Origin of the sequence: Vibrio sp. Vb1127 (assembly GCF_033338735.1) — a bacterium.
GTDB lineage: Bacteria > Pseudomonadota > Gammaproteobacteria > Enterobacterales > Vibrionaceae > Vibrio > Vibrio alginolyticus.
Genome location: NZ_JAWOTF010000001.1, coordinates 576,715 through 634,385 on the forward strand (window position 1 = coordinate 576,715; position 57,671 = coordinate 634,385).

The 57,671-nt window shown below is 43.6% G+C and carries 55 protein-coding genes, 2 pseudogenes and 2 riboswitches (1 of these 59 running past the window's edge); of the genes and pseudogenes, 36 read left to right on the forward strand and 21 right to left on the reverse strand.

From position 1 onward, the window contains the following. Nucleotides 1–743: the 3' portion of a hypothetical protein gene (locus R7H07_RS02460; protein WP_031777160.1), read on the forward strand. The gene continues 799 nt to the left of window position 1, outside the view; 743 of the gene's 1,542 nt are visible here — the last part of the coding sequence; its start codon lies beyond the left edge, outside the window; its stop codon occupies nucleotides 741–743. 12 nt (nucleotides 744–755) lie between these two features. Beyond that, entirely contained in the window at nucleotides 756–1,445 is a 690-nt protein-coding gene (locus tag R7H07_RS02465) for a hypothetical protein (RefSeq protein ID WP_065275176.1), read from the forward strand. Nucleotides 1,446–1,531: 86 nt separating this feature from the next. Here R7H07_RS02465 and R7H07_RS02470 read toward each other — a convergent pair whose 3' ends face one another. Continuing rightward, complete coding sequence (locus tag R7H07_RS02470; protein WP_053304538.1) at nucleotides 1,532–2,533, reverse strand: AraC family transcriptional regulator; 1,002 nt, start codon at nucleotides 2,531–2,533, stop codon at nucleotides 1,532–1,534. A 107-nt stretch (nucleotides 2,534–2,640) separates the two neighbouring features. Between R7H07_RS02470 and R7H07_RS02475 the strand changes: the two genes are divergently transcribed. From R7H07_RS02475 to R7H07_RS02540, 14 genes are all read left to right on the forward strand, one after another. Continuing rightward, entirely contained in the window at nucleotides 2,641–2,967 is a 327-nt protein-coding gene (locus R7H07_RS02475; RefSeq protein ID WP_017635162.1) for an MFS transporter, read from the forward strand. Next, nucleotides 2,967–4,190 carry an HlyD family secretion protein gene (locus R7H07_RS02480; protein ID WP_206958751.1) on the forward strand — a complete coding sequence of 408 codons (1,224 nt, stop codon included), beginning with the start codon at nucleotides 2,967–2,969 and terminating at the stop codon, nucleotides 4,188–4,190. The genes R7H07_RS02475 and R7H07_RS02480 overlap by 1 nt, the downstream gene beginning before the upstream one ends. A gap of 101 nt (nucleotides 4,191–4,291) precedes the next feature. Next, nucleotides 4,292–5,614, forward strand: coding sequence for an ABC1 kinase family protein (locus R7H07_RS02485; RefSeq protein WP_206958749.1), 1,323 nt, complete (start codon nucleotides 4,292–4,294; stop codon nucleotides 5,612–5,614). A gap of 112 nt (nucleotides 5,615–5,726) precedes the next feature. Further along, complete coding sequence (locus R7H07_RS02490; protein WP_005373641.1) at nucleotides 5,727–7,073, forward strand: magnesium transporter; 1,347 nt, start codon at nucleotides 5,727–5,729, stop codon at nucleotides 7,071–7,073. Nucleotides 7,074–7,877: 804 nt separating this feature from the next. Further along, nucleotides 7,878–9,116: a cytosine permease gene (gene codB, locus R7H07_RS02495; protein WP_206958747.1), complete on the forward strand. Its 1,239-nt coding sequence runs from the start codon at nucleotides 7,878–7,880 to the stop codon at nucleotides 9,114–9,116. Between the two features lie 9 nt (nucleotides 9,117–9,125). Then, nucleotides 9,126–10,403 carry a cytosine deaminase gene (locus tag R7H07_RS02500; protein WP_025767946.1) on the forward strand — a complete coding sequence of 426 codons (1,278 nt, stop codon included), beginning with the start codon at nucleotides 9,126–9,128 and terminating at the stop codon, nucleotides 10,401–10,403. Between the two features lie 248 nt (nucleotides 10,404–10,651). After that, nucleotides 10,652–11,290: an HD domain-containing protein gene (locus tag R7H07_RS02505; RefSeq protein WP_017819864.1), complete on the forward strand. Its 639-nt coding sequence runs from the start codon at nucleotides 10,652–10,654 to the stop codon at nucleotides 11,288–11,290. After that, nucleotides 11,291–12,049: a helix-turn-helix domain-containing protein gene (locus tag R7H07_RS02510; protein ID WP_005385584.1), complete on the forward strand. Its 759-nt coding sequence runs from the start codon at nucleotides 11,291–11,293 to the stop codon at nucleotides 12,047–12,049. A 146-nt stretch (nucleotides 12,050–12,195) separates the two neighbouring features. Then, nucleotides 12,196–14,049, forward strand: coding sequence for an MFS transporter (locus tag R7H07_RS02515; protein ID WP_206958745.1), 1,854 nt, complete (start codon nucleotides 12,196–12,198; stop codon nucleotides 14,047–14,049). A 117-nt stretch (nucleotides 14,050–14,166) separates the two neighbouring features. Continuing rightward, a complete protein-coding gene (locus tag R7H07_RS02520) occupies nucleotides 14,167–14,784 on the forward strand; it encodes a hypothetical protein (protein WP_005373653.1) in 618 nt (205 codons plus the stop codon). Nucleotides 14,785–14,888: 104 nt separating this feature from the next. Beyond that, nucleotides 14,889–15,029: riboswitch (FMN riboswitch) on the forward strand. A 113-nt stretch (nucleotides 15,030–15,142) separates the two neighbouring features. Further along, entirely contained in the window at nucleotides 15,143–15,799 is a 657-nt protein-coding gene (ribB, locus tag R7H07_RS02525) for a 3,4-dihydroxy-2-butanone-4-phosphate synthase (RefSeq protein ID WP_005373655.1), read from the forward strand. A gap of 104 nt (nucleotides 15,800–15,903) precedes the next feature. Further along, on the forward strand, nucleotides 15,904–16,449 hold the full coding sequence (locus tag R7H07_RS02530) for a glutathione peroxidase (protein ID WP_005373657.1): 546 nt from the start codon (nucleotides 15,904–15,906) through the stop codon (nucleotides 16,447–16,449). Between the two features lie 10 nt (nucleotides 16,450–16,459). Continuing rightward, nucleotides 16,460–16,903 (forward strand): DUF3429 domain-containing protein, encoded by a 444-nt coding sequence (locus R7H07_RS02535; protein WP_017819861.1) that lies wholly within the window; start codon nucleotides 16,460–16,462, stop codon nucleotides 16,901–16,903. Between the two features lie 152 nt (nucleotides 16,904–17,055). Beyond that, nucleotides 17,056–17,301 (forward strand): hypothetical protein, encoded by a 246-nt coding sequence (locus R7H07_RS02540; protein WP_017819860.1) that lies wholly within the window; start codon nucleotides 17,056–17,058, stop codon nucleotides 17,299–17,301. Nucleotides 17,302–17,371: 70 nt separating this feature from the next. Here R7H07_RS02540 and R7H07_RS02545 read toward each other — a convergent pair whose 3' ends face one another. Together R7H07_RS02545 and R7H07_RS02550 are read right to left on the reverse strand one after the other, a co-directional pair. Continuing rightward, nucleotides 17,372–17,971: a thiol:disulfide interchange protein DsbA/DsbL gene (locus R7H07_RS02545; protein WP_005373667.1), complete on the reverse strand. Its 600-nt coding sequence runs from the start codon at nucleotides 17,969–17,971 to the stop codon at nucleotides 17,372–17,374. A gap of 83 nt (nucleotides 17,972–18,054) precedes the next feature. Further along, nucleotides 18,055–18,435 carry a hypothetical protein gene (locus R7H07_RS02550; protein ID WP_005373669.1) on the reverse strand — a complete coding sequence of 127 codons (381 nt, stop codon included), beginning with the start codon at nucleotides 18,433–18,435 and terminating at the stop codon, nucleotides 18,055–18,057. Between the two features lie 278 nt (nucleotides 18,436–18,713). Here R7H07_RS02550 and R7H07_RS02555 point away from each other — a divergent pair, with 278 nt between their 5' ends. From R7H07_RS02555 to R7H07_RS02600, 10 genes are all read left to right on the forward strand, one after another. Further along, the gene (locus tag R7H07_RS02555; protein ID WP_053349287.1) at nucleotides 18,714–19,010 is read left to right on the forward strand and encodes an isoamylase early set domain-containing protein; all 297 of its coding nucleotides are present in this window, start codon (nucleotides 18,714–18,716) and stop codon (nucleotides 19,008–19,010) included. 213 nt (nucleotides 19,011–19,223) lie between these two features. Then, the gene (locus R7H07_RS02560) at nucleotides 19,224–19,937 is read left to right on the forward strand and encodes a response regulator (protein ID WP_005373673.1); all 714 of its coding nucleotides are present in this window, start codon (nucleotides 19,224–19,226) and stop codon (nucleotides 19,935–19,937) included. Further along, nucleotides 19,937–21,235: an ATP-binding protein gene (locus R7H07_RS02565; RefSeq protein WP_017819858.1), complete on the forward strand. Its 1,299-nt coding sequence runs from the start codon at nucleotides 19,937–19,939 to the stop codon at nucleotides 21,233–21,235. Before R7H07_RS02560 ends, R7H07_RS02565 begins: the two co-directional genes overlap by 1 nt. A 119-nt stretch (nucleotides 21,236–21,354) precedes the next feature. Further along, nucleotides 21,355–21,747 carry a hypothetical protein gene (locus R7H07_RS02570; protein ID WP_005385575.1) on the forward strand — a complete coding sequence of 131 codons (393 nt, stop codon included), beginning with the start codon at nucleotides 21,355–21,357 and terminating at the stop codon, nucleotides 21,745–21,747. Between the two features lie 127 nt (nucleotides 21,748–21,874). After that, nucleotides 21,875–22,231: a diacylglycerol kinase gene (locus tag R7H07_RS02575; RefSeq protein WP_017635149.1), complete on the forward strand. Its 357-nt coding sequence runs from the start codon at nucleotides 21,875–21,877 to the stop codon at nucleotides 22,229–22,231. A 21-nt stretch (nucleotides 22,232–22,252) separates the two neighbouring features. Further along, nucleotides 22,253–23,908 carry a phosphoethanolamine transferase gene (locus tag R7H07_RS02580; protein WP_206958742.1) on the forward strand — a complete coding sequence of 552 codons (1,656 nt, stop codon included), beginning with the start codon at nucleotides 22,253–22,255 and terminating at the stop codon, nucleotides 23,906–23,908. 122 nt (nucleotides 23,909–24,030) lie between these two features. Continuing rightward, complete coding sequence (locus R7H07_RS02585) at nucleotides 24,031–24,963, forward strand: Gfo/Idh/MocA family protein (protein WP_054729308.1); 933 nt, start codon at nucleotides 24,031–24,033, stop codon at nucleotides 24,961–24,963. A 218-nt stretch (nucleotides 24,964–25,181) separates the two neighbouring features. Continuing rightward, the gene (locus R7H07_RS02590; RefSeq protein ID WP_005373685.1) at nucleotides 25,182–25,613 is read left to right on the forward strand and encodes a YccF domain-containing protein; all 432 of its coding nucleotides are present in this window, start codon (nucleotides 25,182–25,184) and stop codon (nucleotides 25,611–25,613) included. A gap of 690 nt (nucleotides 25,614–26,303) precedes the next feature. Further along, on the forward strand, nucleotides 26,304–26,642 hold the full coding sequence (locus tag R7H07_RS02595) for a hypothetical protein (RefSeq protein ID WP_017635147.1): 339 nt from the start codon (nucleotides 26,304–26,306) through the stop codon (nucleotides 26,640–26,642). 257 nt (nucleotides 26,643–26,899) lie between these two features. Next, nucleotides 26,900–27,748: a patatin family protein gene (locus tag R7H07_RS02600; RefSeq protein ID WP_167416161.1), complete on the forward strand. Its 849-nt coding sequence runs from the start codon at nucleotides 26,900–26,902 to the stop codon at nucleotides 27,746–27,748. Between the two features lie 142 nt (nucleotides 27,749–27,890). Here the strand turns inward: R7H07_RS02600 and R7H07_RS02605 are convergent, their stop codons facing one another. Then, a complete protein-coding gene (locus tag R7H07_RS02605) occupies nucleotides 27,891–28,739 on the reverse strand; it encodes a pirin family protein (RefSeq protein ID WP_206958741.1) in 849 nt (282 codons plus the stop codon). A gap of 401 nt (nucleotides 28,740–29,140) precedes the next feature. Between R7H07_RS02605 and R7H07_RS02610 the strand changes: the two genes are divergently transcribed. The 5 genes from R7H07_RS02610 (at nucleotide 29,141) to R7H07_RS02630 (ending at nucleotide 32,033) form a co-directional block, all read left to right on the forward strand. Then, entirely contained in the window at nucleotides 29,141–29,350 is a 210-nt protein-coding gene (locus R7H07_RS02610) for a cold-shock protein (RefSeq protein ID WP_005373691.1), read from the forward strand. 240 nt (nucleotides 29,351–29,590) lie between these two features. Beyond that, nucleotides 29,591–29,800, forward strand: a complete 210-nt coding sequence (locus tag R7H07_RS02615) for a hypothetical protein (protein WP_005373692.1) — start codon at nucleotides 29,591–29,593, stop codon at nucleotides 29,798–29,800. 50 nt (nucleotides 29,801–29,850) lie between these two features. Then, nucleotides 29,851–29,991: a PA3496 family putative envelope integrity protein gene (locus tag R7H07_RS02620; protein ID WP_017633782.1), complete on the forward strand. Its 141-nt coding sequence runs from the start codon at nucleotides 29,851–29,853 to the stop codon at nucleotides 29,989–29,991. A 237-nt stretch (nucleotides 29,992–30,228) separates the two neighbouring features. Further along, nucleotides 30,229–30,328: riboswitch (purine riboswitch) on the forward strand. Between the two features lie 89 nt (nucleotides 30,329–30,417). Then, the gene (locus R7H07_RS02625; protein WP_005373696.1) at nucleotides 30,418–31,434 is read left to right on the forward strand and encodes an adenosine deaminase; all 1,017 of its coding nucleotides are present in this window, start codon (nucleotides 30,418–30,420) and stop codon (nucleotides 31,432–31,434) included. Nucleotides 31,435–31,559: 125 nt separating this feature from the next. Further along, nucleotides 31,560–32,033 (forward strand): peroxiredoxin, encoded by a 474-nt coding sequence (locus R7H07_RS02630; RefSeq protein ID WP_206958739.1) that lies wholly within the window; start codon nucleotides 31,560–31,562, stop codon nucleotides 32,031–32,033. A 50-nt stretch (nucleotides 32,034–32,083) separates the two neighbouring features. Here the strand turns inward: R7H07_RS02630 and R7H07_RS02635 are convergent, their stop codons facing one another. The 3 genes from R7H07_RS02635 to yghU form a co-directional block, all read right to left on the reverse strand. After that, nucleotides 32,084–32,491: an SPOR domain-containing protein gene (locus tag R7H07_RS02635; RefSeq protein WP_005373701.1), complete on the reverse strand. Its 408-nt coding sequence runs from the start codon at nucleotides 32,489–32,491 to the stop codon at nucleotides 32,084–32,086. 212 nt (nucleotides 32,492–32,703) lie between these two features. Further along, entirely contained in the window at nucleotides 32,704–33,873 is a 1,170-nt protein-coding gene (locus R7H07_RS02640; protein WP_206959055.1) for a D-alanyl-D-alanine carboxypeptidase family protein, read from the reverse strand. A 1,182-nt stretch (nucleotides 33,874–35,055) separates the two neighbouring features. Further along, nucleotides 35,056–35,913 carry a glutathione-dependent disulfide-bond oxidoreductase gene (gene yghU / locus R7H07_RS02645; protein ID WP_005373705.1) on the reverse strand — a complete coding sequence of 286 codons (858 nt, stop codon included), beginning with the start codon at nucleotides 35,911–35,913 and terminating at the stop codon, nucleotides 35,056–35,058. A 253-nt stretch (nucleotides 35,914–36,166) separates the two neighbouring features. On the opposite strand from yghU, the pseudogene R7H07_RS02650 reads away from it, so the two are divergent. After that, nucleotides 36,167–36,286 (forward strand): annotated as a pseudogene (locus R7H07_RS02650) (dihydrofolate reductase); the annotation flags it as partial. A gap of 64 nt (nucleotides 36,287–36,350) precedes the next feature. On the opposite strand, the gene R7H07_RS02655 reads toward R7H07_RS02650, so the two are convergent. From R7H07_RS02655 to R7H07_RS02665, 3 genes are all read right to left on the reverse strand, one after another. Next, nucleotides 36,351–37,805, reverse strand: coding sequence for a sucrose-6-phosphate hydrolase (locus R7H07_RS02655; RefSeq protein ID WP_206958738.1), 1,455 nt, complete (start codon nucleotides 37,803–37,805; stop codon nucleotides 36,351–36,353). 31 nt (nucleotides 37,806–37,836) lie between these two features. Continuing rightward, nucleotides 37,837–38,760 carry an aminoimidazole riboside kinase gene (locus tag R7H07_RS02660; RefSeq protein WP_206958737.1) on the reverse strand — a complete coding sequence of 308 codons (924 nt, stop codon included), beginning with the start codon at nucleotides 38,758–38,760 and terminating at the stop codon, nucleotides 37,837–37,839. A gap of 165 nt (nucleotides 38,761–38,925) precedes the next feature. Beyond that, complete coding sequence (locus R7H07_RS02665) at nucleotides 38,926–40,365, reverse strand: sucrose-specific PTS transporter subunit IIBC (RefSeq protein WP_206958736.1); 1,440 nt, start codon at nucleotides 40,363–40,365, stop codon at nucleotides 38,926–38,928. A 235-nt stretch (nucleotides 40,366–40,600) separates the two neighbouring features. Between R7H07_RS02665 and R7H07_RS02670 the strand changes: the two genes are divergently transcribed. Then, nucleotides 40,601–41,587: a LacI family DNA-binding transcriptional regulator gene (locus R7H07_RS02670; protein WP_017633789.1), complete on the forward strand. Its 987-nt coding sequence runs from the start codon at nucleotides 40,601–40,603 to the stop codon at nucleotides 41,585–41,587. A 63-nt stretch (nucleotides 41,588–41,650) separates the two neighbouring features. Here the strand turns inward: R7H07_RS02670 and R7H07_RS02675 are convergent, their stop codons facing one another. The 5 genes and pseudogenes from R7H07_RS02675 to R7H07_RS02695 form a co-directional block, all read right to left on the reverse strand. Continuing rightward, nucleotides 41,651–43,024 (reverse strand): carbohydrate porin, encoded by a 1,374-nt coding sequence (locus tag R7H07_RS02675; RefSeq protein ID WP_206959054.1) that lies wholly within the window; start codon nucleotides 43,022–43,024, stop codon nucleotides 41,651–41,653. Between the two features lie 739 nt (nucleotides 43,025–43,763). Beyond that, a complete protein-coding gene (locus R7H07_RS02680; protein WP_017819845.1) occupies nucleotides 43,764–44,642 on the reverse strand; it encodes an alpha/beta hydrolase in 879 nt (292 codons plus the stop codon). Nucleotides 44,643–44,674: 32 nt separating this feature from the next. Continuing rightward, on the reverse strand, nucleotides 44,675–46,618 hold the full coding sequence (locus R7H07_RS02685) for a TonB-dependent receptor domain-containing protein (protein WP_104980464.1): 1,944 nt from the start codon (nucleotides 46,616–46,618) through the stop codon (nucleotides 44,675–44,677). A gap of 151 nt (nucleotides 46,619–46,769) precedes the next feature. Next, complete coding sequence (locus R7H07_RS02690) at nucleotides 46,770–47,723, reverse strand: LysR family transcriptional regulator (protein WP_218955748.1); 954 nt, start codon at nucleotides 47,721–47,723, stop codon at nucleotides 46,770–46,772. A 196-nt stretch (nucleotides 47,724–47,919) separates the two neighbouring features. Continuing rightward, a pseudogene (locus tag R7H07_RS02695) lies at nucleotides 47,920–48,243 on the reverse strand (transposase); the annotation flags it as partial. A gap of 395 nt (nucleotides 48,244–48,638) precedes the next feature. Between R7H07_RS02695 and R7H07_RS02700 the strand changes: the two are divergent. After that, the gene (locus tag R7H07_RS02700) at nucleotides 48,639–50,243 is read left to right on the forward strand and encodes a S8 family peptidase (protein ID WP_053307214.1); all 1,605 of its coding nucleotides are present in this window, start codon (nucleotides 48,639–48,641) and stop codon (nucleotides 50,241–50,243) included. A 260-nt stretch (nucleotides 50,244–50,503) separates the two neighbouring features. Here the strand turns inward: R7H07_RS02700 and fabG are convergent, their stop codons facing one another. The 4 genes from fabG to R7H07_RS02720 form a co-directional block, all read right to left on the reverse strand. Further along, nucleotides 50,504–51,223 carry a 3-oxoacyl-ACP reductase FabG gene (fabG, locus tag R7H07_RS02705; protein WP_017633598.1) on the reverse strand — a complete coding sequence of 240 codons (720 nt, stop codon included), beginning with the start codon at nucleotides 51,221–51,223 and terminating at the stop codon, nucleotides 50,504–50,506. A gap of 299 nt (nucleotides 51,224–51,522) precedes the next feature. Beyond that, the gene (locus tag R7H07_RS02710; protein WP_005373725.1) at nucleotides 51,523–52,317 is read right to left on the reverse strand and encodes a metal ABC transporter permease; all 795 of its coding nucleotides are present in this window, start codon (nucleotides 52,315–52,317) and stop codon (nucleotides 51,523–51,525) included. Between the two features lie 2 nt (nucleotides 52,318–52,319). Beyond that, nucleotides 52,320–53,255, reverse strand: coding sequence for a metal ABC transporter solute-binding protein, Zn/Mn family (locus R7H07_RS02715; protein WP_206958735.1), 936 nt, complete (start codon nucleotides 53,253–53,255; stop codon nucleotides 52,320–52,322). Further along, nucleotides 53,245–54,387, reverse strand: a complete 1,143-nt coding sequence (locus tag R7H07_RS02720; protein ID WP_017633595.1) for a hypothetical protein — start codon at nucleotides 54,385–54,387, stop codon at nucleotides 53,245–53,247. Before R7H07_RS02720 ends, R7H07_RS02715 begins: the two co-directional genes overlap by 11 nt. Nucleotides 54,388–54,595: 208 nt before the next feature. Here R7H07_RS02720 and R7H07_RS02725 point away from each other — a divergent pair, with 208 nt between their 5' ends. Beyond that, entirely contained in the window at nucleotides 54,596–55,267 is a 672-nt protein-coding gene (locus tag R7H07_RS02725; RefSeq protein WP_025767962.1) for a cupin domain-containing protein, read from the forward strand. Nucleotides 55,268–55,340: 73 nt separating this feature from the next. Here the strand turns inward: R7H07_RS02725 and R7H07_RS02730 are convergent, their stop codons facing one another. Next, entirely contained in the window at nucleotides 55,341–55,580 is a 240-nt protein-coding gene (locus tag R7H07_RS02730; RefSeq protein WP_005373737.1) for a YdcH family protein, read from the reverse strand. A 228-nt stretch (nucleotides 55,581–55,808) separates the two neighbouring features. On the opposite strand from R7H07_RS02730, the gene R7H07_RS02735 reads away from it, so the two are divergent. Next, complete coding sequence (locus R7H07_RS02735) at nucleotides 55,809–56,612, forward strand: SDR family NAD(P)-dependent oxidoreductase (protein WP_065275164.1); 804 nt, start codon at nucleotides 55,809–55,811, stop codon at nucleotides 56,610–56,612. Nucleotides 56,613–56,689: 77 nt separating this feature from the next. Here R7H07_RS02735 and R7H07_RS02740 read toward each other — a convergent pair whose 3' ends face one another. Further along, a complete protein-coding gene (locus tag R7H07_RS02740) occupies nucleotides 56,690–57,592 on the reverse strand; it encodes a LysR family transcriptional regulator (RefSeq protein ID WP_017633593.1) in 903 nt (300 codons plus the stop codon). Nucleotides 57,593–57,671: the final 79 nt, after the last annotated feature.

Below are 57,671 nucleotides of genomic sequence, written 5' to 3' on the forward strand. Positions count from 1 at the left end.
GTATTGCACCTAACACGGCGACTGCGGCACTGCAAAATGACATTCAAGCTCATGCGTTAAGCATCTATAACGATATTCAATCGGGCAAACCGACGGTGTGGCGCCCTACTCAGTATGACTGGGACGATTGGAAATCGGACGACTTCGATCCTGAAAGTGTGAAACAAACGGGCCCTTCATATTCTCACGAATATTTTGCTGCCGCTTTTGAAGCTTACATGGGTGTAGCAAAAGCAAACGGACATGGTTTAGATGGCTACCAAGCGTTAACGCGTGAAGAAATGCAAACCCAAGATCCACAAGCCGTTGATTGGATCAGTGGCTTATTCCACGGATACTTGCAATATACCGCGAATATCGACTCTGCGGGCGTCAAGCTCTACACAGAAAAGACAAGTCCAGGCACAGTACCTACCTTCCGTATGGCTCCCAACAAAGACGGTTTGATAGAAGCGTACACCTACAAATCTCAGTGGCTAACAAAAGTGAAGATCATTGGCGGCGACGCGATGAATGTGATCGGTAATGATCAAAACAATACTTTTGAAGGCAACAGCAAAGACAACAGCATTTATGGTGAAGGCGGTATCAACACCTATATAGTGCCACACAAACTGGCGGAATGTACTGTTATCAAAGCAAAGAGCGTTTCTGTTGAGTGCCCGAGTACAGGCACTGACGAGTTGTACGACATTCAGAACATCCAATTCACCGACCAAACCCTAGATGTAACCAAGCTATAAAAAATGAAAAACATGAAGAAACTTATTCTATTCGCTCCCTTGCTCCTTGCTGGTTGTGGTGGCCTAGCCGTCATGGATCGTACTGATGCCGTAAAAGCACAACCAGAAATGCTGATCAAAACCGACGGTGATTTTTGGGGATTCGGTGCGGATGGCCATTTTGATTTTGCTGGTAAGTACAAAGGCAAGTATTCACGCAGTGCTTCTAACTCAAGTTGGTTTAACCGTATCTCTTTCAAAGAAGGTTCAATGGGCGCAGAAGTGATTCGTATCGACAGCGGGGAAACTTGGCTTTTGAACTGCACTGGAGGCGGTATGTCGGTTAACTACATGGGCGTCGATTTTGGTGGGAATGATCCTTACACCTGTGACATTACTCAAGATGGTAAAAAAGTCGGTGAGTTTGCGATGGAGCCAAAATCCGCTCTCATCGACATCAGCTTTGAGAAAAAAGAGACAGGCGTAGTGCGTATTGGTAGCACCCACTTTAATGTAGAAACTGTACATACTAGTCCTGACGCCATGATGGCGGTAGACATTCCATTGGGTTATAGCTTTAAGGAAGGCACACAAGAAATTGCCGCTGTGCAGACGAACGGTACCATTGCGGTACAGATGCTCCCTGAACTTAGCGAACAAAAAAAGGATGTAATTGCCATCGGCGCTGTTGCAAGTGCACTAAGTTGGCGTCCTAAGAAATAGCCACCACATAAAACGACACAAAAAAATAACAAAGCCCTCAACTTTGAGGGCTTTTATTGCTTGTACTCATAGAGATAAGTGGAGCACTACTTCTCTAATCTTCCCGTATACTGCTTGGGCGTTAATCCACGATGTTTCTTAAACATACGATTGAAGCTCGCCACATTGGTGTAACCAAGGCGCGTGGCAATGTCATCAATACTCACGCGCTTACTCAACAAACCAGCTGCAATATTACTCAATACATAGCCAGAAACCGTCGAAAAATTGAGCCCTAATTTATGCAAACGACGTTGAAACTGCTGTTCAGATAAATCAAGCAGAGAAGACACGCGCTCTAACGTTGGCAATCCATAATGGCTGCTGTAGTTCACCACTTCATAAATCACTTTCAACTCGTCTTCTGGATCGGGCATATTAAGCAAATCATCCAAGTCGGAAAAACTCATCGCTAGACGGCTGTCTTCTCGATGGCTCACTTGGCGGGAGGCTAATCGGTCATCTCCCGGGATCCATATCTCTGTTTTTGGCTGACTCCATTCCACCTCGCAGCCGAAATATTCCCGGTATCGCTCAGTATTTTTTCTCGAGCCTGAAACCTTGACACGTAAAGGCTGGTAATCTTTGCCAAGAAATTCGCGTAACACCTTAATCATAAATACCGCACAGCGGATACTATCGTGCACCTTTACTGACGTTTCTATAAACGGGTTGTGGTAAGTCCATTTGATGATTTTACCCGACTGTTCGCCAGCAAAAAACGCCCCTGATTGTAGATTGCTCACACCATAATTCACTCGCCGAATGGTACTGGCTAAATCATTGCCGGAGAATAACCAGCGTCCCACTGGCCCTAGCTTTTGCAGTTCAATACCTCGGCTGAGACTCAACACCACATCCGGGTCACCACTAGCTTGTTCAACACAACGATACCATTCCGCAACGGCTTTTAGCGGGATCAGTGTCATTGGGTTACGAAACACCGATGCTGGGATCCCTAACTCATCCGAGTCCAAATTGTATTTAGATAACGCGAGGTTATGCATGTTTAGAATGCCCATCGCGCGAATAAACCGAACCGTTTTCATAACCAATTACATCAAATTTAATCCTATAGTGATTGAATCTGTCACAAAGAAAGCCGCAAATCAAATTCAGATCACAATACGCCAACAGTTTGATAGAGGAGTATTTAATGAGTTTACTGAGTGTCCCATTTGTCGGTACAGGCGCAGATACGGCGTTACATGTTGTCGCTGCTGTCGTTTTAATCGCGAGTGTCGCGGGCGCGTGTTACGGCTTTTGGAAAATCCATGAATTACCTATCAATAAAGCACACAGCAAAGACCATCATCAGATAGGGCTCATCACTGCGCTTACCTGGATAGGGTTTGTCTGGCACTGGGTTTGGGTGCTAGCCGTGATCTTTGCATTCGTTGATATGGAAAAAGCCATCATCAATCTGCGTGATACATGGAAAAGTAAACCGCAAACAGAAACACAGCCAAAAGAGGAAGCATAATGTTAGAAGGTTTAGCGGTATGGGCACTCTTCATCTATCTGTTGCGTTTGGTTGGCATGCCTTGGAACAAAGCAACCAAATCGTTCGCTTATCTTGGCGGCTTGGGTTGGCTAATGTTCGTCTGGGTAGGTTTGATTAACTTCACCCCGATGGATTTATCCGGCGGTTCTGTCGTGCAGTCACCACACATCCAATTGCGTCCAGATTCAACCAATGTAAAAGGTAAAGTTGACCACATTTACATTGAGCCGAATCAGAAAGTTAAAGAAGGTCAGATCATTTATGAACTTGACCCAACGCAATACAAAATCGCATTAAATCAAGCGAACGTATCCGCTGATTCTGCTCGCGTTGCATTAGCTACAGCAAAAGGCGACATCGAGATTGAAGAAGCTAACCACGAAGCGCTAGTGCAAGATCTAGAAACATCAAAGAGCCAGTTGGAAGCGGCGAAAGTTGACTACAAATTGCAGAAAAAAATGCTAGATCGTTATGTTGAGCAAAACCGAGTGGTGCACAACACCATCACGGAAAGCGATATCGACAAACAATCGAGTGCGGTTGATATGGCACGTCACAACGCGTTGACCCTTGAGTCTCAAATCAAGAAGAAACAAGTCGATATTTCCCGTGCAAAACTGGCGATTCATAAAGCGGAACTTGCAGTTGAAACCAAACAAGCCGAACTGCGCCAAGCGAAAGAGCAAATTGCAAAAGCGCAATGGGATTTGAATAGCACAAAAGTTCATGCCCCAACAGATGGCTTTGTCACCAACTTTATCCTGCGTGAAGGTCAGCGTGTATCAATGATGCCGCGTATCAACATGTACACCAACGAAAAGTACGTACTAATGCGAGTGAACCACCAGGCGATTCGTAACATCAAACCGGGTCAGCCAGCGGAATTCTCTTCGTCCGTTTACCCAGGTAAGATCTTCTCAGCGACCGTCGAAGGCATTGTTGAAGCAACAGGTGAGTCACAAGGTAATCTACTGGGTTTCGATGATTCCGTACGTGTCACCACTGGAAAGAACTTACAGAACAAACACCACTTTGTTCGTCTTAAGATTGATGAGCCAGAAGGCTACGACATCCCTGTTGGCTCTGTTGGCCTCGCATGGGTCAGCGGTGAAAAACCGATAGGCTTCATGGCCTTCTTAGATGTGATTCGCGGGATCATCATCCGAATGAAGTCTCAACTGTACTTCTTCTACTCTATCTAAACTCGCAAACCGCCAGTTACGCTGGCGGTTTTCTTTTCATTTGTATCCAAACATATCCTTTTCCCGTATAACAATTAGTTAGTAAATAGCGGAGAAGATTCATGTCGGTAAAGGAAAGAAGCCTACCTACCCATCGCATCTCAAGATTCAGCAAGTTCGCTTCACTTGCTACCCGTGTCGCAGGCAATGTGATTGCAGAAGGCACGAAGCAGATAGCCAAAGGCAACAAACCAAAAGCGAAAGACCTCTTGCTGACGCCACAGAACATCGCGCGTTTAACCGACCAACTTGCTCACCTACGTGGCGCTGCAATGAAGCTTGGACAAATGCTATCAATGGATGCTGGTGATGTTTTAGAACCTGAACTCGCCGATATTCTTTCCCGTCTTCGTTCCAACGCAGACCCAATGCCTGCAAAACAACTCAACGCAGTAATGGAAAGTTCGCTAGGAACGAATTGGAAAGCTGAGTTTCTGTCATTTAACTTCAAACCAATCGCCAGTGCATCAATAGGACAAGTACACCAAGCCTACAGCGATGCGGGCGATAACCTAGCCGTCAAAGTGCAATATCCGGGCATACGGAAAAGTATCGATAGCGACGTCGATAATGTCGGAACACTGCTCAAGGTCGTTGGGTTGATTCCCGAGTCTGTCGACTACAAAGGATTACTCGAAGAAGCGAAAAAGCAGCTACATGACGAGGCCGATTACACACGAGAGGCGCAATTTGCCATTCGTTATCATGACGCTTTGAAGGAGCACCCTCATTTTGTCGTACCGAAGATTCATACTGGAAGTTGCTCAGACTCCGTTCTCGCGATGGAATTCATTGATGGTAGTCCGATTGAGCAAATCGAACAGTATGATCAGAGTACACGGGATTTTGTCATGCACAGCCTACTCGAATTACTGTTTCGAGAGCTGTTCGAATTTAAGATGGTGCAAACCGATCCCAACTTCGCCAACTACTTATATATCGAAAACACTCGTCAAATCGGCTTGCTAGATTTCGGGGCGACCCGCGAATACAGCGAACGGTTCAGTACCGGCTATCGCCAAGCTTTTGCGTCTGTCGTGAATAATGACGAACAAGGCTTAAATGATGCGCTTGAACAAATAGGCTTCTTCAGCCAAACCATCCTTCCAGACCAGCGCCAAGCGATTCTCGATCTAGTGAAAATGGCATGTGAACCTATGTTGGTCGATGAGCCCTATGATTTCAAAGCCAGCGGCTTAGCACAAAAGCTTCGCGAGGCTGGCACCATTCTAAGCATGGAGCAAGAATACTGGCATACTCCACCAGCAGATGCCCTATTTTTACACAGAAAAATCGGCGGAATGTACTTGCTGGCAGCCCGTATTGCCGCAAAAGTGAACATTCGCCAATTGGTACAGCCATATCTCACCATCAACAGCGAATAGCCTATTGTTTTTCTGTTACTTTCAAGTACCTTGAGCAAGGTTAAGATGCATAGTTGTGCATCTCAATAACATGCCATACTTCCATAAAACGAATTAACTATCGGGGTACTCGGTGAGCAAGTTTCAAGATCTCTCCACTCTAATCCAGCAAATTGGCCAAGCCGAAGAAGCGGATCAAGTCGCAACGCTCAATGAATCTATTGAAGCGGGCCTCGAGCCCGGCGCGGTTGCCCTGATTCTAGAAGCATTTCCAATCGACGATCGTGTTCGCTTATGGCGAGCTTTACCACTAGAGCTACATATCGACGTGTTAACGGAAATGCGTGCGGACGTACGTTTCTCTATCATCAATGCGTTATCTGAAGTCGAGCTAAAGCTCACTCTCGCTAAACTCGACAACTTGTCGCTCATCGAATGGGCCGATTCGTTGCCAGAGTCGATCATCAACGAAGCGCTCTCGTTGATAGAAAAAGATGAGTTGGAACTTTACGATCAAGCAAACGAGTATGCTGATGAAGAACTCGGCCACTGGGCTGAACGTAAGATCATCACCCTGCCCTTCAACATTACGATTGGGACAGCTAAGCAGTTAATGGAGCGCTATAGCTACGACACGCCTCAACAGGTGTATCTGATTAATCGTAATAAACAGTATCGTGGAACGGTCAACTACTTCGATATCTTACGTGGTGACCCCGATACTCGCTTAAAAACACTCGTTATTGAGGCTGTGACGGTTCTAGACAGTAAAATGATGCTTCCTGAAGCGGTAGAGGCATTAGAACACAGCACACTGCCCGCTCTCCCTGTAACTGATGCAGACCAAACACTGATCGGTGAAGTCGATTGGCAGTTTGCATTGAGTACACAGCGTGAAATCTACGAAGCACGTTTGATGGCCGGTACAGGTATGGATGAAGGCGATGACTTGTTTGCGCCAGTATTAAAAAGCTCGCAAAAGCGCGGTGTTTGGTTAGGCATCAATTTGCTTACTGCGATTTTGGCGTCTGTCACTATCGGACTATTTGAAGATGTAATTGCGCAGGTGGTGGCTTTGGCGGTGCTCATGCCAATTGTTGCATCCATGGGGGGCATTGCTGGCAGCCAAACGCTCACTCTAATGATTCGTGCGATGGCGCTTAATCAGATCACCCCAGGTAACCGTTTCAAGCTATTGAAAAATGAGTTGGGTATTGGCTCTCTGAACGGCATTGCTTGGGCGTTAATCATCGGCGGGCTCGCCGGATTGTGGTTTCAATCTCCGGTTCTTGGGGGAACCATCGCGCTGGCCATTATCGTCAATATTATTACCGCAGCTTTATTTGGTGTGCTGATTCCCATTATTCTGGATAAGTTTAAATTGGACCCCGCTTTGGCTGGCTCGGTGATTCTAACAACAGTGACAGATGTAGTTGGTTTTTTCGCCTTTTTAGGAACGGCGAGTTTAGTCATGCTTTAAAAGGTTCATTGTTTATTAATCAATCATTAGCATAATAGAGTCAAATTGCATAACGCAGTTGCAAATTGCAAACATACTCAAACTTTAAGCAACGCATGTCACAGAAACTACGTATTTTAGGGCATATTAAAGTTGGCACAGTAACTGCATTATATAAATCGACCCTTCTTAAGCCGAGGGTCACCTAGCCAACTGACGTTGTTAGTGAACTTGATTTTGTTCACATGTATATAAGCCAATCGCACTCTTTGCGGTTGGCTATTTTTTTATGTGGCTATTGCCCTCTTATCCTCTGACCGAGCTCGGTTGTACTTTTCTTACCCACAACAGATTGTTTACTGTTTATAAAATTCAAATATTCGCCCACTAAACCATTAGAAATGCCAGCTTCAACAAAAATAAATCACCTACATAAAATAAAACCAAGAAAACACACCCAAGAAAAGAACAAATAACGTCCAAACCAAAAACCTCATCATGAAATCGTTTTCTTTTCATAGAAATCGACTGAACAATCCAGAGTTATAGATAAATTTAATCCATAAAAACAAATAGCAATTCAAAACATTCATTTCACATAGAAAACCTGTCTATAAATCATAGAAAATACGTAAAATCAAAATTTCCACCTTTAGAATTTAAAAATCAAACCATTGTTATTAAAAGAAAAATACACATCAAAAACAAAGCAAACGTTTAAATTGCAATTTTATCATTGACTATTAAATTTACATCACGATAATACGCGCCGTTTGCCTGAAAATCAGGTGCTATAATTTAATATTTCAATGTGCGGAGGTAATAATGGCTGGAGACAATAACTACAGTCTTGGACCAGTTCCTAACACGGCCAGAAAAGGCGTGGCGTCACTTACAATGGTGATGTTAGGACTCACTTTTTTCTCCGCAAGTATGTGGACTGGGGGTTCTCTCGGTACTGGGCTCTCCTTTAATGATTTTTTCCTCGCTGTTCTCATCGGTAACCTAATCCTCGGTATTTACACTTCTTTCCTCGGTTACATCGGCGCTTCTACTGGTCTCTCTACTCACCTTCTTGCTCGTTTCTCTTTTGGTTCTAAAGGCTCTTGGCTTCCTTCTGCTCTTCTTGGCGGTACTCAAGTTGGGTGGTTTGGAGTTGGTGTCGCGATGTTTGCGATTCCGGTGCACAAAGCAACGGGCATCGATACCAATACTTTGATCCTCGTCTCCGGTTTGCTCATGACCGCGACCGTTTACTTTGGCATCTCCGCACTGATGGTGTTGTCAGCAATTGCCGTTCCTGCCATTGCGCTACTTGGCGGCTACTCTGTCATCGAGGCAGTAAATAGTGTTGGCGGTATAAGCGAACTACAACAGGTTCAACCAACCGAGCCACTCGATTTTTCAATGGCTCTCGCGATGGTTGTAGGCTCTTTTGTCAGTGCAGGCACATTAACGGCAGATTTCGTACGCTTTGGCAAAAAGCCACGCAGCGCCGTGATGATCACCATGGTGGCATTTTTCATCGGTAACTCGTTAATGTTTATCTTTGGCGCAGCAGGTGCGTCGGTGACTGGTCAATCAGACATCTCTGAAGTGATGATTGCGCAAGGTTTATTGATTCCTGCCATCATCGTACTTGGGTTAAACATTTGGACGACCAACGACAACGCGCTCTACGCATCAGGTCTTGGATTTTCCAACATCACAGGCTTACCAAGTAAATACATCTCGATGGCGAACGGTCTTGTTGGCACACTTTGCGCTCTCTGGCTCTACAATAACTTTGTTGGCTGGCTGACCTTCTTATCTTTGGCAATTCCACCGATTGGCGGTGTGATCATCGCTGACTTCTTCACGAACCGTAAACGCTACGCAAACTTTGAAGCCGCCCAATTCCAAAACGTTAACTGGGCTGGCATTATCGCTGTCGTGATTGGCGTTGGTGCGGGACACTTCCTGCCTGGCGTAGTGCCGATTAACGCTGTACTTGGCGGCGCAATTAGCTTCCTGATTCTTAATCCTATTCTTAACAAAAAAGCACTGGCTACACAGCCAGCGTAAGGAACCATCATGACAACACTACTGATCAAAAACGTAACGCTAAAAGGACAAGAAGGTCTGCAGCAAATTTTGATTGAAGATGGTCAATTCAAGCGCATTGAAAGCAACGATGTGGAGCTTAGTCATAACGGTGACATCATCGATGCTGAAGGCGGTATGGCGGTTGCGCCTTTCTGCGAGCCACACATTCACTTAGATACAACTCAAACCGCAGGCGAGCCTAGCTGGAACATCTCTGGCACATTGTTTGAGGGTATTGAACGTTGGGCTGAGCGCAAAGAAATGCTGTCGATTGAAGACGTGAAAGCGCGCGCAAAACAAACCTTAAAATGGCAGATAGCAAACGGCGTACAACACGTTCGTACCCACGTCGATGTTTCAGACCCTACCCTAATTGCCCTAAAAGCGATGGTAGAAGTGCGTGAAGAGATGAAAGAATGGGTAGATATCCAAATCGTCGCCTTCCCGCAGGAAGGAATTCTCTCTTACCCAAATGGCAAAGAGCTGCTAGAAGAAGCCGTCAAATTAGGTGCGGACGTGATTGGCGCGATTCCACACTTTGAATTCACACGCGAATATGGCATTGAATCGCTGCACTACGTATTCGAGTTAGCGCAAAAATACGACCGCCTGATCGACGTGCATTGTGATGAAATCGATGACGAACAATCTCGCTTCGTTGAAACACTGGCAGCATTAGCGCACAAGTTTGATATGGGGAATAAAGTCACGGCCAGTCACACCACAGCGATGGGTTCCTACAACGGTGCATACGCATCTCGCCTGTTCCGTTTATTACGCATGTCCGGTATCAACTTCGTGGCAAATCCATTGGTGAACATTCACCTACAAGGCCGTTTTGATGATTACCCAAAACGTCGCGGCGTAACACGAGTGAAAGAGATGCTGAATGCCAACATCAACGTCTGCTTTGGACACGATGATGTATTTGACCCTTGGTACCCACTAGGCACTGCAAACATGCTGCAAGTGCTGCATATGGGTCTGCACGTGTGTCAGGTGATGGGTTACGACCAAATCAACAACTCACTGGATCTGATCAGCACCAATTCAGCACGTACACTGAACATTCAAGACAAGCACGGTATTGAAGAAGGCAAACCAGGTAGTTTACTGATTCTTCCCGCAGAAAATGGTTTTGACGCAGTACGTCGCCAAGTGCCGGTTCGCTACTCTGTTCGTCACGGTAAAGTGATTGCAGAAACACAGCCTGCGACGACTCATATTCATCTTGAACAAGCAGAGCAAGTAACGTTCAAACGCTAAAAAGATCGGCGTGACGAAAAAGGCCTGACGACATCGTCAGGCCTTTTTTCTACTGGTAAACATCACTGCTCGCTCTGTCTATTCTTGTCTCATAAACCACTGAACACATTGAAAGGCCATATAAAACGGCTCAGTACCAAACGTTGCACAAGGTTCTGGTGGCTGAATCTCAATTACACCATCGCACTTGGAAATTATTCTAAGCGTTGGGCATACTTCTGACTTCATTTTAGTTGTAGATATGAACCATGACGTCATTAAGCCAGATAGAACCGCAATTTTTGGAATTTATGCAGCAAGAGATGCAAGTAGATGCAGCTCATGATCTTAAACACGTAAAACGCGTGGTCAAAACAGCGAAACAGCTCTGCAAAGAAGAAAATGCAGACATCGCGATTGTATTACCGGCTGCCTATTTGCATGATTGCTTTACTTACCCGAAAGATCACCCAAATCGCAAAGAGAGCTCAATCATCGCAGCCAAAAAAGCGGTCGCATTTTTAGAGAGTATCGATTATCCGCAGCAATATCATGATGCCATTGCTCATGCGATAGAGGCACACAGCTTTAGCGCAAACATCAGGCCAAATACGTTGGAAGCCAAAATCGTCCAAGATGCCGACCGTCTGGACGCTTTAGGCGCAATTGGCGTGACGCGATGCATTCAAGTCAGCACTCAGTTTAACGCGCAACTTTACAACGACAGCGATATATTTGCCGAAGAACGTGAACTTAACGATAAACAATTCACTCTGGATCACTTTCAAACCAAGTTATTCAAAATCGCTGAAACCATGAACACAGAGTCAGCAAGACGCGAAGCGCAAAAACGCAAAACCTTTATGCAAACGTACCTAGAGCAGTTACACGACGAGGTAACAGCGTAAATGTCAGAGAGTTATACGTTAATTAAAGAGCTTAAACGCCAACTAAAGTTAGCTGGGCTGCATTATGCCGATGTTGCACAACACCTTGATTTAAGTGAAGGAAGCGTCAAACGTTTACTCGCTGAAGGTCAACACATTAGTCTTGAACGCTTAGAACGCATTTGCCAATTGATTGGTTTAGAAATGGCGGAACTGTTTAAGATCGCGGCTGCGCACAATAAAGGTCTAGAGTCGCTAACGTTAGAGCAAGAAAAGCAGTTGGTTGATGATAAAGCCCTGCTACTCGTGGCAATCTGTGTTGTAAATGGCTATCAGTTTGAGCAAATCGTTCAGCAATACACCTTCAATGAGTTTGAACTGGTGCAAAAGCTTGCTCATTTGGATCGTCTGAACATCATCGACTTGCAGCCAAATAACAAAATTCGTTTGCGTATATCTCCGACATTTAAGTGGCAGATGGGCGGCCCTATTCAACGGTTCTTCCAACAGCAAGTTCAAGACGCCTTTTTCCAAAGCTACTTTTCTGGTGAAGATGAAAAGTTCTCCATGGCAACAGGACTGATGAGTGTACCAAGCAACAAGAAGCTACAACAGAAACTGCAAAAGGTCATCGATGAGTTTTATCAGGCTTGCCAAAATGATAGCTCTCTCGATATGGACGAAAAGCACGGCACCTCTCTGATTATTGCGATGCGTCGTTGGACGTTCCCTCTGTTTGAACCATGGGAAAGAAAACCTGCTCAGAAGTCTCGGAATTAGTAACTCAATAAACGAATGGAAATGAAAGTAACGAATTTCGTTACTTTTGGTGGCATACAACGTCACTTGAAAGAGAAAGCTGGTTTAATCGTTCATTGAGCATAAAGTGCTCCCATCTCATTCGACTTTGTTTAATCGGGGCCCGTATGTTTTTCTCAAAACGCTTTTTTCCTTACTTTGTGACGCAATGCCTTGGCGCACTCAATGACAACATCTACAAAAACGTTCTGTTATTGATGGTGACATACAGCCAAATTGATAACCTACCAATATCCGTCAATCTATTCGTTAATTTGGCGGCAGGCTTATTCATCCTACCTTTCTTTCTATTCTCAGCGCATGCTGGTGCCGTCGCTGACAGCATGGACAAAGCCAAATTAATCCGACGTCTAAAGCTCATCGAGCTGGCTATCATGTCTTGCGCAGCAACCGCTATTGCCACCCAAAGTGCCATGCTGATGCTGGTTCTGCTGTTTATGACAGGCACTCAATCGGCCTATTTTGGTCCCGTGAAATACGCCTTGTTACCACAAGCGCTCAAACCAAATGAGCTTGTTAAAGGAAATGCTTGGGTTGAAATGGGCACGTTCCTTTCGATTCTTATAGGTACGCTTTGTGCAGGCCTGCTGCTATCCGTTCCTAATGGTACCTTGATTGCTTCTTGTACCGTGATTGCCTTGTCTTTGCTTGGGTTCATGAGCAGCGTGAATATTCCAGCGATGCCTAGCCAATCGAATGACAAAGCGAAATTTGAACCGATTTCTGGTTTAAAGAACACGTTAAAAGTGGCAAAAAAGCAGAGAGGCATTTGGATGTCTATTCTAGCCATCAGTTGGTTTTGGTTCATGGGTGCGACTTACCTAACTCAATTCCCTAACTTCGCACGCGAACATTTGTTCGCAGATAGCACTGTCGTTTCTTTACTGTTGGCATTGTTTTCCATTGGTATCGCTACAGGCTCTTGGTTGTGTGAAAAACTTTCTTTCAACCACGTTGAGCTTGGTATTTTGCCATTCGGTATCCTTGGTCTGACAGTCTTTGGCGTCGACTTGCTATGGGCAGTCCCAAGTTATCTATCACTTCCGGTGCACTTTTATGATGTGCAAAACTTCGTTGCTGAATCAAAACATCTACGCGTCATGATTGACCTGTTCCTTGTTGGTGTAAGCGGCGGTGTCTTTATTGTTCCTCTTTATGCGTTCATCCAATCGCGTTCAAACAAAGGGGAGTGTGCACGTGCCATTGCTGCTAACAACATCATGAATGCGTTGTTTATGGTGGTGTCTGCTTTGGTTTCGATCGTTGTACTCAGCGTACTAGAGCTTTCTATTGTGGAACTGTTTGCCATGATGGCAATAGGTAACTTTTTCGTGGCGATCTATGTATATCGCCAAGTACCGGAATTTACACAACGCTTTATCAGTTATTTACTCAGCCATTGTATGTATCGTGTGTCCGTAAAGGGGCGCCAACATATTCCTGAACAAGGTGCTGCGTTAATCGTGGCTAACCATGTTAGCTATGTCGATGCATTGATTTTGATGGGAACCTCTACTCGCCCGGTTCGTTTTGTGATGGACAAGTCCATCAGCGAGCTACCTGTTCTTAAATATGTATTCCGTCATGCCGGTGTTATCCCGATCTGTTCTCCACGTAAGTGTGCCGACACTTACCGACGAGCATTTGAACAGATTGAACAAGCACTTAACGACGGTGAGGTTGTCTGTATCTTCCCTGAGGGTCGTTTAACGTCTAACGGTCAATTGGGTGAGTTTCGCCCTGGTGTAGAAAAAATCCTTGAACGTAACCCTGTTCCTGTCATCCCTATGGCGTTAAAAGGGCTTTGGGGTTCTTTTTTCAGCCACAAAGGCGGACATGCTCTCACAAAACGACCGACTCGTTTTTGGTCAAAAGTGGATGTTGTTATCGGTGAAGTGTTAAGTCCTGCGTCTTTAAATCGTCATCAATTGCAACAACAAGTACAGGATTTACTGGGCTGAGTCGCTTGCTACAGCAATCAAACTTTGCAGCAAAACGTAAATATGCACCACAAAGCACAAGTAGTTTCTTGTCAATTAGAGTAGGATATCTACGACGTCATAAATCTAGGAGGTATTATGAAAATCATCATCTTACATGGTCTTTATATGCATGGGCTGGTCATGCAGCCTCTTAGCCAAAAGCTGAGAAAACTCGGATACGAAACGCAAGTACTCAGCTATAACACTGTTGCTATCGATGAGTCTTCACTGTTTGATTCTATTGATCACTCGCTTAATCCACTGACCACAAACGTGCTCGTGGGACACAGCTTGGGAGGCTTGATGATTAAGCGCTATCTCGCCAACAGAAAACCGAGCACTAACTTAATCTCTCATGTTGTCGCTATCGGTTCGCCTCTTAAAGGCGCGTCCATTGTAGGTCGAATTCAAGATCTCGGATTGGGTGCAATTTTAGGCAATTCGCCACACCACGGATTAAACAAACATGATGACGCCTGGGATTTCCCTCAAAAACTCGGCAGTATCGCAGGAACGATGCCGATTGGCGCTCGCCCATTGTTGATCCGTAATGACAACACCATGTCGGACGGTACCGTTACCGTAGAAGAGACAAGACTGGACGGTATGCAAGATCATATCGAAGTGAAGCAAACGCATACGAGCCTGATTTACAACACCTTCGTGCCGCAGCAGATTGATCACTTTATTCGCACAGATTATTTCCGTCGATAGCACACTTTTCCATCATACAGATGGAATCGACTTTCCAAGCTATTCAGTTCGCAGTACTATCCTAGCTCCACTTCTTCACAACTTGGATGAAGTGGTACATTTTTAATTGTTCTCAGGGCGGGGCGAAATTCCCCACCGGCGGTATACTTTTTCAAGTGAGCCCGCGAGCGCTCGATTCGTCGAGGTCAGCAGATCTGGTGAGATGCCAGAGCCGACGGTTATAGTCCGGATGAAAGAGAATAAGAATACACCAGCATAGCGAGTCAGATCGCTAAGAATGCTGGTGCACTTCTTTTTGATCGTATTTTACGGCGATCTCTCATACCGCCCTGATTCTGGTGAAATTTAGGAGTTAACCATGAATCAGTCATCACTACTTGCCGAATTCGGCGACCCAATTACTCGCGTTGAAAACGCACTTATCGCTTTAAAAGAAGGCCGTGGCGTACTGCTTCTTGATGATGAAGATCGCGAAAACGAAGGCGATATCATTTATTCAGTCGAGCACCTCACTAACGAGCAAATGGCATTGATGATCCGCGAATGTAGCGGCATCGTTTGTTTGTGCTTAACAGATGCTCAAGCAGACAAACTGGAGCTGCCTCCAATGGTGGTAAACAACAACAGCGCAAACCAAACCGCATTTACGGTTTCTATTGAAGCGAAAGTTGGTGTAACAACGGGTGTTTCAGCAGCAGACCGCGTAACGACCATTAAAACGGCGGCAAACCCGCACGCAAAACCGGAAGATCTTGCTCGCCCGGGTCACGTATTCCCTCTGCGCGCACGTCCAGGTGGTGTAATGACTCGCCGTGGTCACACAGAAGGTACGATTGATCTGATGCAAATGGCAGGGCTTCAACCCGCTGGCGTACTGTGTGAAGTGACCAATCCAGATGGCACGATGGCAAAGGCACCGGAGATCGTAGCATTCGGTCGCCTGCACAACATGCCGGTACTGACGATTGAAGACATGGTAATGTACCTGAACCAGTTCGAGTTGAAACTGGCATAGTCAGATCTCAGCTCTTGAAAAAGCCGCGCATTTGTGCGGCTTTTTTGATCGATCCTCTTTGCACTTAAGTAGTTATACTTATTGAAAACAAGGGGAACAACACCATGAAAGGATTACTGAACTTCGCCGCTCTCGTTAGCTTTCTCTCCATGAATTCGCTTGCTCTTGCATCTGAGTGCCCTGATATTCTTCAAGGTAAGCAAAGGTTGTTAAACTCAACGGAAGAAGTCGATCTATGCGAAAGCTTTAAGGGAAAGACACTACTAATCGTCAATACAGCAAGCCAGTGCGGCTTCACTCCTCAGTTCGAACAGTTAGAAACCCTCTATCAAACTTACAAAGACCAAAACTTCACCGTTATCGGTTTCCCGAGCAATGACTTTCGACAAGATAGAGGAAGCGAAACGAACACTGCGAAAGTCTGTTATCTCGATTACGGGGTAACCTTTCCAATGATGGCTCGCTCTTCAGTATTAGGTGTAGATGCGAACCCAGTCTTCAACCAAATTACCAACCAAGCAGGCATAAAACCAAAATGGAACTTCTACAAGTTTCTGATTAGCTCTGAAGGTAAAGTTATTGCTACTTTTCCAAGCTCCACATCACCGACAAGTACTACGCTTACCAATATGATAGAGCAACAATTGTAAGGTGACGACCATGACAACACGCTCAACCATGCTACAACTCGGTTACTTAGGCCTGGTTCCATTTGTGTTTAGTTTAGGGCTGATTTTCACTGACATCTCACTCTTCAATTTAAGTGGTCAGCAATTTTTCATCGCATATAGCGCCGTTATATTAAGTTTTTTATCTGGCATCCTTTGGGGTAATGGCATTGAGCATTACTACCACCGCCTTAGCCGAAATGTATTAATTCTCAGCAACCTTTTTGTCTTACTGGCTTGGGGCGCATTACTGCAGGGCCACAAACATTACGCGGTCGCTACCCTACTCTTAGCAATTGGGTATCTTGCTGTTTGGTATGCAGAAAAGCTCGTGAGGAAAGTCGAACAAGACGCCGAGCCCAAGGGATATCAAGGAATGAGGAGCAAACTGACCTTCGGCGTAATCGTAATGCACGGATTGGCTTTAGTTTCATAACCTGGTCTGTCCAGTACTAAGATCACAAAAAAACGTCTTTTTATAAAACAATGTTCATTTCGTGAATGCACACATATTTTGAACACTGTTTTGTTTCATTTATGAATCAATCCACATATAAGTAATTCAAAGCATTCACAAAGGATATGAATATGTTTTTTCGCAAACTTTTGTTTAGCACTGCGATGATCAACGCAACGACAGGTTGCGTGTCTTACCAGGCACAACAAGCCGCCGCTCAAACAGTAAATAATACAGGCACTGTGCTTACCAATGTGATTAAAACCACGATTGCTCAGCCATGTAATGTTGCAATCACTGCTGCTAGCTTGTTTTATCCGCATGCCATATTTATGACTAGTGTTCCGACTCAAGCATGTACAAGCGTTCTTAGATAATACGAAAGTGATAAGCATAAAAAATGGCGACTCTACCGTCGCCATTTTTAAGCTTCAATGCTATTTATAGTTACAGAGTCAATAAGTAATTAACTAATTGATTGTACTCGTCGTAAGTACGAATTTCGTTGGCCAAAACAATGTATTTATTGTTCACAACCACACCCGGAACCCCTCTCAACGTGCTAGCAGAGAATTGCTTATCAAAACCTTTCTGCATTGAGTTTACGGCGAAACTATTGTACGCCGCATCAAACTTCTTACCTTCGACGCCATTATCAACGAACAGCTGTTTCAGCTCAGCTTCGTCTTTTGGCGCTTGTCGCTTTTGATGAATTTGGGCAAACATGGCAGGAATCATTGTATCTTCAACTCCTAGCGACACCATCGTCGCGTAGGACTTGGCCATCGGAATCGCCATATCTCCGCCCATGAACCCCACATGTACCTTTTCAAACTTTGCCTCTTTTGGCAGAGCAGGTTTTAAACGCTCAATAAGCGACTCAAACTTGTAGCAATGTGGGCAATAAAAAGAAAAGAATTCCGTCACAACAGGTTTCGATGCTTTCTTAACATCCAGAACTTTGTAGTGCTTCCCTTCTTCAAATTGCGCTGCATGAGCGGTAAAAGTCAGTAAAAGTGCACTACATAAGGCAAGTAGTTTTTTCATTGTTTATTTCCTTGTGGCATTCAAATGCCAAATCATTTCATTTGGTAAAAAGGGGGAAACCCCAAGTAATTTGAGATGAGGAATTAAACAATCGGAGGACGATAAAGCTTGGTGATCACTGTCACTACTTTTTCGACTAGAGGCCTATCAATCAAGGCAAGGCTATAAGGAAGAAGCAGTAAGTCGTTTTGAGATAAGTTGGCGGGAATTTTGACCATGCAGGAAGAGCTACAACTCGTGTGAGATTGTTGTGCCTTATTGATGGCTGACTCATCGTGATGTGATTCTACGCAGTCGTCATTGACGCCAAGTTGTTTGTGCAGAGCAGCCTGTTGAACAATAAGATCGCGTACTTCAATTGTTTTCATCGGAGCGGAAGCCTGCGCCACAGGAGCGACACTACTCAAAAGCATAGCAACTAAGCAAACTATCGCAGTCAACAATGTACGGTTAAACTTCAACATAGCTACATCAAGGAAAATGGTGATTTAAGATAATACATGATAACGGTTTGACTTCAAGATACGGACTCTCGGCTCGCTAACAAACTCTATTCTTTGACTATTTTAGGCTAGTGAATTTTCTCTCTAACGCTCCCTCAGTACACGAAACCAGCACAACGAGCTATTCACCGTTCGGATACTCCCCTCATCAGATACCAGCAACAATTCGATAAAACTTGAAATCATTATGAAACACGAGTAATAGTTAGAACAGTTTTTGTACGAACAAGGAAAGATCAATGCTTAAAAAAAGATTCTTTAAGACAAAAGATGAAGTCGAAGTCACGTTCGAGCTAGATAAAGATCAGTGGGACTCTGTCCAAATTGCTGGAGACTTCAACAACTGGCAGCCAGAACCGATGAAATTAGTGAAGAAAAGTCGTCAGTTTAAATTTAAAACCCGCTTACCTAAAGCGCGGAATGTTCAGTTCCGTTACTTGCTCGATGACGCGAAGTGGGAAAATGACCCACAAGCTGATGCTTACGTTCCAAATGCATTTGGCAGCGACAACAGCGTCGTATGTACCACCGAATAAGCGGTAATTTCGCTTTAAGATTCCATACCTAGGCGCAAACGTTGCGCCTTTTTACATCTCTCGAAATGTGATTGGTGATTAGATTTAAATCATTAATTGGCAATTTTATCCAATTAACTCATCCGATAACCTTATTCTGAGAAAGCTTTATTTGAAATAATTCGTAAATTTGTTTAAGTTCCATTGATATTAAATATTGTATACATCACTTAAATGAACGCACAACAAATCAAACCATCTCTAATCATTGTGGAAGACGATCCCAAATTACAAACTATGTTGGGTGAGTATTTTGTTGAACAAGGTTTTCAGGTCAAATGTATCGACAATGGGACGGACGCACCCAATGCGATTATTGACACACAACCAGACGTGGTGCTGTTAGATTTGATGCTACCCGGGCAAGATGGTCTGAGTGTATGTCGTCAAATCCGAGAATGCTACAAAGGCAAAGTGTTGATGCTAACAGCAAGTGATGATGACTTCGATCATGTCGCCGCATTAGAAATAGGCGCAGATGACTTTGTTACTAAACCCATCAAACCTCGCGTATTGCTAGCTCGTATTCGCATGCTGTTAAGAAGAAAAGAGGCGGCGCCTACCGAGTCCGAAAACGGCCTACAAATTGGTGTTCTGTGTTTAAACCGATTACGTAAATCGTGCGTAATGAACCAAGAAGAAATTGCGCTGACAGACGGCGAGTTCGATTTGTTGTGGGTTCTTGCAACGCATGCTGAAAAAACACTATCACGCGAGTGGCTGACCAAAACACTGCGTGGTATTGAATACGATGGAACAGACCGCACCATTGATAATCGCATAGTGACACTGAGAAAGAAGCTAGGCGATGCTTCTTGCTCACCACAAAAAATCATTACCGTTCGCGGCAAAGGCTACCTATTTATGCCTGATGCATGGAATGAATAATGAGACGGATTTATCTGGAAAGCTTTGTTGGCCTTATCATTCTGTTTATGGCTAGCTTGTGGGGATACGAGTTCTTAGTTTATGAGATCAACACAGATTATGACTACCTGTTACAAGAGCATGAGGGTCAAGCTTTTCACGATCTGATCTACCCTATCTATAAAGAACACGGATTAGAATATACTCAACAACAGTTGGAACAATTTGCCACATCAAGCCATCGTTTGTTGGTGCCTCATACGCTTGAAGAGCTTCCAACAGACATCAAAAAGGCGTTTGAAAGTGATACCTCCGTTAACGTCGCTTACGATGAAGAAAGGGATATCTGGTTCCGCCTAGATGCGAGCACGCCTATCTTTAAAATGAGCGATAATCCGAATAGCCCTGTGGTTAAAGCTGCCAACTTTGATGACAATATCGTTTGGTTGTTCTTTTTAGCTGGATTTGCTCTGTATTGCATATTGTTGATCTGGTTCTTAAGCCGTCGGATTCGAGAGCTAGAGAGAGTGACCGTTGAGTTTGCCTCAGGTAACTTCAAGGCTCGAGCTAGTACCTCAAGCGCTAAGTCTGTTGGGACGTTAAACAAAAGCTTTAACACGATGGCCGATAAAGTATCTCGCTTGATCACTAGCAATAAAATGCTAACTAACGCCGTTGCACATGAATTGCGTACCCCAATCTTCCGCTTACAATGGCAAGCAGATTTGTTATCGGATTCAACCTTAACTGAACAACAGAAAAAGTATGTTTACAGTATCGTCGAAGACATTGACGAGATGGAAGAAATGGTTGAAGAATTGCTTTACTACGCAAAGATGGAGCGTCCTGACACAGCATTACAAACTCAAGAAGAAGTCGTCCTATTCAACTTAGTCAAAGAATTACGACAGAGATGGCAAAAAGAGACTACGCTCGGTATTTCGCTTCAAGAAGTAAACTCAGAAAACGTTCTCGCGTTTGCTGACCCAAAATTGTTAAAGCGAGCCTTAGATAACTTGCTGCGCAATGCAATGCGGTACGCGGATAAGCAGATTTTAGTAGAGATAAAACACGATCAGCACCGCTGCTTCATCAATGTTCATGATGATGGCATAGGTATTGAAGAAAAGCATTGGCCTCATCTATTCGAACCATTTTACAGCGCGGATGAATCTCGCAACAAAAAGACGAGCGGGTTTGGGCTCGGTTTGGCGATTGTCAGACAGATAATGGAGCTTCAACGTGGAGAAGTTTCGATTTGCCATAGCCCACTTGGAGGAGCTTGCTTCACACTTAGCCTCAAAAAATCAGACAGTTAACTTAACCTTCCTACCCCATTTACAGAAGACGACACTTCAATACACTCAAGCGACAGAGCCCAACAATAAAACAGTGTACATTTAATCCATAAGATTCACACACTAAATGGATAGTACTCATGTATAAATCTTTTATCCTGATTATGGCGCTTACTTCTACGCTTACAGCTTGCGCCTACAACCAAAAACCTGTCGTCGACATGACCAATGTTGACCCTAGTACATATGAACAAGACTTTCTTTACTGCCAAGGCTATGCAGAAAATGTCGACAAATCAGAGGCAGCGAAATCTGAAGCCACTAATGGGGCAGTTACAGGCGCATTGATCGGCGCAGCTGCTGGTGCGCTAGAAGACGGATTAGGTGGAGCGGCTGTCGGTGCTGCTGCCGGCGGTGCTGTAGGAGCTGGAGCTGGTGCTTTGAGTGGAACAAATGATTCAACCAAAACTCAATCTCTCGTATTGCGTAAATGCCTCCAGCACAAAGGCTATACCGTCTACGATCTTGATTAAATAAGCACTTTTCTTAAATTATCGCGCGATGGATTCTATTCACAAATGTTTCACGCTGTAACGATTAATCTCGTTACCTCTCTGGGATATGTGTTCCATCCCAATGCTTAAATAGTAAGGTCATATTTTGAAGCCAGGTAAAACAGGTATACGCCGTGTCATGGATGCGACCGGCTATTCATTTCAAGGATTGAAAGCCGCATGGACACACGAAGCCGCTTTTAGACAAGAATTGATTCTCGCCTTGGTGCTTTCCGTCTGTGCTTTTTTCCTTCCTGTCACCACATACGAAAGAGTGCTGATGATCAGTAGCCTGTTCTTGGTATTGATCGTCGAACTCATTAATTCCGCCGTAGAAGCGGTTGTCGACCGTGTTAGCGATGACTGGCACGAGCTCAGTGGTAGAGCCAAAGATATTGGCTCAGCAGCAGTATTTGTTGCGTTAACTCTTGCCCTTTTTATTTGGGCTTCGTTCTTGCTCTAATTTTTATTCAAGACACTCATTATGAAGACACATGATTTACAACAGAGAGGTATCTCTTACGTTACCTTTACTTTCTTGTTGGCGCTGTATTTCGCTCTCGTCGTAAATATCCCTATTTATAAAGAACTAATCGGCATCTTTACACACTTAGATAATGTCAAGATTGGATTCATTATCACAATACCAATTTTCTTTCTTGCCGCGCTCAATTTCCTTTTTAATTTATTTAGTTGGCCTTGGATCGGCAAGCCGTTCTTTATAATTTTAATCATTGTTTCAAGTATGGTGAGCTACGCAAGCTATAACTATGGCACACTTTTCGATTCTGGAATGATTGCCAATATTGTTGAAACCGATTCGAGCGAGGCGAGTTCTTACCTGAGTGCTCACTCTGAAATTTGGACGCTGATTATGGGAGTTATCCCAGCGATAATTGTCTTTAAGGTCAAGCTGCAATCTCAACGCCACCAATTACTGTACTTCTCTGTTACCAAATTAGTATCGATGCTGTCGTCGCTAGCTGTCATCGCCGTCATTGCCAGCGTGTACTATCAAGACTACGCATCTGTAGGGCGCAACAATAGCCACCTGAAAAAAATCATCATACCCACCCAGTTCGTTTATAGCGCGACCGGGTATGTGAAGGAAAAATATTTCACCACGCCAGAGCCATATCGAGAAATCGGCACAGATGCAAAGCAGTCAAATAGCGCCGTACAGCAAGCACAGAGCAAACCAACACTACTGGTTTTTGTCGTAGGAGAAACCGCTCGAACTCAGAACTACCAACTCAATGGCTATACACGAGAGACAAACCTTTATACTAGTAAACTGGATGTTATCTCATTTCAAGACGTCGCGTCTTGTGGCACCGCGACTGCTGTATCTGTGCCTTGTATGTTTTCACAGCTCACGCGAAACGAGTTTGAACGCGCCAAAGCGGATAACCAGGACAATGCTCTCGATATAATGCAGCGCGCCGGGGTTGACCTCATTTGGAAAGAAAATGACGGTGGGGATAAAGAAGTAGCCCACAAGATCAAGAAAATCGAAGTGGATCGAAAGCAAGTAAGCCCTATGTGTAATGGCCAAACTTGTTACGACATGGCGCTATTAGATCATTTTGATCAGGAAGTCGCGGATATGCACGGTAACCGAGTGGTCGCCATGCACCTTATAGGAAGCCACGGTCCGACCTACTTTCAGCGTTACCCAAGAGACAACGCCTTCTTTAAACCAGACTGTCCACGTGCAGATATCGAAAACTGTAGCATCGAACAAATAGTGAACACATATGACAATACAATACGCTACACCGATCTTGTATTGGCAGAAACCATCAAAAAACTTAAAGCGTTAGAGTCTGAGTATAATACCGCGCTAATTTACATATCGGATCACGGTGAGTCACTAGGCGAAAACGGATTGTTCTTACATGGTATGCCTTATGGCCTTGCACCAGATTTCCAAAAACGCGTTCCTTTGATTATGTGGCTGTCTTCGGGCTTTAAACAAGCGAAGCAGATCAATACCGACTGTTTGTATAAACAAGCACAGAATGCAGGCCAATACTCACATGATAACGTGTTCCACTCTTTATTAGGCATTATGGATGTACAAACTCAAGCCTACGATAGCAAGTTAGATATATTCAAAGCCTGCCGAGCCGTTTCCTAAATCATTCAATAAAGCCTGGCTCAAAGTGTGAACCAGGCTTTTTCTAACAAGGTATTTAAACTCATCGCCGCGCCAAGCGTTATACTGACAGTCCGCGATCCATACATCGAGAAAGGACTAGGATGAAAATTGGTATTATTGGTCTAGGGGATATCGCTCAGAAAGCATACCTTCCTGTTATCACTCAGCTTCCAAATATCGAACTTGTATTTTGTACCCGCAACCCAAACACACTTGAGAGCCTGGCTAAGCAGTATCGAATCTCAGAGATCTGCCAAGACTACCAGCAACTTCTACACTTTGGCGTCGATGCCGTCATGATTCATGCGGCAACAAGCGTACACCCTCAAATAGCGGCATTTTTTCTGCAGCATGGAATTCCAACCTTTGTCGACAAACCATTAGCGAATAGTGCTGATGACGTGGAAAAGCTGTACGACATTGCCGAAAAAGAGAGACAGCCACTCTATGTGGGCTTTAACCGTCGTCACATTCCACTTTACAACCAACATATGCCACAAGTGCAGCAAGGCAACATATATGACTTAAAGTCGCTACGCTGGGAAAAGAACCGTCACCAACTACCGGGGGATGTTCGTACCTTTATATTTGATGATTTTATTCACCCATTAGACAGCGTTAACGTCACAGCCAAAGCCGATCTAAAAGATGCTTATGTAACTCATCAACTTGAAGGTGATCAGTTGGCGCGTTTAGATATTCAGTGGCAACATGGAGATACTTTGCTCCACGCCTCGATGAATCGCCACTTCGGTATCACTACAGAGCGCGTTCAAGCTTGTTATGCAAACAAAGCAGTGGAGTTCGACTCCTTCGTTGAAGGCAAACTATGGCAAGCTAACCAAGAGCAAAAAATCAATTTGAAAGACTGGACGCCAATGCTGACGAGTAAAGGTTTCCATTCGATGTTGCTCGACTGGTTTGGCGTCGTTGAGTCTGGAAATATTGCTGATGAAGTAGTAACACGCAACATTGCCAGCCATCGATTGGCAGAGCAAATTTGTCAATATCTCGAGAAAGTTGTCTCTAGATAATGCGATTCTTGGCTATATGCTTGATTGAGTATTACGCTCTATACTAAAAAGACTTGCCTTAGGGAAGGCATTCATTCTCTGTTAAGACTGCGGCGATTATTCTATCAATCAGGTCAATGAGGGCACGGAAGCACACATCGACAAAACAGACGGTTTAGATTTGTTTTACGCTGCTCTCAGGTATCTGAATCATCACATTCAAGAATAAAGGAAATAGAATGAGAACACTTGGTAACATCATTTGGTTTGTATTTGGTGGCGTATTTATGGGGTTGCTATGGTGGTTTTTTGGTATTTTGGCCTTTATTAGCATCATCGGAATACCTTGGGGGCGTGCGTGTATCGTTATGGGTAATTTTTCCTTCTTCCCATTCGGTAAAGAGGCCATCTCACGCGATGAATTGACCAATGAAATGGACATTGGCACGAGTCCGCTCGGCGTTATTGGTAACGTCCTTTGGTTTGTATTTGCAGGCCTTTGGTTAGCTATCGGTCACGTACTTTCTGCCGCAGCATGCTTTGTCACCATAATCGGCATTCCGTTTGCGCTCCAACACCTCAAGCTAGCGGTTATTTCACTCGCACCAATTGGTAAAACGGTTGTATCGTCAGAAGAAGCTGCAATGGCTCGATACAACATCAATCGTTAGCGATCGGCTAATGCACTTTCTATCCTCTGGGCAGTCATGCTCAGAGGGTAACGCCCGTCAAAAGTAAGCCTATAATCGCTATCGCATATTCAATAATGGCTGATTGTATATTCATACCGTCACCTTTACGTTGAAGTTTATCCTAGCTCAGCACTGCTTTACTTTTATAATTAATTAATACGCCCAATCGAGTTCAAGATGCTAGACTCATAGCGTCGTCACTGACTCAAACTCCAAGAACGACGTAACGAAAAAGCGAGCTATCCTATGCTCGAAATATGGGTTCTCTCTCCCTCGAAGTAGAGTTCAACAACAAAAAGACGAACTATAATCATAGCCAAAATTAATGCTTTTCGACCTAAAATATCTCACATCAATCAAAGAAAGCTTCTAAGATTTTCTCTTTTTGAGTAAATATAGAGAGTTACAGTAGCGAAATTCTTCTCGGTAAAACTCCCCACTCAATCTCATGATCAGTTTTTTTAAAAAACAACAAAAATTCGTTGTTATCTAGAGTAATTATTTTATTTGTCGCAGAGCAATTCCATCAATATCATTTGCGACATCGGAGTGCTAGAGCATTGAACTTTTTAGCATTTATCACAGGTATAGAACGTAAAAAACCTTTTATTACTTATTTTTCTTTTTACATATGTTCTAACTCAACGTCTATTCAGACAGGAATATACCGTGGATAAATATCAAGCAGCTTATGCTAAGCGTCTAGAGAAACTAAATGGGGATCCATCTCCTAAAACGATAGCCCGCCTTTCGGCTTGGGATGCGTTTTTTAACAAGGAGTACGAGCTCCAAGACTTGGAATACCAGCTATCGGACGCTGCGCACCAGCACTATGAACAGTCGCATGCGAAGAGCGACATTAGCTTCAAAGAATTCAAACGAGCGTTCTATAATGAATCCATCAAAATTTACAATTTAACTGATGGCGCTTCTATCCAGAAAGTATTCACCCCATTACTTTTGCTTACAACGCTCTGGATAGTGTTTGTATGCCTATTTAACAAGTGATCATCAAACTATTCCAACAACGATCAGTATGGGACTACAGGTATGGCTCTATGTAAGGGGGCTAATTGGCTCGGTCTCCTTCACTAAATTAGCGACTCAATTACCCGCAATTCCATAGGCTAAAAGTGACAAGGGCATCCATTGATGCCCTTTTTATTCAAAGGAACGCAACCTAGACCTTTGGCCCACTTGGGTATAAGACCATTATGCGTTAAGCTGCATGCTATTATCCGATTGATAAAGAGTGGAGCGAAGTGATGGAAAAAGTAGGCTCTCGAGCATTGATTGTCGAAGGTGGAGCCATGCGAGGCGTATTTTCATGCGGCATACTCGATCATTTTCTTGCTAGCGAGTTCTCTCCATTTGATAGCTTTTGGGGAGTGTCTGCGGGTGCTAGCAACTTGGCTGCCTACTTAGCTAAAATGCCCGGACGTAACTTAAAAATCTACCTCGATTACAGCTTAAGAAAAGAATTTATCTCTCCATCTCAACTTCTACGTGGTGGTGATATGATGAACTTAGACTGGATGTGGAATGTCACCCTCGAAGAACTTGGCATCGATAAATCTGCGCTCAAAGCTGATTCACGACCTTTCTTTTTAGGCGTGACGCGTCAAGACAATGGGCAAGCGGAGTACCACCTTCCTGATGTCGACGACTTGGCAGAAACAATGAAAGCCAGCAGCGCACTGCCTGTACTTTACCGAAATGGCGTATCACTGAACGGAATTAGATACGTTGATGGTGGCGTCTCAGACGCACTTCCTGTTGCAGAAGCAATAAAGCGAGGAGCCAAAAAGATTATGATTTTACGCAGCCAGCCCGCAAGCTATCAAAAGCCAAGAGGAAGATTCAGCGCCCTAACTAGGAGGATGTTGAAAGAAACGCCCGGATTAATTGAACCGATGTTGACACGTGAAGTTCGCTACAATCAGACCTTAGCGCTGATCAACAACCCACCACCTGGTATCAAAATCATTCAAGTGTGTCCTCCTGAAACATTCAAGTTGAAACGGCTGAGTCGATCGCCAGCACCACTGCGTCATGCTTATGAGTTAGGAATTGAAGCAGGAAAGGAAGCCATCATACGATGGAGTCAGAAGTAGAAAAAAGCCACGTGGATTAAACGTGGCTAACGCAAATTCGATGGCAGTGGATTATCGTATTTGCTTCTGGTCGAGCCCAATATTCAGGCTCAAAACTGTTTTAATTTGCTCGCTAACTGAAAAAGCGAGTAGGCTGTCAAAACTAGTAAGTTTCAAACAACCCAGAGTTGTAGTCTTGGATGGCTTGTTCTATCTCTTCCATGCTATTCATGACAAAAGGGCCATAATGCACCACGGGTTCATTAATTGGCTCACCAATAAAGATCAGTGCACCACTCTCTTTTTCGGCCTGCAATTCAACCCATTCACCTTTCGATAAAATGGCCATTTCGCCTTGATTGATCTCACGACCTTTTAATTGAATACGACCTTTATAGACATAGAGCATCATGTTGTTGTCTTGCTCCGTGTTCAAATTCAAAGCTTGACCACCCATCGCTCTCCAATCGGCTACCGTGGCGGCAACACCTGTCTCTGTTAGCGGCCCCTGAATTCGTTCGTTGTTTATAGTCATATGACCCGCAATCAAACGTACAACCCCCGTATTCGGAGTATCAAACTCAGTGATCGTTTCAGGTTGAAAGTCATGATATTGAGCTGGCTGCATCTTATTTTTCGCAGGCTGGTTAATCCAAATTTGGAAACCATGCAGTTCGCCTTCCTTCATAATAGGCATTTCGCTATGGATGACGCCTCTTCCTGCCGCCATCCACTGTGCTCCACCGGAACGAAGCTCGCCAACATTATCCATATGATCACGATGCTGGAAATGACCTTTCAACATATAAGTAAGCGTCTCAATACCACGGTGCGGATGCGGAGGGAAACCGCCGATATAGTCAGCGCGGTCTTCTGATTTGAGTTCATCCATCATCAAAAATGGAGAAAAGCTAGCATGATTGAAACCCGCTACTCGGCGAATTTTCACTCCATCACCATCAGCAGTAGGTTGCGCAGGAATAAGCTGACGAATGTCTCTGAATGTACTCATACTAGTTCTCCTAGTTTATCTTTGTGACCGCTTGCAAATCGCATGTTCAATCTATGGCTATCGATAAGGTTCTATTTTAGGTTGATGAGCTAAAATTATGAGCCATACTATTCGTTCTACTTATTCAACTTTTTCGAACAATACAGTTTATCGAGTTAATAATGAGCACATTTAATTTATCTAAAATAAATGTAGCTATTTTCTAAACAAGGTGTATAGTGTGCCTTGGCTCTTAGAAGAGAGCTGTTAATGCAACATTTAGTTTAAGTTTCCTCTCAGTAAAATCTTGAATCCCCAATTCAGACACCTGCGTACAACTTCCTCTTGATTGAACATTCAATAGCTTAGAAAAGATCCACAAAACAAACCATAATTTTAATGTTTAATTCAAAGGTATTTTTATGTCTAAAGTAACTGGTTCAGTAAAATGGTTTAACGAAACTAAAGGCTTCGGTTTTCTATCTCAAGACAACGGCGGCCAAGATGTATTCGTACACTTTAACGCTATCGTTTCTGACGGTTTCAAAACACTGACTGAAGGTCAGAAAGTAAGCTTCAATGTAGAGCAAGGTAAAAAAGGTCCTCAAGCGACTGAAGTAACTCCTCTATAAGACTGCTTTTCTTGGTGTAGCATGCCCATGCTGCACCAAACCTCTCTCCTTCAAAAATATTCTTTCATCAATCACTCAGCCTAATTTTAGGCATTGCTTTGTGCTATCTAAAATAAACTGAATAGTACTGCTTAATTTATTATTTATAGGAAAAATCATGTCCTCAAAAAGAACTGGCCGTCAAAGGCATTGGTATCAATTACTTAACAAAGAGAAAATCACTAAAAAACAGGAGAATAAATGTTAGAAATTGAATTTAATTTAGAACAACCTCAAACCTCTTGGAACGCTAAAATACATCAATTAAATGGTGATATTTTACGAAGGCACGTATTACCGAAACTTCTTTCTCATAGCTTCATGATCGATTTTGAATATTGTGAGAAAACGCAATCTGGAACTATTCTCTGTGATTCAGGTTCAAAGTTAGGAAGTTTTACTGTTAACTGATTCAGTTTTCATGCATTAATGGATAATGCAACTAATTTGGAAGGTATCCAATGGCTAGAAAAAGTAAGAAGCAGTCAGAAAAAGACAAAAAAGAGTCTGAACAAAACGCGGCGGCGGTAAAGCAGAAAACTCGACGCCGCATAGAAGACATTATGGAACAAAGAGAATTTGATAAGTTATTCGATCTATAAATGCTCTCTAGTGCTTTCTCTGCCTTTATCGTTGTGCAAGGTACCGCCACCTACCTTTGCTCAAACGAATCTCCACTCTTTTAGACTACTCTTCTAATTACACGTGCCTCTCACACACGCAAAAACAACTGGCTCCTCTATACTCAAGTGACTTGCAAATAGTCGTTTCGCTCACAGGAAAACCCGTGACTAATGACAGTTAGGTTATTTGCGTATAGCCAAAGCGATATTTTTGCGTATAATCCCTCTCGTTTGCTTCGTATAACCCCAATGATATGGTTTGGGGGTCTCTACCAGTTCCCGCAAAGTGCTAATTACGAAGAGTTGAGATCATCGTGGGTCTTACTCTTTGTGATAGCGTTCGATTTATTTCTATCTATACCTATTCTTAGAGTAACTGCATCCACAATACACATAAGGTGGAATATGAACGCATTTATTCAAGGTCTTCCAAAAGTAGAGCTGCACTTACATATCGAAGGTTCACTTGAGCCGGAACTCTTATTCAAATTAGCAAAACGAAACGGCATCGAGATCCCTTACTCTTCTCCGAGTGAACTACGCAGCGCATATCAGTTCACAGACTTACAATCATTTCTCGACCTCTATTACCAAGGAGCGGGAGTTCTGCGTACGGAGCAAGATTTTTACGATCTCACTTGGGAATACTTACTGCACTGTAAAGAAGACAACGTTGTTCATACCGAAATCTTTTTTGACCCTCAAACACACACAGAACGCGGCATAGACTTTGACACTGTTATCAATGGAATCGCTCGCGCGCTAAAAGATGGTCACGAAAAACTTGGCATTACCTCGCAAATTATTGCGTGTTTTCTCCGTCACCTTTCAGAAGAGAGCGCCATAGAGACCCTACAGGCTATTCTGAAACACCGTGATAAGATCATTGGTGTTGGACTAGATTCTTCAGAACAAGGTCATCCGCCAGCTAAATTCAAGCGCGTATTTAAACAAGCAGTAGAAGAAGGCTTACTTACCGTTGCTCACGCAGGTGAAGAAGGCCCCGCACAAAATATTAGCGATGCAATTGAAATGCTTTACGTGAGCCGCGTGGATCACGGTGTTCGCTGTGTTGATGATGAAGCATTAGTTGAATCCTTAATCGAAAGCCAAATGCCACTGACAGTGTGTCCGTTATCGAATCTTAAGCTATGTGTATTCGACGATATGAAAGATCACAATATTGTGGATTTGCTACGAAAAGGTGTCGCCGTAACGATTAACTCAGACGATCCTGTGTACTTTGGTGGCTACATGACGGATAACTTTCTGGCCGTCAACAACGCACATCCAATGAGTAAGAGTGAACTTGCCCAATTTACAATGAACGCGATTGATGCCAGCTTTATCGATAACGAGTTAAAGGCGAAATATCGTCACCTTGTTAGCCAATACGTAAACCAGCACGAAGCGTTGCAATAAAGGCATAGTGCCACGCCTTAGGTCAAACGCGTAGGTATTAAAACCCTACAAAGACTCTGTGGTTAACCGCATTTATAAACGCTAGACTGAGAAAGCTAAACTAGCACACAAAAAGGAATAGAATCATGATTCAACAAGGCCAAGCTCTACCAGTTGCAACTCTAAGTGAGTTGACTGCCGATGGTATGGTTAACCACGACGTTACAGAACTGTTTGCGAACAAGAAAGTCGTACTCTTTGCTGTACCTGGCGCATTCACCCCTACCTGTTCAGAAGCTCATCTACCAGGCTATGTGGTATTAGCTGATGAGCTAAAGGCAAAAGGTGTTGATTTAATTGCGTGCGTTTCTGTAAACGATGCATTTGTGATGCAAGCGTGGGGCGAAGCTCAAAACGCTTCTGAGATTCTGATGTTGGGTGATGGCGACGCTAGCTTTACTAAAGCATTGGGTCTTGAAATGGATACAGGCGGCTTTGGTGGTATTCGCTCACAACGTTACGCGATGATCATTGAAAACGGCACAGTGGCTAAGCTTAACGTTGAAGAGCCAAAAAAGTTTGAAGCAAGCAAAGCAGAAACGATTTTAGCGGCGCTTTAAGCTTACTCCTAAATACAAAAACGGAAGCCATCGCTTCCGTTTTTTGTTGGTTAACGCATTCTCACAACACTCGTTTGTTGCTTACGCTGCATTTCCGCAAAAGTCAGCACAAACGGGGATGACTGCTTTACACGGCTTGGTAATGAAGAAAGCGCATTGTAGGCATCCTGTTTCGTTTTAAAATCACCAACAGTTACCGTATACCAACGCGTGCCTCGGCTGTTTTTCCAGTTAACCCAAACCGGATGCTTAGGATCGATATAGCGAATATAATCTTTCACATCTTTTTCTTGCTTCAGCGCGAGTACCTGCATTGTGTAATGGTTTGGGTTTAAATAACCATATGCATCCTGAGAGGTCATGACTCCAACACATTGGCCGCTATCGACCTCCTGCTGGTAAGGCATAGCGCAGCCCATGAGCGATAAAATCAATGTCAAAGATAAAATCTTGTGCACGTGTCACTCCATTCTTGTTCTAGTTTCTTTTCTCTCGCACCCAAAAACACAAAACGCTCTTGGTCAGGTAAAAACACACCCTTACAAGAAGGCCTGCGTTTTAACGCAACGAGTATTCCAAAAACGTAAGGCGACCACGTTGGTCGCCTTAGTAAACTGATTTAATAGAAAATTAACAAGATAGAGTGATATAGACAGAAGTTCGCTACTGTTTAGAACCAGCTAGCGACCAATTGCTTAAACCAGTCTAAAATTCGCTTGAATAAACTGCCTTCCTCCACGGACTCCAATGCAACGAGCTCGGCTTCATTTACGACCTTACCTTCGACTTTGTAAAGCACTTTACCAACCACTTGTTGCTCAGAAATTGGCGCAACTAAATCACCGTTGTATTCAACTTCCGCTTGCAGCTTTTTTACATCTCCTTTTGGCAAAGTGAGATAAACATCGTTAGCTACGCCAACAGTAAGCTCGTCTTTTTCGCCCATCCAAACTCGAGCTTTCGCAAGTTCCGCACCCGCCTCAGTCGGCATTACCGTATCGTAAAAGCGGAAGCCATAACTCAACAGCTGCTTGCTTTCTGATTCACGAACATTCTCACTCTTCGCTCCCATCACTACAGCAATCAAACGCATATCACCTTGTGTTGCAGAAGTCGCTAGACTATAACCCGCGCCGCTTGTATAACCAGTTTTCATGCCATCGACATTCATACTACGATCACGAAGCAAGCCATTACGGTTGTATTGAGTGATGCCATTGTAAGTAAACGAGGTTTCGCTATACAGCGGATAGATATCAGGTAAGTCACGAATAATCGCTTGGCCCAACTTGGCAATATCATAAGGTGTCGAATATAAACCGTCACTGTCTAGGCCGTGAGGGTTGGTGAATGCCGTGTTAGACAATTCAAGCTTGGCGGCCCAACTATTCATCAAACTCACAAACCCTGGTTCACTTCCCGCAACATGCTCAGCAATAGCGACACTGGCATCGTTACCAGATTGAACAATCAGACCACGGTATAAGTCAGACAAAGAAACGGAAGTATTGACTTCAATAAACATTTTTGAAGAATCTGGGAAATTTTTTGCCCAAGCATTTCGGCTGATGACAACCTCATCATTCAACGTAATATTGCCTGTATTAATTTCTTGACCAGCTACATAAGCAGTCATCAACTTCGTTAAACTCGCAGGGTTTAAACGTTTGTGGGCATCACGTTCAACCAGTACTTTCCCCGTATGGAAGTCCATCAAAACATAACCACGAGAACTGAGTTCTGGCGCATTTGGCACAACTGAAGGCGCAGCATAAGCCAACGAGGATACAGCAGCGAACCCTGTAATTAACACTGTGTGTAATATAGTACTTTTTCTCATCATGACATCTTATCTTAGTAGCATTTAAGGCTTACAAACGGTACCCGAATGAATTCAAAGCGCGGGATTACCTAGTTAAAAAGCGAGTATATTGAAACGGCGCTCAGTTACAGCCACCTTGTTACGATTGGTTACTTTTACTCAATGTTTGTCGAAAATAATGAGAGGTAGGTAGAGCTTTCGTCTTGAAGAATGAAACAGGAGCGAAAATAATTCCGTAACGCTATGTTTTTTGAGAGGAGAGAAAAAGCGCACAAGTCAATTCAGGGAGTAAGTTGGTATAGGAAAAGTAGTTGAGCTTTTATCCATATCTAAATAGGAAACAACAAAAACAACCAACAATAAGTCCAGTTAATTACTTACCAAGAAAACATATTGAAAACGAATCATAAAATCGTAATTAATTATCGATAAATTTAAAAACCTCAGATTATAATTTATGTAAATTTCATTTATTATTAAATCGGAGAAAAATACAGATTTCCTTTCTTAAAACTAAGAGACGATTTTTTCGATGTTTTTAAGTTTATCTCATCAGAGAACTTGGTATAACAGTGAGGGATAAGGCATCCGGACTTAGCGCGAAAGGATAACCCACTGTTATTTAAGTTCACACGCTGCTTTTTAATGACTAGAGACTTTAAACTGCGGTTACCTTGGGTTTGTGTAGCTATTCTTTGACGTATCCCAACCCAGTACGACTCAAACGACGACATCATACATATCCTCTTTCATGATATAAGCATTAATAATTAAACATCGCTAAAAGCTAAGCTTGTCATAAATAAAAGTATTAGAAATTAATTTTATTTCATCAAAAAAATCAACCCGCATATTCCACACAAATTTAGTGGTTATGTCAAATATTAATTATCATTAATTTTATTTATAATGGATATAAAATCAGTTTATAATTTTTAAATAATTTAATTATTAGAAATCAGCATAACCAGTCCATATTTAACATGGAAATATGAGCTTTGTTTTGCATCATAATATATAAATACATTAAAGATTCATCTACGAACTAAATGCTCTTCAAGAGGTGATATAAATTAGCATTTCGAGACTAAATGAGAATAAAAATAGCGCACCGTATATGATGCGCTATAGATTTGATTAAGGTCACTGTATAAGCATAGATAAAACTAAACTCATTTGACGTAGCTAGGCCAAGATTGCTTATGGTTTAAGTTTCAATACTTTATCAATATCTTCTGCGCTGTGGCGCTCAGGTAACTGCTCCCATTCTTCACCCCATGAACGGTTCACAATTCGACCACGTTTTACCGCTTCACGCTCATCAATTACTTTTGCCCAACGCACAACGTTTTTGTAGCTTTCTACGTCTAAGAATTCAGCCGCATCGTAAGCACGACCCAACACAAGGTTGCCGTACCATGGCCATGTTGCGATATCAGCGATGCTGTACTCATCGCCACCTAGGAATTCATTGTTCGCAAGACGCTTGTCTAATACATCTAACTGACGTTTTGCTTCCATTGTAAAGCGGTTGATTGGGTACTCGAACTTCTCTGGTGCGTACGCGTAGAAGTGACCAAAACCACCGCCTAGATATGGCGCAGAACCTTGCAGCCAGAATAACCAGTTCATTACCTCAGCACGCTTAGCGCCTTCTTTTGGTAAGAAATGATCAAATTTCTCTGCTAGATAAAACAAGATGTTGCCAGATTCAAACACGTTCACTGGCTCAGAACCCGAACGGTCAACCAATGCCGGAATTTTTGAGTTTGGGTTAACAGCTACAAAGCCAGAGCCAAACTGGTCACCATCGCCAATCTTAATCAGGTACGCATCGTATTCTGCTGCCGTTACGCCAGCCGCCAAAAGCTCTTCAAACATGATCGTCACTTTCTGACCATTTGGGGTACCCATTGAGTAAAGTTGGAATGGGTGCTCACCAACTGGAAGCTCTTGCTCATGACGTGCGCCAGAATCCGGACGGTTGATGCTCGCCCACTGACCGCCGTTTTCATTATCGTTTGTCCAAACTTTTGGTGGAATGTATTCGTTAGCCATTGTTTTCCCTTATTGTGTTTGAATGCATCTTCAAACTGACGGGTCTTACGCGCCAGCAAGCATTATTAACATCACCTCTTCGCCAACTGCGATTAGGCATACTCAAGATATTAGGTCGAATTCGCTAAATAAAAGTCCTGCAATCTCTTTTAGTTAGAACCTTTGGTTATGGGATTTTCTTTCACGCTATAAGTAAAAACGTCGCGATAATGTGAACTAGGTTCGAGATGCCAACGATGAGTAAGCGACACTCGGCGGCGCGCCACTATTTGGGGATTTAGAACAACCGCTAAACTTCAAAGTCACCAAGAATGAAGTTGTTCTGGATACCTTAGTTCAAACAACTTACGTGCGTGATAGGCAGTTAAGTTAGATAGTCAGAAAGAAAAACGCCCTTCACTAAATCAATGAAGGGCGTTTTAATGTATTCGAAACCGTTACTTAGCTGATTCAAACAAACCAGTTATACCTTTCAAAGGGAAAAGCCTTGCTTGTTCCAACCCTATCAACGTTACTTTACTAAGGTCATCAATAAAGAAACGACTGGTCATCGTGTGTTTGCCATCATTAATGAAAATCTCGATGACAGAATTGTCGATATATATATCAATCGTCTGCTTAGCGTCCAATCTTGGTGCTTTTCGAATACCACCAAATTCTTCTGCGTACAAATGAGACATGTGACGACGGTCCAACATAAACTCGTGCTCTGTCGCACTAAAGACGATGTTGTCACCTTTGAGGTTACTCAGCTCAAGTTCAAAGCCATCGCCCTCAAGGTCTAATTGGATCAAACAACTTGTGCTTTCCAGTGCATGGGATTGTGCAAAGACCACCTCTTCTTTTCTTAAACTCTTCAGCTCAGGGAGCGGAGCTTGAACAAGAAAACCATCTTTCAACGTTAGTTCTCTAGGAAGAGACAACATTCCTGCCCACTGGTGTGTGACCGATGGTGTGTCGATTTCTGGCAACCCTATCCATGCAATAAGAATGCGACGCCCATTCTCATCTAAATAGGTTTGTGGGGCGTAGAAATCAAACCCATAATCTGGCTGCAAAATATCTTGGTGGTTTTCTAAAATCATCGACTCTAGGTTCAACTGATCACCCACGATATACGCAACAGAATATATGTTTTTGAAATCATAAGGATTATTACTGCTCACGCCCTGTGGAGAAAACAGCATCACCGATTGACCATTAATCTCAAAGAAATCAGGACACTCCCACATGTACCCAAGGTCAGAAAACTTGGTCTTGATAGGACCTTTATGCTGCCACGTTTTCAAATCTTTGCTTTGATAGAGCGCCATTGAACCATGCTCGTTTTTGGTTTGAGCACCCACCACCATCAAATAGTCGTCGCCTTTCTTCCAAACTTTTGGATCACGAAAGTGCTCCGTGTAATGTTCGTTCTCAATGACTACACCGTGCTTTTCAATGTTGCCGTTTGAATCCATGGTGGCAAAACACTGTGTTGGGATTCGATTCCAGTTTTGGTCACGCTTGTTGCCAGTAAAAAACAGTAAAGCCTTGTTGTTTTCCACCAAAGCGCCGCCCGAATAGACACCATGTGAATCGTAGTCTTGGTCAGGATGAAGACCAACACCATGATCTTTAAAATGGATGAAGTCTTTAGTAGAAAGGTGGTACCAATACTTCATTCCATGAACTGGTCCCACAGGCGTCCACTGGTAAAAGATGTGGTGCTCACCATTGAAGTAGCACAACCCATTTGGGTCATTTAACAGCCCAAATCTAGGGGCGATATGAAAACTAGGAAAGCCTTTATCTTGCTGACGTAAAAGTGTCATTTCTTCGATATCACACTGAGGGATTTGCTCAAGTCGGCGATATCTTTGCTCTACAGTCCAACGGTTGTCTAAGCTCATAATTTTTCTCAACTGAAATTGGATCTGAAGATCATTGCCCAATAAATTGCAGTAATTCTGTCTGGGTCGGAAGCGCGGTCATTGCGCCTTTTTGCGTCGTCGCTAATGCACCACAGCCATTTGCCCATTGAATCGCAGAGCTAACAACAGGATGATTTTTCCAATCGTCATACCTAGACAGGCATGCCAGTAGCCCTCCGACAAACGCATCACCCGCACCTGTGGTATCAATCGGACTAACGACTTGACCTGTGATCAGTTCACTCTGACTTTCAAAGACGCGCCAAACACCTTTCGCACCTTGTGTCACCAAGACCAAAGCAATATTCAAAGAGGCTATTTGTTGTAAACCTTGCGCCATCGATGTTGAGTCAGTTAAGAACAAAAGCTCTTCTTCAGAGAACTTAACCACATCGGCCATCGCTACAGCCTTCATCACGACAGCTTGGATTTCTGATTGATCTTGCCACACTTCCTCACGCAAGTTAGGGTCAAAGCTAATGAAACCACCAGCGGCTTTTGCTCTTTTGATCGCCTCAAATGTGCTGCTTCTACTTGGCTCATTTGCCAGTGAAATTGAGCAAACGTGTAGCCAGTCACCTTGCTTAAAGTTTGGGATGTCTTCAACAGACATAAACTGATCAGCGCTCGGTTTTACCATAAACGTAAAGCTGCGCTCACCTTGCTCGTCTAAATCCACCACCACTGTTGATGTTCTTTGCTCAGGATCTTTAACGAGAAACTCCGTGCTCACGCCCTCTTGATCGAGCGTTGATTGCATGAAGCGACCAAATGGGTCATCACCTACACGTCCAAAAAACGCACTCTTACCAGATAGACGAGCAATTGCTACGGCGACATTCGCTGGTGCACCACCGGGACATTTGAGTAAAGAAGTCTCAGATTCCGGTATTAGATCGACAACTGCATCACCAGTTACCCACACTTGATTCATCTTGCTTACCTTGAAATTAAAGCCCTGATAGTCCAACGTGTTGAACACCTTCACTACCAAGTAAAAATTGAAAAAGGCTAGCCAAGCCATTAGTGCTTGGCTAGCACCCCAAACATTTAGGAAAAGAAGTGGATTTTGGGGGACTCCACCCTTAAGGAGTTCAGATTAAGCCGCTGCTTTTCTACCAACTTTAGCGCGGTCACGCATACCAAGAACAATGGTGAGAACAAATGCGGTCAAGAACGCGATCACCATACCCGCGATGTAGTACCCAATCTTCTCTGGCGTAATGGAAATGATGCCTGGAAGACCAGCTGCCCCCAATGCCTGAGCTTTCACATTAAACATTGTGATGAACGCACTTGATAACGCCGCAGCGCAAACTGCCGCAATAAATGGGTAACGTAGTTTTAAGTTAACACCAAACATAGCCGGTTCTGTAATACCCAGCAAACCCGTAACACCAGATGGAATCGCAATACCTTTCATCTTCTTATCTTTGCTCATCACGCCCACCGCCAACGCTGCCGCTCCTTGAGAAACGTTAGACATCGCCGCAATAGGAAAGATAAAGGTGCCGCCCGTCGTCGCAATATCCGCAAGAAGTTGAGTTTCAATCGCAATGAAGCTGTGATGCATACCAGTAATAACAAACGGAGCATAAATAAGACCAAATACCGCACCACCAACAAAGCCAGCAGTGTTGTATAGCCAGTTCAGACCATCACCCAATAGGAAACCGATATCACGCGTGAACGGACCGACGACAGTAAACGTCAGCAAACCCGCTATGAAAATCGCCAGTAATGGCGTTAAAAGGTTGTCTAAAACAGAAGGTATGACTTTACGTAAGCCTAGCTCAACCTTCGCAAGAATGAATGCCGATACCAAAACCGGTAACACCGAACCTTGGTAACCCACTTTTTGGATTTCAAAGCCAAGAATATTCCAAACCGGAATGTTGCCAGACACAGATGCGCCGCCGAATCCCCAACCATTCAGCAAGTCAGGGTGAACCATCAACATACCTAGCGCCGCCCCTAAATATGGGTTACCGCCAAACTTCTTACTGGCTGAAAATGCCAGCAGAATAGGCAGGTAAACAAACGGCGCGTTCGCAAACGTGTTGATCATGTTCGCCAAGTCTGTCAGTCCTGGGTTGGCATCAATAAAAGATTTGCCATCAATGAACAAGCCTTGAGCAGTCAATAGGTTATAGATACCCATCAACAAACCACCAGCGACGATTGCTGGAATGATTGGAACGAAAATATCAGACAGCCCTTTCACCGCGCGCTGAACAATGTTTTGTTTCTCTGCGCCAGCAGACGCAACGTCGTTGGTGGACATTTCACTCATCCCCGTCAACTTCGCCATTTCTGCATAAACTTGGTTTACGATGCCAGATCCAAAAATGATTTGGTACTGACCCGCAACTTTGAACTGCCCTTTTACTCCTTCAAGGCTATCAATCGCTTGTTCATCTATTTTTTGCTCATCTGCAACGGTAAGGCGTAAGCGTGTCGCACAATGCGCAAGTGCGGTGATGTTGCTTTTACCACCTAATAGAGTTAACAACTCTTTTGCTACTGCCGGATAATTCATTTCATACCCCATTGGATTATTATCTGAGCTTGCGAAATTTTCGGGAACGTTTGCAAGGCAGATTTTTGCTCAATAAAACCAAATGATCAAAGATAAAGCAGAGAGAATGTGAGAATGATCGTCAAATTCTCTCCCTAAGAGCAGTATAGGAGGTTAGAATCGCTACTTATCAAAGAGCTTTTCATCTTCTCTTTGCAAACAATCCCAAAAACGAAAAACAGAATGGATAGGAACAATGGCGAGTCTGCATGATGTCGCCCGTCTGGCTGGCGTATCAAAATCAACAGTGTCACGGGTTATAAACGATGAATATGGCGTAAAAGAAGCGACAAAACTGAAAGTCCGCCAAGCAGTAGCGGAGTGTGGCTATGTGCCAAACCAAGTCGCTAAAGATCTAAAATCTCAAAAGACCAATCTGGTTGGTGTCATTGTTCCTCGGGTTTCCTCTCATGCCACATCCCAAGGTGTCGATGGATTAACCGATGTCCTTGAAAAAGCAGGGAAACATGTCTTACTTGCTAGCACTCACCAAGCCCACGAAAAAGAACTGGAATACATTCAGATCTTTAACCAAAAACGGGTTGAAGGGATCATTCTTTACGCCACCCACCTCGATTCCAAGCTGGTAAAAGCAATTCAAAACTCAGCCGTTCCAGTTGTGCTCGTCGGTCAAGATGGTTCCATGTTTAATATTCCAAGCATCATTCATGATGACGCACGAGTAGGGTTTGAAGCAGGAAATAGACTGGTTGCAAAAGGTTGCCAAACCATGGGTTTTATTGGTGTGCAAGGTGACGATATCGCGGTAGATAAGCAACGCTCTGAAGGATTTGTTCAAGCGCTACAGCATCATGGTTTTGAGCTCGCCTTCCATGCTCGTGGTGACTTTACCATCGATTCTGGCTATTCATTGGCAAAACAACACTTAACAAAGAACCCTAAGCTAGATGGCTTGTTCTGTGCGACAGACCGTATTGCTATCGGTGCGATGAGAGCGATTCAAGAGCTCGGGTTAACACCGGGTAAAGACGTTTTAGTGCTAGGCGTTGGTGATGATGAGCTCGCATCAGTGTGCACCCCAACCTTATCAACATTTAACTATGCATTTGATAAAGCAGGGGAAAATGGTGCGAAACTGTTACTAGATAGAATTGCCAACAGAAGTTTTGAAATGAGTAAGATGGTACTAACCTTCAAAACTATTGAGCGTCAGTCCTGTTAATGAAAAAGCGCCAACTGAAATCAGTTGGCGCTTTTCTTATTACTCTTTGTAGGTTAGGTCCCTTTAGAACCAAGTTTCCATTTGCAGTGCAAACAGAACTTCACCACCATCACCCATCGTTGCAGCACCCGCATCCTGGCTAATCGAGTAGCCATTCAAGTCTTCGCTCCAATCAACGTAGCTAACTGCAAAACGTAGCTCCGGACGGTCAAAGAAACCTGCAGCGGTAGACATCTTAAGCGTTGGTGCAATTGTCGCTTTGTAAAAACTGCCACTTGCGTTATCAATCGCATTGTCTAGGTCCATGTATTGGTATGAGCCTTCATAAACCATCTCAAAGTTCTGCGTAAACTCTTGCGCTAAGCGGATGTTGAACGATGCCCACGTAAATTCATCATTTTCAGCAAAGCGATCTTGGCTGTGTTCTGCTAGCAACGCAGGTGCTACACGCCAGTTGTCGCCGATGCGTGTTACACCATAGCTGAACAAGCGTACGGCTTTTGCGTCTTCTAACAAATCTCCGTTTGAACCGATGCCTTTAAGTTCCGCACCCAATCCATCACCCATCAAAATACCGGTTTTAGAGAAGCCTTCACTCATGCCAAAGAAGTTATCGCCATGGTAAGCAAACATCGCATGTAAACCTTTGTCCGCTGCTCCTTCTACGCGATCATTGTTATCAGCTGACGTCATGCCGCTCAGCATCAATTGCCAATTACCGAAGCGGTTGTTCATTGTCGCGATATAGTTTTCAACATCCGTTGACGAGCTATCAATCTCACCAAAATCACGACCATAGATCGAGAAGTTTGCTTTCCATGATTCGCTCATTTGGACGTCATACACACCAGCACCAGTGCCAGATAAGAAAACAATATCCGAGTCAAAGAAGTGAATGTCAAAGTTATCACGGTCAAATCGTTTACCAGCCCAAAACGTCGCGTCAGCAAACGCACTTGATTCAGAGAACATGCTCAACTTGTTTAGCTCAGCATATACCTGACGAACGTTTAATTGACTCTCGCTCGCCGTCCATTCGTTATTGGTTTCCGTACTATCTGCCAACATGATTCGGAACAATGCGCTGGAACCATCATCTGCAAAACGTTTGTGAATAAGGTTTGCTTCCACATAATGATCATCCTCTACCCCTAATCGCCCAACTGGAGCGCCAATAGCACCAGCTGCCGTCATGTAAGGACCAGTACCCACTGCACCATTCAGATCGTCATTAATCAGTAGCCCGGAACGAGCGTAGCCATGAAACTCAAAGCTTGAGGCTTTCTCATTTGCTTCTGTGGATGCTTTTTCTGTCTGCTCAAGTCTCTGTTCTAATTCATTAATTCGCTTTTCAAGAGCGTCAACATCTGTTGCTGCGAATGCAGGTGCAGTAACCAGTCCAAGCGCTACTGCCATCGTCAAAGTGTGTAGTTTCATTTCCATAGTCTCACGTAAATTTATACTTAGGCATATTGCAAACGTTCCCAAGAAAAATCGCAAACTTATGGTGACTTTAAATGTCCATCTAAAGCCTGAATTTCAGAGCGCTCGTACTCAGAGCGTCTCTACTACTTATATCAATGAGGGCGATAATATATAAACTTTTCGGGAACGTTACCGCAAAGAGGTGATTTTGTTACTTCTATCACGTTCAATTGTGTTACTTACAGAAAAATCATTAACCAGCGCACATTTGAATTAATTGTTAGCGCTAGAGGAAGTAGTTTGAAGGTGACAGGCCACAAAGAAGGGGTTTAGTGTTCATTTGAGAGAATACTCCCTCGCTTCCCTATGCTACTTGATGGTAACTCATCTCTATTTATTGATGAAAAGTAGCAGCTAAGGTTGAACGTAACTAAGAGCGAAGCGGATCTCGATACCTCATTTCAAACAACTTGAAAGGCTGTTAAGACGAGATAAACGACCTTCATTTTCTGTGAAGAGCGCTTTGTTGTTCTAATTCAAGCTAACGAAACACTTTTTTGGACAGAAGTACGTTAGAATACATACCCTAAAGTAGCCATAGATTTATTCAACCACTGCCTGAAAATGAGCCAGCCGCTCCCATTAATCAGAATGATAAAATGCCCAATAGAGATACATGAAAAAGCCAACTGTAATCACAGTTGGCTCAGTATTTCCCCTTGAACTTTTAAGCCTTATATTGACTAGAGCGTTAGTTCGGAAAGTGTTTATTTAAGAAGTCCAAAACATGAGTAACGTACTTCTCGGTATCAAAGACAGGTGCACTGTGTCCTACACCTTCTTCAATGAAAAGTTGGTTGGTAACTCCATGCTCATCAAGCTTAGCCTTAAGTATCTCACTTTGAGATAGAGGCACTCGCTTATCCAAGGTGCCGTGTAACTGTATATATGGTGGAGTATTTTCATTCACATAACTCGTCGTTGATGCTTTCTTGGCAAGCTTTGGAATATTGTTTGGAATATCTCCTAAGAAACGAGATACAGACGATTTTTTGCTGGTTTTCTTGCCACCTTTATTACTTAACTCAAGTAAATCGGTAGGACCAAAAAAGCTTACTACGGCTGAGACCTTGTACTTTGGTGGCTCATAGAAATCTACTTGGTTGTATGCCGAGTTAGTCGCACCAATAAAGCCAGCGAGGTGCCCGCCAGCAGAGCGTCCCATTATCACAACATTGTCCGCTTTAATACCGAGCTTTTCAGCATTGTCGTACAAATAGTTCAGTGCATCATTAATGTCTTGTACTGGTTGAGGAAAGATCGCTTCTCCACTTAAACGATAATCAACTGAAGCTAGCGCATAACCTTCATTCAACACAGACTGAAGTAATAATGGGTTCTTTTCTGGGATGGCGTCTTTGCTCCCACGTTTCCATGCACCACCATGTACCCAGACTAATAACGGGTACTGAGTATTTGATTCAACCGAAGGAGTATAAAGATCGAGTTTAATCTCTCTTTCACCTACAGTTTTGAACAAGATATCCTTCTCTACATTGAACTCCCCAGCCAAACAGACAAAGGGCATAAGTAGCAGAGAGGTCATCGCAGACTTAATTTTCGTATTCATTGTTTTGTTATTCGCTTAAAAAAGTAAGTAGATTAGAAAGTCGCTTCAGCAGCTAACCAGTAGCGTCGGCCATCTTCAATGTAGCCAAACTCTTCCTCTGTGATTTGCTCATCGAACAAGTTATAAACCGCTGCCATTAACTTCACATTCTTAGTTACACGCCAGTTCACACCGAGATCTACGTAAGTAATAGAAGGTGCCAACGTTCTTGTGCTATCACTAGTGATGTTGTTTTTCTCTTTGCCTTGATAGTTCATGCGGGCCCATGAAGCAACATCATCACGCACTGTCCAATCACCATTAAGTGAGAAGATATGTTCAGGTGCTTGTACAAGAGGCAAGCCATCATCATCGTCATTAGTGTTCTTTTCACTACGAGTATACGAGTAGGTTGCACTTAGTGTAATTGACTCTGTAATACCCTTAGATACGGAACTTTCTGCACCATAGCTGTTCGCATCATCAATGTTGACGTAAGTGCGGTCGCAACTTCTGCTATCAGTACACGTCGGATCGACAAACTCACTTTCGATCTTGTCTTTGAAGTCACTGTAAAACAAAGTAATGTTTGCAGAAAGGTCTCGCTCATTAACGTAATACAGTCCCATCTCTGTATTGATGGAGGTTTCTGCTGTTAAGTCTGGATTACCGTAAATAGAACAACGCCCTCTACAGCTCTCTTGAACCCACTCTTCGTCCATTTGTGTCAAACTAGGTGCTCGATAACCCGTAGACACACCACCTTTTAGCGTCCAACTAGGGTCAATAGACCAGACCCCGTAAGCTCTTGGGCTAAATTGCCCGTCAAAGATCTCATTGTCGTCGTAACGTAAACCAAGGGTGAGAGCGAATGTATCCGTGAGATACCACTCGTCCTCAGCAAATACTGCCCATTGCTTGTTTTTAGAGGTCAATGACAGTTTATTATCAGTCAGATCCTTTTGCTCGAAAGATGCGCCCAGTGTTAAGTAGTGAGCATTAAGAGGCAGACCCCATTGCGTATTAATTTGACTATTCTCGACTTCTTTATCTGCACCGATATTTTTTACTGTTTCATTACTGATAAATGAAGAACTTGTACCCCAAGAGTAGTTTCCGTCGTGGCTAAAACCAATAGATTGGCGTTCATATTCTCGTACTGCAACTTGAGACTCTCGCTCCACTGATTTACCTAGAGTGGTCTCTCGCTCTTGGTTATGATTGGTGAACTCCAGAGTAAAAGTGTCATCCGAGGTAGGTGTGAGGTACAAAGAAGCTCGATAGTTGTCGAGTGTCTTACCTGCATAACCACCTTCAATTTCATCTTCTTTTCTTTCCTGATACAGTCCAGTCAAAGAAGTACTCAACAGACCATCAATGACAGGGCCAGCAAGGTAAAGCTGCCCTTGATAGCTATTTCCAGATTTTGAATTTTCTTGAAGCGTCGTTTCTGCACGCAAGCTTCCGTGCCACTCTTGATAATTTTTACGCGTAATAATATTAATCACCCCCCCCAAAGCATCAGACCCATAAAGGGTTGACATAGGGCCACGTACAACTTCAATACGTTCAATTGCACTCAACGGGGGAAGCCAGTCTTGTTCAGTAAACGTACTACCATTAGTTTGAGTTTCTCGACCAGACTGCTTCCTGCCATCAACAAGAATGGCCGTATATTGAGCAGGCATACCTCGAATTGAGATATCTTGGCCATCACCACCTCCTGTAACGGTTACCCCAGGTATATCACTTAAAGCATCAGTCAAATCTTTATATGAGCGATTTTCAAGTTGCTCTCGGGTGAGAACACTTATTGTTGCTGGCGCTTCTGTGACATTCTGTTCGTAACCAGAGGCTGTAACCACTACGGTTTCCATTGCTGTTGTATTGATACCAGTCTCAGGTAACTGGTCATTTGCAACAACGACCATAGGTACAGTAATACAAGCAGAAACAACTGATGTAGAAAATAGAGAGTATGTGAAAAGAGGCTTCATATTGAATAGGCTTAAAATGTAATTGCATTTAATAATTATTATCAATTAAACCTGATTATCATAATCACTGACAAGTTAATCACTATCGAGAAAAGAGAATATCACTATCCAATATACGAATAGTTAAACACGAATTACCCGATATAAGCATTTAAGCTAAAGTATCGGTTCCAACATAGAGCTGTTTAAAGATCTCTCGTACCCATTCACACATAGGATCATCGTTAAAGCGTTTGTGCCAATATAGGAAGACTTCTTGAAAGTCCAACTGTAACTCGGCAGGTACTTCTCGAACGATCAAACGAGGGTCTTGACAAGCTGCTTCTGCAAAAGGTGTTGGTAGATGAAATATAATCTCAGTCTCCGCAGCGATACTTGGAGCAGAACTAAAGTTATTCAGTTGAACTGGTGCTGATAAACGCTTTTTTTTGTTCGCTAGCCCTAGCTCTTGGTATTTATGCTCAAACGACAATCGCTTCTCACCCTGCAAAGAGACTTGTCCAAAGTCAAATTCGGCCAAACGCTCTGGAGTTAGCTCTAAATCGGCCAGTGGATGATAGCGGTTCATAAGCAAACGGAAAGTGCGCTTAGCAACAACCATTCGATAGATATTTTGCTCAGAGCTTGGCGGTTGATGAGAGGAAAGTGCGAAATGAACATCTCCAGCCACCAACGCATCAAAATGACGTTTTGGTGCTGAGTCCAAACTGACCTTAAGGTTTGGAGCCTCTTGCCGAATCTTAGCGATAACCTTAGGCATTAAGGTATTAATCTGAGGAAGAAGGCCGTAAACCTTAACGGTGCTTGATACAGTGCTCGGATCAAACGAGTCTCTATGGGCAAGTTTTTCTAAACTGGTAATCACATTATTGATGTCTTGCCTTACTGACTCTGCTTTTGGAGTCAGTTCATAGCCGTATTTCTTGCGCACCAGTAATTCGTCATTAAAGAAAACTCTCATTTTTTGCAGTGCTCGACTTACCGCAGACTGGCTCATATTTAAAGCCATAGCGGTGTTAGATACATGCTTTTCTTCGAGCAAGTGCTTTAAAACAAAGAGCAAATTCAGATCAATTTGAGATAAGTTCACGTCAATACCACCCATCAAGCTTCCAGTAGGTGGTATAGTACATAAATCTCTAGAGTTTATGGTAAGTGTTTTCGATACTACAAGGCACTATTGAAACACAAGTCTGGTAGCAGGACAGTTTCCGTGCTAACACGAAAAGGGGCAAAAGTGTGTTTCAGTTCTTAAATGGGGAAGTGTTTTCCTCATATTCCTCAACCAATACAGCTAGCCTTTCAAGTTTACAAATTAGTCTTATATTTGCTTTATCGAAAGGCATTGAGGTTACTTACCTTGGCGAGATTTTTTAAAGTACTCAATACTGTGTTGTATGCGACATTCAACACTTGTACTGTTTCCCTAACGCCAGAGCTATTCATTGACATATCAACAGTTTTTTCTTTTACATCTGGCTTGCGGGCTTCGTAAACGTAATCGAGTTAAAGCTCTTTCGACACTCGATACATCTGGAGCGAGGAGAGCCAGAATGCCCTTTTCCATGTTCACGAACGGGCTCTGTTTTATTACAGAAACGACATTGAACTTGGATAGTAACCATGAGTTAAAAAACATCAGAAATCAGGTGGCTATATTAACATCTATCAACCGATTTGAGTTGTGACCAATGAAAGGATAGTTAGGTTTTTATTGCGTAAATTATCGGTAAGATGAGGTCATATAACAGGCAATATGCCAGGTGTGTAGAATTATTCTATTTTAGGGATTTTGCTCTAAGTCTAAATGAATCTTTGCATTTCAATTTCAATAAAGCTTGGTTATTGATCATGTTTCTGAGTATGCGAATTATTATCAGTTATGCATATAATTGCTCATTGTCTAGTTTGACTTGTGTAACGTCACTTCAGCACGTACTACGCTGATTGTCTGTGTTTTCGTGTTGACAGTTTGGTACTAGGTAAAAATCAACAAGACTATGATTTCAAGGAACATTTTATGTTAAAGAAACTACTAAGTTGTTGTATCACCTCCGCGCTCTGTTTTCATTCTTCTCTCGCTTTTTCGCAATCCAATGAGATTGTGGACAGTACAGAGTTACAACAAGCTCCGGACATATTACCAGCCACATTAATGCTCGCACCGGACGAGATCGCCATTGCAGATCGCTACATAGTGGTATTTCAACAACCGCAAATGATGGCGAGCAACTCAACGGAATTCGAGCAATTCACGCAACAATCCGTAGACCGCATGTCTGGTTTGTATTCGGTAAAAGTGGAGTCGGTTTTTGACCACTCGATAAGTGGATTTGTCGCTAACTTGAGTCCTGAGCAACTAAAAGATCTGCGTTCTGATCCTCGTGTGGACTACATTGAGCAAGACAGAATCCTATCGCTTGACCCAATAGTCTCGGCAGACGCAAATCAAACCAATGCCATTTGGGGACTAGACCGAATCGACCAACGAAACTTGCCACTCGATAACAACTACAGTGCCAACTTTGATGGGACTGGGGTAACGGCTTATGTCATCGATACTGGTGTGAATAACGCGCATGTTGAGTTCGGTGGTCGCTCAGTTTCAGGGTATGACTTTGTCGATAACGATGCAGATGCAAGTGACTGTAATGGACACGGCACACACGTAGCTGGCACCATTGGCGGCAGCTTGTATGGTGTTGCGAAAAACGTCAACCTTGTCGGCGTGAGAGTATTGAGCTGTACCGGATCGGGTTCTACTTCTGGTGTTATTGCCGGTGTGGACTGGGTGGCTGCGAACGCTTCCGGACCTTCAGTCGCCAACATGAGTTTAGGCGGCGGTCAATCCGTCGCTCTGGATAGTGCGGTGCAAAGTGCGGTTCAGTCAGGTGTCAGCTTTATGCTAGCAGCAGGTAACTCCAACGCCGATGCGTGTAACTATTCTCCAGCACGCGTTGCTTCCGGAGTAACTGTCGGCTCGACCACCAGCACGGACGCACGTTCGAGTTTTTCAAACTGGGGCAGTTGTGTGGATGTATTTGCGCCAGGTTCACAAATCAAATCTGCATGGTATGACGGTGGCTACAAAACCATTAGTGGCACTTCGATGGCGACGCCACATGTGGCGGGTGTAGCAGCATTGTATCTTCAAGAAAACCGTTCACTGTCTCCAAGCCAAGTAGAGGCCTTGATCGTTAGCCGCGCAACTAGCGGAAAAGTGACGGACACAAGAGGCAGCGTGAACAAGCTACTTTATAGCTTAACGGATGCAGATTGTGGCCAAGACTGCGGTGGCCCAGACCCAACACCGGACCCAGAAGGCAAATTAACCTCGGGCGTGCCAGTAAGTGGTTTAAGTGGTTCAACTGGTCAAGTAGCGTATTACTATGTTGATGTAGAAGCTGGGCAGCGTTTAACCGTACAAATGTATGGTGGAAGTGGTGATGCGGATTTGTATCTCCGTTTTGGAGCAAAACCAGCACTGAATGCATGGGACTGCCGACCTTTCAAATACGGTAACAATGAAACATGTACGGTCAGTGCGACACAAAGTGGACGTTATCACGTCATGATTCAAGGTTACTCAAACTATAGCGGTGTCAGCATTCAAGCGAGCTACTAGTTATTCTTCTCGTTACTAAAAGAGAGCAAAGCCCGCTTTTCGGTGGGCTTTTCTTTTGGGAATACTGTGCTTTAGGGAATGCAGTGTTTAAGAGGAGACGCCCGACGCTATTCAAACGTATTGGCCTTTTGCTTCAAAAAATCAACTCGAAGCGAAATCGAAGCTTTCTATTAGTAGTACTCACATAAGTCGGGTTCCTCAAACAAAAACGCCCTTCATATAAGTAAAAGGCGTTTTTATTTTGGGTTTTGATTAACGAGCTATAATACCAACCCACCGTCAATCTTGAGCACTTGGCCTGTGATGTAGGCGCTCTTGTCTGAGGTTAGGAAAGAGACGCCATTGGCAATATCTTGAACTGAGCCCATGCGCCCTAATGGGGTTTTGCCTTCCATCATTTGAATGACTTTCTCTGGCAGGTTCTTGGTCATGTCGGTGGCGATAAAGCCTGGCGCGACACAGTTGACGCGTATCTGTGCACCCTTTCTTGAAAGTTCTTTCGCCCAGCCTTTGCTCATTGAGATGACGCCGCCTTTACTTGCGCCGTAGTTGCTCTGGCCGATATTACCATCCGTTCCCACTATAGAAGAAATGCTAACAATACTGCCTGTGCCCTGCTCTAGCATGACAGGAGCAACACGTTGGGTGAGTAAGAACACCGCTTTTAGGTTCACGTCGATCACGCTGTCCCAGTCTTGCTCTAACATATCTGGCAACAATGCATCTCGAGTGATGCCCGCGTTGTTAACCAGAGCATCGATTCTTCCGTGCTGCTCTACAACACTTTCTACTACTTCACTTACGGCTTCGGCATCACACAAGTTGACTTGATAACTGCTTAGCTGCGCCGACTGACTCCATTCCACGGGCGATATGTCTAGCCCGATTACGTGGAATCCATCCTCCAGTAATTGTTCACAAATCGCTTGGCCAATACCACGAGCCGCACCAGTGACTACTGCTACTTTTTCCGGTTTCATCTTGGTCTTCCTTAAATGTTGAGATTACAAATTCGCTTGTATCCCTAGCGTTTTTGTTTTTATGCCTAGTCGCGTTACAGCTGCGCTTCTCATACGCAGGGTCTTTTATATCTTATAAAAACTATAGAAACAGTCTGGGAGTCGGATGTGAACTAATCAAGGCAACTTGATGACTATGGCAAGATCAACGTAAGAAAGTGTGTTGGAAGGCGCAAAGTTACACGATTGGAGGGCTTGGATAGAAAAGTATTGGTCTGATTACTCAAATACTACTTCATCAGACCAATATTACTTGTCTCTTAATCTCTTACAAAAGCTGGTTTTGTTATTTTCACCAGAAAAGGCTGAAGCAAGAGATTAAACAACATGCCAGCAATAAACAGGGTGATCACAATACTCGCACCACTCGGTAAGTCATAGCGAGCCGATGCGGCAATACCCGATAAGATCCCAACAATACCAATGCTGATACTGGCGACAAAGAATCGAGTTCCCTTCAATGCTGCCGCACATAAAGCTGGAATCACCAACAAAGCAAATTCTAAATAAATGCCGGTTAACTTGACCGTAATGGGCATCAGAATAGCAAAGATCAGATAAAAACCACTACCGCGCATAAACGCAGGTTTTAACCAAACTAATAGCAACATCGCAGCGGTAATAAGTGCCAAAGGCCAAACGTCTGCCCAAGTCGCCCATAACAGTTGCCCATTAAGAATGCCCTGAATAAAGTCTCCGCCATGTGGGTCTTTGCTCACCAGCAGGATCGCCAGCGATGCAGACACGACAAACAAGCTGCCAATCATGGGCTCTAAATGTTGCTGGTATCGTTTCTCCATTAAGGCAATCAAACCGCAAAGCATCAAAGACATCACCCAAGGGCCAATCATTTCGCCAAAGAATGAGCCTGAGAACAGCGCGTATTGGCTCAACCAGTAGTGGCTTAGTGCTGCCCCCAATGCCGCAACTTGCGCCACCGCCAAATCTATAAAGATGATCTGACGATTAAGAACTTGTTGCCCCAGAACGATGTTGCCAACCAACGCAATTAAACCACACAAAACCGCAGGTAAAAGCCATGCATAATCCGCCATACTTAGATCCTCACAGTAACGGGCGGCACTAACACATCCAGTAAATCATCAATGACCTGATCGTACATCTCATCCAAGCTTTCACCCTCAGAAACGGTCAATGGCAGTTGAATCACAGGTTTGTCAGTATGATCTTGCAACCAGTTCGCTGGACGCTGATCCTGATGAGAGGAGTAAACAATCGCATCAAAACTGTCGGCATTTAACTTGGTGAGTGATTGCAGGTGAGATGTGGTCGGTGAAATGCCCGGTTTAGGTTCGAGATCGGCAATCTGCTTCATTCCGAGCCAATCGTACAAATAACGATACGTCGCGTGATAACCGACAACTTGCTTACCCTTTAAAGCAGCCCCTTTCTCATTCCATTCTTTAAGCTTTTTACGCCAATGAGCACGAAACTTCATACCATTCACTTGGTAACTTTGTGCGTTGTCGGGATCAATCGCTCTTAGGCGCTCCGTGACTTTACGAGATAATGGAATCATGTCATTTGCCGCAAATTGAACATGTGGGTTACCGTGAGCGTGTATATCTCCCATGCTACGGTCAACGTGAGCATGAGTATCTAACATGCGCACGAAGTCCGTCGCGTAGATCATGCTCGGCGCACCATTTTGCACCGCCGCATTGCTGCTACGAACTTGCAGCATAGGTAACCACCCCACCTCTAGCTCTGCGCCCGAACACATTGCCATGTCCGCTTGGCGCATCTTCGCAATCAAAGAAGGACGAGCTTGTACGTAATGTGGGTCTTGCTTAGCCGTTGTCGCTGAATAAATACTGGCATCTGGCGCGTGGCTTTCAAGAAAGGCTTTCCATTCTGGCTCACAAACGAAAATGTTTAGAGCCGAAGCAGGCGAAGCAGGCGAAGCAATGATGGCAGCTCCTGCCGCCATCATCACCAAACTGCATTTATTTAATGTCAGCTTAGAACGCATGAGCACCGTGCGCTCCAAATGTCATCACGTATTGCAGAGTGAACACGTTGTCTGTCTCACTGTCTTGGTTATCAATGCGAGTGTATTGCGCACGGATAGTACCGAAGTGAGAAGAATCCCATGCGATCATCGCATCCATTTCTTTATCATTCAGCTCAGTAAAATGCATGTGGTCGCCATGTGCATGACCATCGTAGCTTTCTGCTTCGCCGTAACGTAGACCTGCTGACCAGCTTGGGTTGAAGCGATAAACACCCGAAACATAGTAAGCGCTTAAGTTGTCTGGTGACTCTGCATCGTTTTTATATTTGCTATCTACCACACCGTCTAACAGCATGTATTCAGCCGATAGCGTGAAGTTGCTGTATTTGTAATTACCGTCTGGTGCCCATTTCCAAACAAAATCAGCACCGTAAAGGTTCGCACCTGTCACTGCTGCGCCATGATGGTGATCGTGCTCATGCTCTTCTTCATGACCGTGGTCGTGATCTTCGAATTCTTTAACCTTGCCGTTTTCGTTACGCAGGTAACTTAAACCAAACTGCCAACTTGAAGATTCGGAGAAGTCACTACCAAGCTTCAGCGTCGTGGTGTACACGCCAACTTCAGAACCATCTTCGACAGAAGACATTTTGCTACCACTGAGCGCTTCTACACCAAGTTTTACATAAAGGTCGGTTGGCAACACGATGTTTGCACGTACACCATCATCGTAGTAGTGCGAGCCAAGGAAAGTACGATAAGCAATTGGACGCTCAACAAAGCTATCGGTGTGCATGTGTTGGTTGTTCAGGTAACCAAAGTCAGATAGGAATCGGCCAGCGCGCACGTTTACACCATATGGCAATGCCAAAGTTTCGATGAATGCCTCTTCAAGCTCTAATTCTGTCTCATCACCATGACTTTCAAGAACCGCGGTCAATGCGCCGTAAAACTTGTCGTCGATATTTGATGAGAAGTTTAATTCCGTATGGCCTAGACCAAAGCCTTCTTCGCGCTCAGAATTATGACGTTGGCCATCTTGGTAGTAGCCATCAACAACAACACCAATCTGTGGGTTCGATAGTGTGTCGGCAAAAACAGGGGATGCAAAAATGCTACCGATCACGAGAGACACCAATTTCTTATTCACTACTATTTCCTTTTTGTTATGTTATAACATTTAATTTTGCGATGTTATAATATAACAATTCTCATTACACAAGCAGAAATTTAAATTAGGCTCCGATTTCATGTTCGTACTCAATCCATGAATTGGGCTATCAACAAATGAATCAATTGATGTTTTTTATACGTATACTAATGAGAATTAGTAATTAAATAAGTAACGGAATTTCAATATGTTGAATATGGATTTTTCAAAAAGAATCGTGATAGATACTGCTCAACAGGAGTGGATCGCCAGCCCTTCCAAAGGTGTGTGGCGCAAACCTTTGGAACGAGAAGCCAAAGAATCAGGGCATACCACCAGCGTCGTTAAGTACGAGCCAAATTCGCAGTTTTCGACTCATCCTCACCCTCAAGGAGAAGAAATATTGGTGCTCGAGGGGGTATTCTCTGACGAATACGGTGACTATCCTGCCGGCACTTACCTTCGTAACCCTCCAGGAAGTCAACACGCACCATTTAGCAAAGAAGGCTGTGTGATTTTAGTTAAACTAAATCAGTTCGAATCTGAGGATCTTGAAACAGTTCGCATTAATACAAACCAAGCGAGCTGGCAGAGTGGTGTCGGTGGGTTGCAAGTCATGCCGCTGCATAATTTTGAGCACGAACATGTCGCATTGGTTAAATGGCCAAAAGGTAAGAAGTTTCAACCACACCGTCACTTTGGTGGTGAAGAAATTTTCGTATTGTCAGGAGAGTTTAGAGACGAGCTAGGTACCTATCCCGCTCTCTCTTGGATTCGAAGCCCACATATGAGTGAGCATTTTCCTTTTGTAGAGCAAGAAACGATCATTTGGGTAAAAACTGGTCACCTGCCGCTCCAAGCTCCTGCTCAGCACTCCTAGTGTTTGCACACTTGGCATCGTCCATTGGAACTAAAATCGGCCCGCAATTTACGAGCCGATGATCATTTCGTCACTAAGAACCCATTATTCGCGAGTGGAGCCAGTCTTTGAGCTCAGCCCGGTTATGTTTTAACACGTTCATTTCGTGATCATCAATCGGGCTTCCTTGAAGTTCTAGTACGCGGATTTCCTTATCTAAAGCATTGTAGTTTTTAACGGTTTCAGCAAATGATGCATCGTTTTCGGTAAGCTGAGTAATGGTATCCAAATGTTCTGGGAATTCATGAGTTAATGAGTGATTTTCACCTAACATAGAGACCTCTTGGCTATTATTTGAGTACAAAATAGTGCCTAATTTTTGAGCACCACATGTATAACCGTAGCATCTAATGAGACGTTAATTCGTCGCACCGTCCACAAAAAGAACAACAAAGTTATTTTCAATTTTTCCTAGAAAGTGTTTTCTTTTTAGTCTCAATAGTCGAATGCAAAAGATGCCACTATGATCGTTCTATATTAACCTTCAACAATGAGAGCGATCATGCGAAAGACAATTCTAGTTACTGGATCTACTGACGGTATTGGTTTAGAAACCGCGAAAATGTTAATTAACCGTGAACAACACGTAATAATCCATGGCCGGAATATAGAGAAAGTTCAACAAGTTGAGCAAAGTTTGAGGGAGATGAAAAGTGGTAAAGTTGAAAGCCTTGTTGCTGATTTATCCTCTCCCAATGCGGTAAAACAGATAGTGATGGAGATAACAGAACGGTTCAATCATTTAGACGTCATCATTAACAATGCTGGTGTGTACGCAACACCAAATCCAAGAACTAAAGAGGGTCTTGATGTACGCTTCGCAGTCAACACCATTGCTCCCTACTTACTCACTAGAGAGCTATTGCCGTTGCTCGGAGATACGGGTCGTGTGGTTAATTTGTCTTCAGCTGCACAAACAACAGTAAACACTAGCGCTTTACTCGGTAACAAACCATTGTCAGATGGCGAAGCATATGCCCAAAGCAAATTGGCATTAACGATGTGGTCACGAGCAATCGGACTAAAGCTTAAGAACACTGGCCCTATGTTGGTATCAGTAAACCCAAAATCATTCCTAGGTAGTAAGATGGTTAAAGATGCTTATGGGGTTGCTGGTGGTGATATCCGCTTAGGAGCAGATATTCTAACTCGCGCTGCGCTATCAGAAGAGTTTGCTCAAGCGCATGGTATGTACTTCGATAATGACATTAAAGCATTCGCGCCCCCACACCCTGATGCATTAGATCAAAGCAAAACACAGCAGATAATTGATACTATTGAATTAATCTTAAGCAAACTCTATTAATAACAATTAAGAATTATCTTGAGGTTCGTTTTTATTCGGACCTTAAAAACAATGTATTCGATAAGTGAAACTTGTTATCACTTTTCCGCAAACTCCCAATAAGGTGGCGTGCCATAGTATTCAGCAAAGTAATCAATAAAGGCACGCACCTTAGGCGCAATTAAACGAGAGCTTGGGTACACAGCCCAAATCCCAGCATCCATCGCTAAAGGGTGATCTTCGAGTACTTCCACTAGCTGACCACTTTGTAATTCTTGATAAACACTCCAAACCGAGTTGATAGAAATACCTAACCCGTTTACCGTCGCGTCTCTCATCGCATCACCATTATCAGTTTTAAAACGACCAGAAGTTCTTACATTGACCATTCCATCTTTTGTATTGAATGACCAATTATTCATTCCAACTAAGTTAATACATTGATGATTCGTCAAGTCTTGGGGCTTGTTAGGTCTCCCAAATTGTTCAATATAATCTGGTGATGCAACGATAATACGACGATCTGGCGCAAGCTTTCTTGCGACCAATGAAGAATCTTTCAACTCAGCGACACGAATGGCGACATCGAAACCTCCCTCAACCAGATCAATAATGGAATCAGAAAATCGGCAGTCCACGGTTAACCCTGGGTAACGCGCCATAAAACCTTTTAATGCGGGCACAATATGCAAGCGACCAAAAGTTGCAGAGGCGGTTATACGTAATACTCCCGTTGGCGCACTCTGCCCTGAGCCAACAGCTCCCCTTGCTGCCTCCACTGTTGCAAGGACCTCCTCCGCGTGAGGTAAAAAAGCCTGCCCTTCTTCAGTTAAGGAAACTTTGCGTGTGGTGCGATGAACTAAACGAACTCCTAAGCTGTCCTCAAGTTTGTTGATGTGCGCACTAGCGACAGCAGGAGAAAGTCCAAGCTCCTGACCAGCCATGCTGATGTTGTGTGTCGAAGCCAAACGGACAAATAGCTTTACATGATCGATGTTCATTTAATTTTCAATTATTTGTAAAAAATCACCATATAGAGCTTAGCATTTTCTTCCTTACGGATAGTAAATAAATACTCCA

What these genes read in the sequence shown, in the direction of transcription:
- R7H07_RS02465 (WP_065275176.1), top strand. Translation starts at nt 756, where the DNA reads ATGAAGAAACTTATTCTATTCGCTCCCTTGCTCCTTGCTGGTTGTGGT.
- R7H07_RS02470 (WP_053304538.1), bottom strand. Translation starts at nt 2,533, where the DNA reads ATGAAAACGGTTCGGTTTATTCGCGCGATGGGCATTCTAAACATGCAT.
- R7H07_RS02475 (WP_017635162.1), top strand. Translation starts at nt 2,641, where the DNA reads ATGAGTTTACTGAGTGTCCCATTTGTCGGTACAGGCGCAGATACGGCG.
- R7H07_RS02480 (WP_206958751.1), top strand. Translation starts at nt 2,967, where the DNA reads ATGTTAGAAGGTTTAGCGGTATGGGCACTCTTCATCTATCTGTTGCGT.
- R7H07_RS02485 (WP_206958749.1), top strand. Translation starts at nt 4,292, where the DNA reads ATGTCGGTAAAGGAAAGAAGCCTACCTACCCATCGCATCTCAAGATTC.
- codB (WP_206958747.1), top strand. Translation starts at nt 7,878, where the DNA reads ATGGCTGGAGACAATAACTACAGTCTTGGACCAGTTCCTAACACGGCC.
- R7H07_RS02500 (WP_025767946.1), top strand. Translation starts at nt 9,126, where the DNA reads ATGACAACACTACTGATCAAAAACGTAACGCTAAAAGGACAAGAAGGT.
- R7H07_RS02505 (WP_017819864.1), top strand. Translation starts at nt 10,652, where the DNA reads ATGACGTCATTAAGCCAGATAGAACCGCAATTTTTGGAATTTATGCAG.
- R7H07_RS02510 (WP_005385584.1), top strand. Translation starts at nt 11,291, where the DNA reads ATGTCAGAGAGTTATACGTTAATTAAAGAGCTTAAACGCCAACTAAAG.
- R7H07_RS02515 (WP_206958745.1), top strand. Translation starts at nt 12,196, where the DNA reads ATGTTTTTCTCAAAACGCTTTTTTCCTTACTTTGTGACGCAATGCCTT.
- R7H07_RS02520 (WP_005373653.1), top strand. Translation starts at nt 14,167, where the DNA reads ATGAAAATCATCATCTTACATGGTCTTTATATGCATGGGCTGGTCATG.
- ribB (WP_005373655.1), top strand. Translation starts at nt 15,143, where the DNA reads ATGAATCAGTCATCACTACTTGCCGAATTCGGCGACCCAATTACTCGC.
- R7H07_RS02530 (WP_005373657.1), top strand. Translation starts at nt 15,904, where the DNA reads ATGAAAGGATTACTGAACTTCGCCGCTCTCGTTAGCTTTCTCTCCATG.
- R7H07_RS02535 (WP_017819861.1), top strand. Translation starts at nt 16,460, where the DNA reads ATGACAACACGCTCAACCATGCTACAACTCGGTTACTTAGGCCTGGTT.
- R7H07_RS02540 (WP_017819860.1), top strand. Translation starts at nt 17,056, where the DNA reads ATGTTTTTTCGCAAACTTTTGTTTAGCACTGCGATGATCAACGCAACG.
- R7H07_RS02545 (WP_005373667.1), bottom strand. Translation starts at nt 17,971, where the DNA reads ATGAAAAAACTACTTGCCTTATGTAGTGCACTTTTACTGACTTTTACC.
- R7H07_RS02550 (WP_005373669.1), bottom strand. Translation starts at nt 18,435, where the DNA reads ATGTTGAAGTTTAACCGTACATTGTTGACTGCGATAGTTTGCTTAGTT.
- R7H07_RS02555 (WP_053349287.1), top strand. Translation starts at nt 18,714, where the DNA reads ATGCTTAAAAAAAGATTCTTTAAGACAAAAGATGAAGTCGAAGTCACG.
- R7H07_RS02560 (WP_005373673.1), top strand. Translation starts at nt 19,224, where the DNA reads ATGAACGCACAACAAATCAAACCATCTCTAATCATTGTGGAAGACGAT.
- R7H07_RS02565 (WP_017819858.1), top strand. Translation starts at nt 19,937, where the DNA reads ATGAGACGGATTTATCTGGAAAGCTTTGTTGGCCTTATCATTCTGTTT.
- R7H07_RS02570 (WP_005385575.1), top strand. Translation starts at nt 21,355, where the DNA reads ATGTATAAATCTTTTATCCTGATTATGGCGCTTACTTCTACGCTTACA.
- R7H07_RS02580 (WP_206958742.1), top strand. Translation starts at nt 22,253, where the DNA reads ATGAAGACACATGATTTACAACAGAGAGGTATCTCTTACGTTACCTTT.
- R7H07_RS02585 (WP_054729308.1), top strand. Translation starts at nt 24,031, where the DNA reads ATGAAAATTGGTATTATTGGTCTAGGGGATATCGCTCAGAAAGCATAC.
- R7H07_RS02590 (WP_005373685.1), top strand. Translation starts at nt 25,182, where the DNA reads ATGAGAACACTTGGTAACATCATTTGGTTTGTATTTGGTGGCGTATTT.
- R7H07_RS02600 (WP_167416161.1), top strand. Translation starts at nt 26,900, where the DNA reads ATGGAAAAAGTAGGCTCTCGAGCATTGATTGTCGAAGGTGGAGCCATG.
- R7H07_RS02605 (WP_206958741.1), bottom strand. Translation starts at nt 28,739, where the DNA reads ATGAGTACATTCAGAGACATTCGTCAGCTTATTCCTGCGCAACCTACT.
- R7H07_RS02610 (WP_005373691.1), top strand. Translation starts at nt 29,141, where the DNA reads ATGTCTAAAGTAACTGGTTCAGTAAAATGGTTTAACGAAACTAAAGGC.
- R7H07_RS02615 (WP_005373692.1), top strand. Translation starts at nt 29,591, where the DNA reads ATGTTAGAAATTGAATTTAATTTAGAACAACCTCAAACCTCTTGGAAC.
- R7H07_RS02620 (WP_017633782.1), top strand. Translation starts at nt 29,851, where the DNA reads ATGGCTAGAAAAAGTAAGAAGCAGTCAGAAAAAGACAAAAAAGAGTCT.
- R7H07_RS02625 (WP_005373696.1), top strand. Translation starts at nt 30,418, where the DNA reads ATGAACGCATTTATTCAAGGTCTTCCAAAAGTAGAGCTGCACTTACAT.
- R7H07_RS02630 (WP_206958739.1), top strand. Translation starts at nt 31,560, where the DNA reads ATGATTCAACAAGGCCAAGCTCTACCAGTTGCAACTCTAAGTGAGTTG.
- R7H07_RS02640 (WP_206959055.1), bottom strand. Translation starts at nt 33,873, where the DNA reads ATGAGAAAAAGTACTATATTACACACAGTGTTAATTACAGGGTTCGCT.
- yghU (WP_005373705.1), bottom strand. Translation starts at nt 35,913, where the DNA reads ATGGCTAACGAATACATTCCACCAAAAGTTTGGACAAACGATAATGAA.
- R7H07_RS02655 (WP_206958738.1), bottom strand. Translation starts at nt 37,805, where the DNA reads ATGAGCTTAGACAACCGTTGGACTGTAGAGCAAAGATATCGCCGACTT.
- R7H07_RS02660 (WP_206958737.1), bottom strand. Translation starts at nt 38,760, where the DNA reads ATGAATCAAGTGTGGGTAACTGGTGATGCAGTTGTCGATCTAATACCG.
- R7H07_RS02665 (WP_206958736.1), bottom strand. Translation starts at nt 40,365, where the DNA reads ATGAATTATCCGGCAGTAGCAAAAGAGTTGTTAACTCTATTAGGTGGT.
- R7H07_RS02670 (WP_017633789.1), top strand. Translation starts at nt 40,601, where the DNA reads ATGGCGAGTCTGCATGATGTCGCCCGTCTGGCTGGCGTATCAAAATCA.
- R7H07_RS02675 (WP_206959054.1), bottom strand. Translation starts at nt 43,024, where the DNA reads ATGAAACTACACACTTTGACGATGGCAGTAGCGCTTGGACTGGTTACT.
- R7H07_RS02680 (WP_017819845.1), bottom strand. Translation starts at nt 44,642, where the DNA reads ATGAATACGAAAATTAAGTCTGCGATGACCTCTCTGCTACTTATGCCC.
- R7H07_RS02685 (WP_104980464.1), bottom strand. Translation starts at nt 46,618, where the DNA reads ATGAAGCCTCTTTTCACATACTCTCTATTTTCTACATCAGTTGTTTCT.
- R7H07_RS02690 (WP_218955748.1), bottom strand. Translation starts at nt 47,723, where the DNA reads ATGGGTGGTATTGACGTGAACTTATCTCAAATTGATCTGAATTTGCTC.
- R7H07_RS02700 (WP_053307214.1), top strand. Translation starts at nt 48,639, where the DNA reads ATGTTAAAGAAACTACTAAGTTGTTGTATCACCTCCGCGCTCTGTTTT.
- fabG (WP_017633598.1), bottom strand. Translation starts at nt 51,223, where the DNA reads ATGAAACCGGAAAAAGTAGCAGTAGTCACTGGTGCGGCTCGTGGTATT.
- R7H07_RS02710 (WP_005373725.1), bottom strand. Translation starts at nt 52,317, where the DNA reads ATGGCGGATTATGCATGGCTTTTACCTGCGGTTTTGTGTGGTTTAATT.
- R7H07_RS02715 (WP_206958735.1), bottom strand. Translation starts at nt 53,255, where the DNA reads ATGCGTTCTAAGCTGACATTAAATAAATGCAGTTTGGTGATGATGGCG.
- R7H07_RS02725 (WP_025767962.1), top strand. Translation starts at nt 54,596, where the DNA reads ATGTTGAATATGGATTTTTCAAAAAGAATCGTGATAGATACTGCTCAA.
- R7H07_RS02730 (WP_005373737.1), bottom strand. Translation starts at nt 55,580, where the DNA reads ATGTTAGGTGAAAATCACTCATTAACTCATGAATTCCCAGAACATTTG.
- R7H07_RS02735 (WP_065275164.1), top strand. Translation starts at nt 55,809, where the DNA reads ATGCGAAAGACAATTCTAGTTACTGGATCTACTGACGGTATTGGTTTA.
- R7H07_RS02740 (WP_017633593.1), bottom strand. Translation starts at nt 57,592, where the DNA reads ATGAACATCGATCATGTAAAGCTATTTGTCCGTTTGGCTTCGACACAC.